Origin of the sequence: Bradyrhizobium sp. CB2312 (genome assembly GCF_029714425.1) — a bacterium.
In the GTDB taxonomy this organism is placed as follows: Bacteria; Pseudomonadota; Alphaproteobacteria; order Rhizobiales; family Xanthobacteraceae; genus Bradyrhizobium.
In genome coordinates, this window is the sequence record NZ_CP121668.1 from 3,396,618 (window position 1) to 3,452,931 (window position 56,314).

Annotated in this window: 55 protein-coding genes and 8 pseudogenes (2 of these 63 only partly in view); 32 read left to right on the forward strand and 31 right to left on the reverse strand. The window is 60.7% G+C overall.

What is annotated here, in order from left to right; all coding sequences use genetic code 11:
* Positions 1-188, reverse strand: partial view of a DUF2171 domain-containing protein gene (locus QA642_RS16335; protein ID WP_283085555.1) — the 5' portion only. It extends 52 nt beyond the left edge of the window; 188 of the gene's 240 nt are visible here — the first part of the coding sequence; its start codon is at positions 186-188; its stop codon lies off the left edge, out of view.
* Positions 189-272: 84 nt separating this feature from the next.
* The gene (locus tag QA642_RS16340) at positions 273-1,955 is read right to left on the reverse strand and encodes a DNA polymerase/3'-5' exonuclease PolX (protein WP_283085556.1); all 1,683 of its coding nucleotides are present in this window, start codon (positions 1,953-1,955) and stop codon (positions 273-275) included.
* Between the two features lie 407 nt (positions 1,956-2,362).
* Here QA642_RS16340 and QA642_RS16345 point away from each other — a divergent pair, with 407 nt between their 5' ends.
* Both QA642_RS16345 and QA642_RS16350 read left to right on the forward strand, forming a co-directional pair.
* The gene (locus QA642_RS16345) at positions 2,363-2,578 is read left to right on the forward strand and encodes a hypothetical protein (protein ID WP_283086909.1); all 216 of its coding nucleotides are present in this window, start codon (positions 2,363-2,365) and stop codon (positions 2,576-2,578) included.
* Between the two features lie 204 nt (positions 2,579-2,782).
* Positions 2,783-3,088, forward strand: a complete 306-nt coding sequence (locus tag QA642_RS16350) for a hypothetical protein (protein ID WP_283085557.1) — start codon at positions 2,783-2,785, stop codon at positions 3,086-3,088.
* Between the two features lie 13 nt (positions 3,089-3,101).
* On the opposite strand, the gene QA642_RS16355 is transcribed toward QA642_RS16350, so the two are convergent.
* Both QA642_RS16355 and ligD (QA642_RS16360) read right to left on the reverse strand, forming a co-directional pair.
* Complete coding sequence (locus QA642_RS16355) at positions 3,102-3,593, reverse strand: pyridoxamine 5'-phosphate oxidase family protein (RefSeq protein ID WP_283085558.1); 492 nt, start codon at positions 3,591-3,593, stop codon at positions 3,102-3,104.
* A 35-nt stretch (positions 3,594-3,628) separates the two neighbouring features.
* Positions 3,629-4,549, reverse strand: coding sequence for a non-homologous end-joining DNA ligase (gene ligD / locus QA642_RS16360; protein WP_283085559.1), 921 nt, complete (start codon positions 4,547-4,549; stop codon positions 3,629-3,631).
* Between the two features lie 114 nt (positions 4,550-4,663).
* Here ligD (QA642_RS16360) and QA642_RS16365 point away from each other — a divergent pair, with 114 nt between their 5' ends.
* The gene (locus QA642_RS16365; RefSeq protein ID WP_283085560.1) at positions 4,664-4,849 is read left to right on the forward strand and encodes a DUF3606 domain-containing protein; all 186 of its coding nucleotides are present in this window, start codon (positions 4,664-4,666) and stop codon (positions 4,847-4,849) included.
* A gap of 15 nt (positions 4,850-4,864) precedes the next feature.
* Here the strand turns inward: QA642_RS16365 and QA642_RS16370 are convergent, their stop codons facing one another.
* Positions 4,865-5,761, reverse strand: coding sequence for a 3'-5' exonuclease (locus tag QA642_RS16370; protein WP_283085561.1), 897 nt, complete (start codon positions 5,759-5,761; stop codon positions 4,865-4,867).
* Positions 5,762-6,316: 555 nt separating this feature from the next.
* Between QA642_RS16370 and QA642_RS16375 the strand changes: the two genes are divergently transcribed.
* On the forward strand, positions 6,317-6,478 hold the full coding sequence (locus QA642_RS16375; RefSeq protein ID WP_283085562.1) for a hypothetical protein: 162 nt from the start codon (positions 6,317-6,319) through the stop codon (positions 6,476-6,478).
* Between the two features lie 5 nt (positions 6,479-6,483).
* On the opposite strand, the gene QA642_RS16380 is transcribed toward QA642_RS16375, so the two are convergent.
* Entirely contained in the window at positions 6,484-6,678 is a 195-nt protein-coding gene (locus tag QA642_RS16380; protein ID WP_283085563.1) for a hypothetical protein, read from the reverse strand.
* Between the two features lie 147 nt (positions 6,679-6,825).
* On the opposite strand from QA642_RS16380, the gene QA642_RS16385 reads away from it, so the two are divergent.
* Together QA642_RS16385 and QA642_RS16390 are read left to right on the forward strand one after the other, a co-directional pair.
* On the forward strand, positions 6,826-7,008 hold the full coding sequence (locus QA642_RS16385) for a zinc ribbon domain-containing protein (protein ID WP_283085564.1): 183 nt from the start codon (positions 6,826-6,828) through the stop codon (positions 7,006-7,008).
* Positions 7,009-7,018: 10 nt separating this feature from the next.
* Positions 7,019-7,189: a hypothetical protein gene (locus QA642_RS16390; protein ID WP_283085565.1), complete on the forward strand. Its 171-nt coding sequence runs from the start codon at positions 7,019-7,021 to the stop codon at positions 7,187-7,189.
* Between the two features lie 644 nt (positions 7,190-7,833).
* Here QA642_RS16390 and QA642_RS16395 read toward each other — a convergent pair.
* Positions 7,834-8,136 (reverse strand): hypothetical protein, encoded by a 303-nt coding sequence (locus QA642_RS16395; protein WP_283085566.1) that lies wholly within the window; start codon positions 8,134-8,136, stop codon positions 7,834-7,836.
* Entirely contained in the window at positions 8,100-8,300 is a 201-nt protein-coding gene (locus tag QA642_RS16400) for a hypothetical protein (RefSeq protein ID WP_283085567.1), read from the reverse strand. Before QA642_RS16400 ends, QA642_RS16395 begins: the two co-directional genes overlap by 37 nt.
* 204 nt (positions 8,301-8,504) lie before the next feature.
* Between QA642_RS16400 and QA642_RS16405 the strand changes: the two genes are divergently transcribed.
* Entirely contained in the window at positions 8,505-9,422 is a 918-nt protein-coding gene (locus tag QA642_RS16405; protein ID WP_283085568.1) for a Ku protein, read from the forward strand.
* A 243-nt stretch (positions 9,423-9,665) separates the two neighbouring features.
* Here the strand turns inward: QA642_RS16405 and QA642_RS16410 are convergent, their stop codons facing one another.
* The 4 genes and pseudogenes from QA642_RS16410 to QA642_RS46535 form a co-directional block, all read right to left on the reverse strand.
* Complete coding sequence (locus tag QA642_RS16410; RefSeq protein WP_283085569.1) at positions 9,666-9,986, reverse strand: PIN domain-containing protein; 321 nt, start codon at positions 9,984-9,986, stop codon at positions 9,666-9,668.
* Positions 9,987-10,141: 155 nt separating this feature from the next.
* Positions 10,142-10,483, reverse strand: coding sequence for a hypothetical protein (locus tag QA642_RS16415; protein WP_283085570.1), 342 nt, complete (start codon positions 10,481-10,483; stop codon positions 10,142-10,144).
* Positions 10,484-10,489: 6 nt separating this feature from the next.
* A pseudogene (ligD, locus tag QA642_RS16420) lies at positions 10,490-12,303 on the reverse strand (DNA ligase D).
* A 105-nt stretch (positions 12,304-12,408) separates the two neighbouring features.
* Complete coding sequence (locus QA642_RS46535) at positions 12,409-12,660, reverse strand: hypothetical protein (RefSeq protein ID WP_349253875.1); 252 nt, start codon at positions 12,658-12,660, stop codon at positions 12,409-12,411.
* Here QA642_RS46535 and QA642_RS46540 point away from each other — a divergent pair.
* Positions 12,550-13,008: a hypothetical protein gene (locus QA642_RS46540; protein WP_349253889.1), complete on the forward strand. Its 459-nt coding sequence runs from the start codon at positions 12,550-12,552 to the stop codon at positions 13,006-13,008. The genes QA642_RS46535 and QA642_RS46540 overlap by 111 nt on opposite strands.
* Here the strand turns inward: QA642_RS46540 and QA642_RS16430 are convergent.
* Entirely contained in the window at positions 12,970-14,649 is a 1,680-nt protein-coding gene (locus tag QA642_RS16430) for a DNA polymerase/3'-5' exonuclease PolX (RefSeq protein WP_283085571.1), read from the reverse strand. The genes QA642_RS46540 and QA642_RS16430 overlap by 39 nt on opposite strands.
* A complete protein-coding gene (locus tag QA642_RS16435; protein ID WP_283085572.1) occupies positions 14,636-14,893 on the reverse strand; it encodes a hypothetical protein in 258 nt (85 codons plus the stop codon). Before QA642_RS16435 ends, QA642_RS16430 begins: the two co-directional genes overlap by 14 nt.
* Before the next feature lie 868 nt (positions 14,894-15,761).
* On the opposite strand from QA642_RS16435, the gene QA642_RS16440 reads away from it, so the two are divergent.
* A complete protein-coding gene (locus tag QA642_RS16440) occupies positions 15,762-16,052 on the forward strand; it encodes a hypothetical protein (protein WP_283085573.1) in 291 nt (96 codons plus the stop codon).
* Positions 16,053-16,240: 188 nt separating this feature from the next.
* Entirely contained in the window at positions 16,241-19,324 is a 3,084-nt protein-coding gene (locus QA642_RS16445) for an EAL domain-containing protein (RefSeq protein ID WP_283085574.1), read from the forward strand.
* A 40-nt stretch (positions 19,325-19,364) separates the two neighbouring features.
* Here QA642_RS16445 and QA642_RS16450 read toward each other — a convergent pair whose 3' ends face one another.
* Entirely contained in the window at positions 19,365-19,730 is a 366-nt protein-coding gene (locus tag QA642_RS16450) for a response regulator (protein WP_283085575.1), read from the reverse strand.
* Between the two features lie 732 nt (positions 19,731-20,462).
* A complete protein-coding gene (locus QA642_RS16455; RefSeq protein ID WP_283085576.1) occupies positions 20,463-20,654 on the reverse strand; it encodes a hypothetical protein in 192 nt (63 codons plus the stop codon).
* Between the two features lie 1,002 nt (positions 20,655-21,656).
* On the opposite strand from QA642_RS16455, the pseudogene istA (QA642_RS16465) reads away from it, so the two are divergent.
* Positions 21,657-23,147: pseudogene (gene istA, locus QA642_RS16465) on the forward strand (IS21 family transposase); the annotation flags it as partial.
* 8 nt (positions 23,148-23,155) lie between these two features.
* Positions 23,156-24,019, forward strand: a complete 864-nt coding sequence (istB, locus tag QA642_RS16470; RefSeq protein WP_166107168.1) for an IS21-like element helper ATPase IstB — start codon at positions 23,156-23,158, stop codon at positions 24,017-24,019.
* Between the two features lie 318 nt (positions 24,020-24,337).
* Here the strand turns inward: istB (QA642_RS16470) and QA642_RS16475 are convergent, their stop codons facing one another.
* A complete protein-coding gene (locus QA642_RS16475) occupies positions 24,338-25,774 on the reverse strand; it encodes an IS1182 family transposase (RefSeq protein ID WP_283079740.1) in 1,437 nt (478 codons plus the stop codon).
* Between the two features lie 202 nt (positions 25,775-25,976).
* Here QA642_RS16475 and QA642_RS16480 point away from each other — a divergent pair, with 202 nt between their 5' ends.
* A complete protein-coding gene (locus QA642_RS16480) occupies positions 25,977-26,219 on the forward strand; it encodes a hypothetical protein (protein WP_283085577.1) in 243 nt (80 codons plus the stop codon).
* A gap of 234 nt (positions 26,220-26,453) precedes the next feature.
* On the opposite strand, the gene QA642_RS16485 is transcribed toward QA642_RS16480, so the two are convergent.
* Together QA642_RS16485 and QA642_RS16490 are read right to left on the reverse strand one after the other, a co-directional pair.
* A complete protein-coding gene (locus QA642_RS16485; RefSeq protein ID WP_283085578.1) occupies positions 26,454-28,091 on the reverse strand; it encodes a S53 family peptidase in 1,638 nt (545 codons plus the stop codon).
* A gap of 373 nt (positions 28,092-28,464) precedes the next feature.
* Positions 28,465-28,743, reverse strand: a pseudogene (locus QA642_RS16490) (ParB/Srx family N-terminal domain-containing protein); the annotation flags it as partial.
* 407 nt (positions 28,744-29,150) lie between these two features.
* Here QA642_RS16490 and QA642_RS16495 point away from each other — a divergent pair.
* Positions 29,151-29,705 (forward strand): DUF4142 domain-containing protein, encoded by a 555-nt coding sequence (locus tag QA642_RS16495; RefSeq protein WP_283085579.1) that lies wholly within the window; start codon positions 29,151-29,153, stop codon positions 29,703-29,705.
* A 222-nt stretch (positions 29,706-29,927) separates the two neighbouring features.
* On the opposite strand, the gene QA642_RS16500 is transcribed toward QA642_RS16495, so the two are convergent.
* The gene (locus QA642_RS16500; RefSeq protein ID WP_283085580.1) at positions 29,928-30,053 is read right to left on the reverse strand and encodes a hypothetical protein; all 126 of its coding nucleotides are present in this window, start codon (positions 30,051-30,053) and stop codon (positions 29,928-29,930) included.
* A 141-nt stretch (positions 30,054-30,194) separates the two neighbouring features.
* Here QA642_RS16500 and QA642_RS16505 point away from each other — a divergent pair, with 141 nt between their 5' ends.
* The 5 genes from QA642_RS16505 (at position 30,195) to QA642_RS16525 (ending at position 32,652) form a co-directional block, all read left to right on the forward strand.
* On the forward strand, positions 30,195-30,383 hold the full coding sequence (locus QA642_RS16505; RefSeq protein WP_283085581.1) for a hypothetical protein: 189 nt from the start codon (positions 30,195-30,197) through the stop codon (positions 30,381-30,383).
* A 951-nt stretch (positions 30,384-31,334) separates the two neighbouring features.
* Positions 31,335-31,646, forward strand: coding sequence for a hypothetical protein (locus tag QA642_RS16510; RefSeq protein WP_283085582.1), 312 nt, complete (start codon positions 31,335-31,337; stop codon positions 31,644-31,646).
* Positions 31,647-31,683: 37 nt separating this feature from the next.
* Complete coding sequence (locus QA642_RS16515; RefSeq protein WP_283085583.1) at positions 31,684-31,932, forward strand: hypothetical protein; 249 nt, start codon at positions 31,684-31,686, stop codon at positions 31,930-31,932.
* 103 nt (positions 31,933-32,035) lie between these two features.
* Positions 32,036-32,350: a DUF3489 domain-containing protein gene (locus tag QA642_RS16520; protein ID WP_283085584.1), complete on the forward strand. Its 315-nt coding sequence runs from the start codon at positions 32,036-32,038 to the stop codon at positions 32,348-32,350.
* 122 nt (positions 32,351-32,472) lie between these two features.
* A complete protein-coding gene (locus QA642_RS16525; protein WP_283085585.1) occupies positions 32,473-32,652 on the forward strand; it encodes a hypothetical protein in 180 nt (59 codons plus the stop codon).
* A gap of 60 nt (positions 32,653-32,712) precedes the next feature.
* Here QA642_RS16525 and QA642_RS16530 read toward each other — a convergent pair whose 3' ends face one another.
* The 4 genes and pseudogenes from QA642_RS16530 to QA642_RS16545 all read right to left on the reverse strand — a co-directional run.
* Positions 32,713-32,976: a hypothetical protein gene (locus QA642_RS16530; RefSeq protein WP_283085586.1), complete on the reverse strand. Its 264-nt coding sequence runs from the start codon at positions 32,974-32,976 to the stop codon at positions 32,713-32,715.
* A gap of 1,269 nt (positions 32,977-34,245) precedes the next feature.
* Positions 34,246-36,627, reverse strand: a complete 2,382-nt coding sequence (locus QA642_RS16535) for a TonB-dependent receptor (protein ID WP_283085587.1) — start codon at positions 36,625-36,627, stop codon at positions 34,246-34,248.
* A 113-nt stretch (positions 36,628-36,740) separates the two neighbouring features.
* Positions 36,741-37,157 carry a DUF2946 family protein gene (locus QA642_RS16540; protein ID WP_283085588.1) on the reverse strand — a complete coding sequence of 139 codons (417 nt, stop codon included), beginning with the start codon at positions 37,155-37,157 and terminating at the stop codon, positions 36,741-36,743.
* Between the two features lie 426 nt (positions 37,158-37,583).
* A pseudogene (locus QA642_RS16545) lies at positions 37,584-37,703 on the reverse strand (DUF1007 family protein); the annotation flags it as partial.
* Here QA642_RS16545 and QA642_RS16550 point away from each other — a divergent pair.
* The 8 genes and pseudogenes from QA642_RS16550 to istB (QA642_RS16590) all read left to right on the forward strand — a co-directional run.
* A pseudogene (locus QA642_RS16550) lies at positions 37,700-37,850 on the forward strand (zinc ABC transporter substrate-binding protein); the annotation flags it as partial. The pseudogenes QA642_RS16545 and QA642_RS16550 sit on opposite strands and share 4 nt — an antisense overlap.
* A 95-nt stretch (positions 37,851-37,945) precedes the next feature.
* Positions 37,946-38,950, forward strand: coding sequence for a hypothetical protein (locus tag QA642_RS16555; protein ID WP_283085589.1), 1,005 nt, complete (start codon positions 37,946-37,948; stop codon positions 38,948-38,950).
* A gap of 1,900 nt (positions 38,951-40,850) precedes the next feature.
* The gene (locus QA642_RS16565; RefSeq protein WP_283085591.1) at positions 40,851-41,300 is read left to right on the forward strand and encodes an ABC transporter substrate binding protein; all 450 of its coding nucleotides are present in this window, start codon (positions 40,851-40,853) and stop codon (positions 41,298-41,300) included.
* Positions 41,301-41,814: 514 nt separating this feature from the next.
* Positions 41,815-41,898 (forward strand): hypothetical protein, encoded by an 84-nt coding sequence (locus tag QA642_RS16570; RefSeq protein ID WP_283086911.1) that lies wholly within the window; start codon positions 41,815-41,817, stop codon positions 41,896-41,898.
* A gap of 242 nt (positions 41,899-42,140) precedes the next feature.
* Entirely contained in the window at positions 42,141-42,596 is a 456-nt protein-coding gene (locus QA642_RS16575; RefSeq protein WP_283085592.1) for a cache domain-containing protein, read from the forward strand.
* A gap of 570 nt (positions 42,597-43,166) precedes the next feature.
* Positions 43,167-43,673, forward strand: coding sequence for a heme-binding protein (locus QA642_RS16580; RefSeq protein ID WP_283081124.1), 507 nt, complete (start codon positions 43,167-43,169; stop codon positions 43,671-43,673).
* Between the two features lie 697 nt (positions 43,674-44,370).
* Positions 44,371-45,921 (forward strand): IS21 family transposase, encoded by a 1,551-nt coding sequence (gene istA, locus QA642_RS16585; RefSeq protein WP_283084030.1) that lies wholly within the window; start codon positions 44,371-44,373, stop codon positions 45,919-45,921.
* The gene (gene istB / locus QA642_RS16590) at positions 45,918-46,730 is read left to right on the forward strand and encodes an IS21-like element helper ATPase IstB (protein WP_208764263.1); all 813 of its coding nucleotides are present in this window, start codon (positions 45,918-45,920) and stop codon (positions 46,728-46,730) included. The genes istA (QA642_RS16585) and istB (QA642_RS16590) overlap by 4 nt, the downstream gene beginning before the upstream one ends.
* A 63-nt stretch (positions 46,731-46,793) precedes the next feature.
* Here istB (QA642_RS16590) and QA642_RS16595 read toward each other — a convergent pair whose 3' ends face one another.
* From QA642_RS16595 to QA642_RS16615, 5 genes and pseudogenes are all read right to left on the reverse strand, one after another.
* Positions 46,794-47,291, reverse strand: coding sequence for a hypothetical protein (locus QA642_RS16595; protein ID WP_283085593.1), 498 nt, complete (start codon positions 47,289-47,291; stop codon positions 46,794-46,796).
* The gene (locus QA642_RS16600) at positions 47,288-47,518 is read right to left on the reverse strand and encodes a hypothetical protein (RefSeq protein ID WP_283085594.1); all 231 of its coding nucleotides are present in this window, start codon (positions 47,516-47,518) and stop codon (positions 47,288-47,290) included. The genes QA642_RS16595 and QA642_RS16600 overlap by 4 nt, the downstream gene beginning before the upstream one ends.
* Positions 47,519-47,740: 222 nt before the next feature.
* Positions 47,741-47,927, reverse strand: a pseudogene (locus QA642_RS16605) (hypothetical protein).
* A 548-nt stretch (positions 47,928-48,475) separates the two neighbouring features.
* Positions 48,476-48,952: a DUF3833 family protein gene (locus tag QA642_RS16610; protein ID WP_283085595.1), complete on the reverse strand. Its 477-nt coding sequence runs from the start codon at positions 48,950-48,952 to the stop codon at positions 48,476-48,478.
* 131 nt (positions 48,953-49,083) lie between these two features.
* Complete coding sequence (locus QA642_RS16615; RefSeq protein ID WP_283085596.1) at positions 49,084-49,320, reverse strand: hypothetical protein; 237 nt, start codon at positions 49,318-49,320, stop codon at positions 49,084-49,086.
* Positions 49,321-49,594: 274 nt separating this feature from the next.
* Here QA642_RS16615 and QA642_RS16620 point away from each other — a divergent pair, with 274 nt between their 5' ends.
* Positions 49,595-49,816, forward strand: a complete 222-nt coding sequence (locus QA642_RS16620; protein ID WP_283085597.1) for a hypothetical protein — start codon at positions 49,595-49,597, stop codon at positions 49,814-49,816.
* A 12-nt stretch (positions 49,817-49,828) separates the two neighbouring features.
* On the forward strand, positions 49,829-50,245 hold the full coding sequence (locus tag QA642_RS16625) for a hypothetical protein (RefSeq protein WP_283085598.1): 417 nt from the start codon (positions 49,829-49,831) through the stop codon (positions 50,243-50,245).
* 244 nt (positions 50,246-50,489) lie between these two features.
* Here QA642_RS16625 and QA642_RS16630 read toward each other — a convergent pair whose 3' ends face one another.
* Entirely contained in the window at positions 50,490-51,647 is a 1,158-nt protein-coding gene (locus QA642_RS16630; RefSeq protein ID WP_283085599.1) for an MFS transporter, read from the reverse strand.
* Positions 51,648-52,015: 368 nt separating this feature from the next.
* On the opposite strand from QA642_RS16630, the pseudogene QA642_RS16635 reads away from it, so the two are divergent.
* Together QA642_RS16635 and QA642_RS16640 are read left to right on the forward strand one after the other, a co-directional pair.
* Positions 52,016-52,291, forward strand: a pseudogene (locus tag QA642_RS16635) (IS630 family transposase); the annotation flags it as partial.
* Positions 52,292-53,289: 998 nt separating this feature from the next.
* Entirely contained in the window at positions 53,290-53,952 is a 663-nt protein-coding gene (locus QA642_RS16640) for a DsrE family protein (RefSeq protein ID WP_283085600.1), read from the forward strand.
* A gap of 1,175 nt (positions 53,953-55,127) precedes the next feature.
* On the opposite strand, the pseudogene QA642_RS16645 reads toward QA642_RS16640, so the two are convergent.
* Positions 55,128-55,415: pseudogene (locus tag QA642_RS16645) on the reverse strand (IS630 family transposase); the annotation flags it as partial.
* A 406-nt stretch (positions 55,416-55,821) separates the two neighbouring features.
* Between QA642_RS16645 and QA642_RS16650 the strand changes: the two are divergent.
* A protein-coding gene (locus QA642_RS16650; protein WP_283085601.1) for a helix-turn-helix domain-containing protein crosses the window boundary here: on the forward strand, positions 55,822-56,314 show its 5' portion. Its footprint extends 191 nt past the window's final position; 493 of the gene's 684 nt are visible here — the first part of the coding sequence; the start codon lies at positions 55,822-55,824; its stop codon lies off the right edge, out of view.

The window sequence follows — 56,314 nt, forward strand, 5'->3', positions numbered from 1 at the left end:
AGATGCACGTGCTGATCGACGTGATCGACCCAGGAAAGCGGAACGAAGTGGTGATGCTGACCGTCCGGCGAACTCTGTTTCGTCAGCTTGATCGTGTCGGTTCCATCAAGATGATCAACTTTTCCGACCATCTTCTTATCGGACGAAATCACGTCCATGTTTTCTTTGATCTTGGAAACGTCTGTCATCGGTATCTCTCATTCAAGAAAAGTGAGGGGGTCGATCGGTGAGCTAAACATTCGGTGCTCCCCAGCGCTCAACGCTCCCGCCCATCAGGCCGCTCGGGCGAGGAAGCGCCGCTTCCGGCGGAAGTAGCGAGAGATCTCGGGAAGCGTCATCGCGTTCAGCACCCGCTCGGCCGGCACGCCGCCTTTGCGAGCCATCTCGACGCCCCAGTGCATGTGGTCGAGCTCTGGAATCGAGTGCGCGTCCGGATTGATGCTCAGCATGCACCCGAAATCCAGCGCCGCCTGGTGCCAGCGCCAGTCCAGGTCCAGCCGCCAAGGGTGTGCGTTGATCTCGACGACGACATCGTGCTTGGCGCATGCCCGCAGCACCTTCTCGATGTCAATTTCGTAACCAGGCCGGCGCTGGAGCTGCCGACCGGTCATGTGGCCGATGATGGCTGTATGAGGATTGGCGATGGCGCGCAGCAGGCGCTCCGTCTGGGCCTTGCGATCGAGCTTGAAGCGGCCGTGAATGCTGGCGACGACGAAGTCGAAGCGCTCCAGCACATTGTCCTGATAATCGAGCGAGCCGTCGGCCAGAATGTCAGATTCAATGCCTTTGAGAATCCGGAAATCCTTGCCGAAGCCCTTGTTCAGGCGGTCGGCTTCCCGGTGCTGCTGCGCGATCTCCTCCACGGTGAGACCACCGGCATAGTGCGCGGACCTGGAATGATCGGCGACGCCGAAATACTCGAAACCGCGCTGGCGGGTGGCTTTGGCCATGGTCTCCAGGGTCTCGGTCCCGTCTGAGGCGTCGGTGTGGCAGTGAAGGATTCCGCGAAGGTCCTGATCGGTGACGAGCTTCGGCAGCTTGCCCTTTAGAGCAAGCTCGATTTCGCCGCGCCCCTCCCGAAGCTCCGGATCGATGAAAGGCAGGCCGAGCGCGCTATAGATGTCGGTTTCCTCGCCGGCGACGACGGTGCGGCCCTTGTGCAAGCCGTCGGCGTCTAGGCGAAATCCCTTCTCCGTGGCCAGAGCCTGAAGTTGCTCGATGTGAGCGGCGGAGCCGGTCGCGAAGAGAAGGGCCGCGCCAAAGTGCTTGCGGTCGGACAGACGGACCTGCAATCCATCCTCCGCCGAGGCCTTCGACGTCCTGTCAGCCTTCCTAGACTCCGCGACGATCGCGAGATCGGCGACGAGCTCGCAGCCGCGACGGAAATCGCCGGCACTCGTCACTCGCTTGAGCTCAGGCCCGGCCTTCCGGATCGATTCCTTCGCGTGTGCGAGCAGCGCGGCGGCGCGGTGCAGGTGAAGGCGGCCTTCTCCGCTCTTCGCGATCGCCAGGTTCTGCAGGATCTTGGTCTGAAGCGCGGCGCCCAGTCCTTTCGCCTTCTTGATACGGTGATCCTTAGCGGCGGCTTCCAGTTCGGTGAGAGAGGCAATGCCGAGATCGTTGTAGAGGCGCAGCACCTTGTCGGGACGCAGGCCAGGCACGGTCAGCATCTCGAGGACGCCGGCCGGCACTTCCTTGCGAAGTTTCTCCAGGCTCGGATGGCTCCCGGTCCGGTGCAATTTGGTGATGATATCCGCGATCGCGTCGCCGACCCCGGCGATCTCCGTGAGCCGGCCTTCCTCGATCAGGACGTGGAGCGGAATCGCGAGGGCGGCGAGACTGTCCGCGGCGCGGGAATACGCCTTGGCGCGATACGGATTGCCTCCCCGCAACGCGGTTCGCTGCGCGTATTCTCGCAGGAGCTTGGCCACAGTTTGGTTGTCAGCAGCCGGCACTCAACGCTCCTCCTGTCGTGGCCTGTTCTTCCGAAGGGCTTAGGCGCACCATCAATCGAGAAATAGTTGTTGCGCTCGTCACGCCATCGCACGTCCACGGGCTGGTCGATCGCGACGCCATCACTCGAGAGACTTCTCAAGCTTCTGCGCGGCCCGAAACTCGTCCAGATGCTGTAGATTCGGCCCGTATGCCGCCTCTTTGGTGAGCAGGTGATACACTCTCCCTACGATCATCTGCAGGTGCTTCATTCTTCCGCGACGCATCCTTCGAGCCTTGCAAAGGGCTCGGACGGCGTGGGCACGGAAATAGTCAAAGGCGTCCGACATGGTGACTCAACGCCTCGGCTGAGGCTTGGTTCTTACAGGCAGCTATCGGGAACAGTGCCAGGCTGAATTTGTTGAACGGCATGACCGCGAGAGTTCTCTACGAAAGCCCCAATGGGGACATCTGGCGGCTGGTCCGCGATCCGCAATCAGGTGTGCCGATGGTGGAGCACGAGCCGAACCGCAATTCCGGCGGGCGGGTTTCGCTGACGGAGATCGGACAATTCCTTCGCGCGGGCGGAAGTGGCCCCGAGCACCAGGCATTGCTCCAACTGATCGGCTCGCTTCTAGACGACTGACGAGGGGAGGAGGGCGACCGGCTTTCCGGAACGACCTCGGGGTTTCGCTGGTTAGCGTCGCATCTAATCCTTCGCGACGGCTCATATGTTCTTCTTCTTTTCAAACCGCCTGGGCTGTTTCGGCTCTCTGCTGATCTCCGCCATCATCACCGTCGCGCTGCTCCTCATGTTCGGAATGCTGCGGTTCTGAAGGAATTCTCTCCAATGCACCTGGTCGAGATACTTCTTCCCCTGAACGACAATGAAGGCCGGCCCTTCGATCCCGAGAAGTTTTCAGCGGTCCGCGACAGCCTGACCGAGCGCTTCGGCGGATTGACGGCATTCACCCGTTCTCCCGCCCAGGGCTTGAGCCGGGAGGGGGACAAAACGGTGCGTGACGAGATCATCGTGTTCGAAGTGCTGACTGAAGCACTCGATGAGTCCTGGTGGACGAGCTGCCGGCATCGGCTGGAGGCGGACTTCCGGCAGGACAAGATCATCGTTCGTGCATCGACCGTGACCTTGTTGTAAGGCGCCGCCCCGGTCACATCTTGATGGTTGACTTCCGGTTCTCGCCGAGGTTCGGCTCCTGTCCTGTCAGCTTCGCCTTGGCGAACTCGAAGGCGGTGACCGCTGCACTTGCCGGCCCGTCCCACAATTCGGCCGTGGAAGGCTCGATCCGGAGCAAGCTCACGTCCGGACTGCCCGGACCGTCGGGCCACCATACCTCGTCGGTCTTCCGCCACACCGCCTTCGTCTTCTCGACGTCGCGCAAGACGGAGGCGCGGCCCGTGATCGATAGGTAGGCCTTCTCGTCCGCGTCGATGAAGACGATACCGATATCGGGAGCGGCCGCGATCTCATCCTCTTTCGGGCTGTGGACGTCCGTAACGAAGAAGATCAGGCCGGCCTCGCGGTCGGGCCTTGCTTCGAGGGGACGCGCACGTAGCCCACCCGCGAATTGCGTCGTCAGCATGCACACGCCGACCTTTTCGATGATGTCCCAGACGCGATCGACGTCGCCTTTCCGCTTCATGTCGCACCCTCCTTTCTTCCCGTCTATACCGACCGTCAGAGGTCCTCGCGCAGTCCCTTGAAGAACGGGTGCCGGACCTTTCCTTCAGCCGACTTGGCGCGGTACTCGATCTCGGCAAGGAGCTTGGGCTCAACCCAGACTCCCTTGCGCGCGATCCGCTTCGAATAGGGCTGCGTCCTGCGGATCAGCGGCTTCAATCGCTTCTGCAGGTCGGCCGCCGAGACCTTGTCGAAACCGTGATCGACCTTGCCGGCGTAGACCAGATCCTCGCCTCTGCGCCTTCCGAGGTAGATGCCGTCCCATTTCCCGTCATCGAGCGCGAAGCCGGCGATCGTCAGCGTCTCCCGCTGCACGCAGGTCTTCTTCACCCAGTTGTTGGTGCGGCCGCTCGCGTAGGCGCCGTCGCGGACCTTCGACACCACGCCCTCGAGACCGACCTTGCAGGCGTGAGCGAACATGGCCTTTCCGTCGATCTCGAAACTCTCGCTGAATTGCACGTCCGTGCCCGCGATGATCCTCTTGAGCTCCCCCTTGCGGCGGAATAGCGGCTCCTTCCGGAGATCGCGGCCGTTCAGATACAGCAGATCAAACGCCACCAGCACGATCTTGTTCGAACCGCCCTTGAGTTCATTCTGCAGCACCGCAAAGTCGGTCGAGCCGTCCGCGGCCGGCACCACGATCTCGCCATCGACGATGGCGGATCCCGCCTTGATGTGCCAAGCGTCGTCGGCCACCTTCTTGAAGCGGCGGGTCCAGTCGTTGCCACGCCGGGTGAAGACCGTCACGGCTTCGTTCGCCAGATGGACCTGGACGCGGTACCCGTCGAACTTGATTTCATGAATCCACCGCGCTCCGGACGGCACCTTCTCAATCGATGATGCCAAGGCCGGTTCTACGAAGCCTGGCAAGGGCGCCTTGACGCCGATCGCCGCCGGTCTACGCCGCTGAAACGCCACGCAAGCAACTCCACGCAACAACTAGAACTCAAAGCCGGGACGGCAGGATTCGTTTCCGGAACCCGCGAATCCCTGCGGCGTTGCATCGCCATAAGTTCGCAAGAGGAGGCGCCGATGGCCGCAGCGAAGAAGAAGACCGCGCGTGGACGCAATCAGGACCGCGCCCGGGTGGCCAAGGGACAGGACTATGAAGTCCGGTACGAAGCGAAGAAAACTGGTCGCTCGGCATCTGCCGTGAAGAAAGCTGTCAAGAAGGTCGGCAACAGCCGCAAGCGGGTCGAGAAACGTCTCGGCCGGTAAGCTAGCGAGGCGGCCTCAGATCCGGCCGGAGAACCTTGTGAAGGCGGTCAGCCGTTGCACGGTGGGCTCGACGTCCTGCATATAGATATGGGTCCGCAGGAACGCGATCTCGTCGTCGAGAGCGGTCTCGTCGACGTCGATGAACCATGACTTGGGTCGACCGTCGCTGCCGTCATTCCAATGATAGCCGCGCCGCTTCAGCGAGTCCTTGAGCTCGAAAGCGGTCTGCTCCGCCCAGATCCGAAGTGTCGGCTTGCGCGCGGTCTCGAGCAGCAAGGCGAGCGCCGGCGAGCCCGTTGTCGGCAATTCGAAAGCGAGAACCTCCAGCAAAGCGTGGCAGTCGTCGACCGCCCGGTGTGCCTGGTGGAAGAAGCCGGCGCCGGTCAGCAAATAGCCGAGCTGCGAGCCCGCGAACCCGTGTTTGCGCCAGTCTATCTCGCTCATGCTGCAGCCCCAGGCCTTGTGTTCGAACACGGGCCAGTAGCGCTCTGTGAATTTCCTGTCGAACCCGCTGTTGTGCGCGATGACGATGACGGCGTCTTCGGCGAAGGCCTCGATGGCGGCATCGTCGAATTTATGTCCGGCGACCATTTCGTCAGTGATGCCGGTGAGTGCCGTCACTTCCGAGGAAAGCGGCGCACCCGGCTCGTTGAAGGCGCAGAACGTGTCGCGCACGCCGACGATCAGCCCGTCCCCCACGTAGTCAAACTTGACCATCCCGAGCTCAATGATCTCGTCCTTCGCGTGATCGAGTCCCGTCGTTTCCGTGTCGAGCAGGATGGCGGTCCGGACCTCCTGTCCGACAGTCGGCTTGTATGGTGGTCTCGCTACCAGGCGCCGCAGGATCCGGTAGTCGGGCGACCGGGCCAGCTCCGCGGCCATCGCTTCCAGATACGTCGGGTTCGCAAGCATCTCGTCTCGGGTGGTTGGTATCAGACAGGCCGTGTCTGGCACACAAGATCTCCACGAGGTACCCGAAATACGAGCGATTCACGAACTTTTCGAGAGAGTACGCCGGGTTCGCTTGACTGCGGATGTTAGAGGCCCCTCCATGGAGACGCAGCGGACGTATCCTGCGCGGGGCGAGGCTTGCCCGGCTGAGGCGGTGGCAGTCCTGCGCGGTGTGCGAGGAACGGCGTCCGCATCGGTTCGTTGGCGGCTTTATGGGGCGCAGGTTGAGGAGCCATCGCGATGCTGGAAACGAGCGACCTGCTGGTGAAGTGCCCCAGATGCGGCGCGTGGCCGATGGCCGTGAGCTCCGGGAAGGACACGTACGCGCAGCGCGAGATCGCCTTCCGATGTCCAAAGTGCGGGAGCGAGGAAAACGGGCGGCTCCGTCACGGGGGCCTCTCGCCTGTCTCGGCTCCTGGCGGTCGCGATGCCGCCTGAGCCGGCGCCGAAGGGCGGATGACGCATGGACGGACGCGGAGGAGGCCGCGACTTGCCGGGAAGCTGGCTGGAATTGCCATGGAAGACGAGAAGACCCGATTGCTCACCGAGGCCCAGAGGTGCAGGCGCTTGGCCGCTTCCATCACCGATCAGGAGGTGATCCAGCGGCTCACGGCTCTGGCGGAAGAGTACGAACGCCGGGCCAATGCGTCGGCGGACCCGAAGAACGGGATGCACTGAGGCCCTCACGCCTCCCCGGAGCCCGAGAAGAGCACCGTCGGCGGCGTTGCGCGCGGTGCCGGCGTCCGTGGGTAGCTCGATCCGCGACCCTTGAGATCGTACTGTTTGGCCAGGTCGAGCAGACGCCGTTTGGTGAACGGATCCGCCTTCTCCGCCAAGTCCCGCGCCCGTTGCGCGAAGCCTCCATAAAACTCTTCCACGACGCCACCCCCCGCAACATCACTGAAAGCTGGATTTCAATATCGGGCCGCCAACAGGTCAATAGCGAACAAGGCCCGGACAACTTTCCGAGACACTGTTGCACGCGGGCTCCGACGGACCTACGCTGCGACGGGTGGGGAAATCCGATGGCTGTGCTGTTTTCGAGCCGGAAGCTGTGTCCGACCTGCGGCAAGCCGCTGGCGGCTGTCCCGGACGATGTAGCCGTGGAGCGGCAGCGCTACGTCTGCACGCACTGCGATACCGATCCGATGCACGATCCCGCCGCCCGCAGATGGGCCGACAGCCCACTCCGGCCACCGGCAAAGTAGGCTCACCGGCATGAACGTCCAGCATCGGCTCGACGAGGAGCCGGAGGCGTCGCCGGAGAACACCCACGTGCCCGTGCGGTGTCCAGCCTGCATGGCGGTGCACTTCGTCAACAGCACGACCGGCAAGCTGCTCGGTGAACCCGGCAGCGCCCGGACCGATCAAGGTCAGCGCTCCGCCTGATCAAGGTTTCGACGGGCCCGGCCGCGAGGACTAGCAAGTTCGTTGGCGCCGCACCAAATCGTTTGTAGGTTCAAAAACGGTGGGAGGCGCGATGTCGACAATGACAAACCTGCTTGCGCGCAAGCAGGCGCTCCTTGAGCGGCTGGAAAGCGATCCTGGACCGAACGAACGCGAGGAAATCGAACGGCTGCTCGCGCAGATCGAGCCCGCGTGCTCGAGCCCGGAAATGCCGCCGCGCCCAGCGAGGAATAGCATCGAATGCAGATCGGCCCCGGCAGCCGTATTGCTGCAGGGGCCGATCGTGCTCTCAAACTGTTCAATGCTTTCGCCGTCCAACCCGCAGGTCCGGGCTTCGTTCCATCGAACGTGCCTGCGGGCCGCTGTCGGAGCCGACACCGCATCTGCGGTCGCAAGTTATGGGGCGGAGCCCGGAGTGCCTAGGAGTCCGGGCTCCGCAACCGTAACAGCACCTGAGCGCGCGCTCTTGCCGCTCGGTACGAAACCAACTCTACGCCTGTGAGCGGAGTTCGCTTTGAGCCATCTCAACTTCGCGTGGCCAAGGTCGCGGCCCCGTTCGCAAGACATCGGGCCGAGGGCCCAGGCGCCGGTCCACACCACCCAAGAGGCCGCGAACTGGGTCGGCCCTACTTCGGCCTCTCCGCGCTGATGTGAAGCACGTACAGCGTGTTCTGGAACTCGTCAGTGACTTCCATGCGCCAGTCGCGTTCTGGCTTTAGCTTGCCGTCGAGGCTTTGCAGCATCTGTCCCGCCGTCTCGGTGGCTTCTTTCCACGCAGCGTGCTTGTCAGGGAGTTCTTCCCCTTCTTCATCAATCTCGCGCCGTTCGTGGATCACATGGAAAAAGTAGCGTGGCATGAAGTCTAAGAAAGCCGCGAGGCGCAGGTCGTTCCCTATTTCGGTGGCTGCAATCCCCGTGAAGTCAACCATTCGCTAAGATGAGATCCCGCCTCCGCAATCCGAGCTCGCCTAAGCAGGTCATCGCGTTGCTTGCCGCCCGGCAACTGACTGGCCTTCTCCTTGAGCTTGGCAGCCTGCTCAGCCATGCGTTCTTCAAGGGACCGGATGTGTTTCACCCTACGGCGTTCGGCCATGAAAGCGCTCCTTGAGCCGTTAAGGACGACTCCCAAACCCTGCGACCTACAAACAGTTCCCTGGGCGAAACTAGGACACTCGGATGCGAACAGGGGTTCGCGAATGTTGCAGAAAATCTGCGTAGCGCCCCTTGGCGGCCGTGTCGGAACCGGGCCGCCTCGTTCGTCTTGAATCCAGGCCTGCCTCAATGGAGTTCTGCGTTCATGGCCCCGCGCGCCAACTGGAAAGGCTTTCTCCGGCTGTCCCTGGTCACCTGCCCGGTGGCGCTCTATCCAGCCACCTCGGAGAGCGAGAAAATCTCATTCAACCAGCTCAACCGGGCGACGGGCCACCGGATCAAGTACCTCAAGGTCGACGCCGACACGGGCGAGGAGGTGCCGAACGAGGACATCGTCAAGGGCTACCAGCTCGAAAAGGATCAGTTCATCGAGGTCTCGAAAGAGGAACTCGAGGAGATAGCTCTGGAGTCCACGCGCACCATCGAGATCGACGAATTCGTCGACAGGACCGACATCGATCCGCGCTACCTGATCCGCCCCTACTACATCCGGCCCGACGGCAAGGTCGGCCACGACGCGTTCGCGGTGATCCGCGAGACCATCCGCGAGATGGACAAGGTCGCGATCGGTCGAGTGGTGCTGACGAACCGGGAGCACATCATCGCGCTGGAGCCGATGGACAAGGGCTTGGTCGGCACGCTGCTCCGCTATCCCTACGAAGTCCGCAGCGAGCAGGAATACTTCGACGAGATCCAGGACGTGAAGGTCACCAAGGACATGCTGGATCTCGCCAAGCACATCGTGAACCAGAAGGCGGGGCGGTTCGATCCGGAGAAGTTCGAAGACCACTATGAGACCGCGCTGATCGATCTCATCAACCAGAAGCGCGCCGGCAAGCCCATCACGCCGAAGGGGAAGCCCGCCGCCGGTAATGTCGTCGATCTCATGGAGGCGCTGCGCCGATCCGTCGGCAAAGAAGCCGCGCCGGCGAAGGCCGCCAATCCGGCCAAGAAGCCGAAAAAGACGTCAGCCGGTCAGAAGGAAATGCTGATGTCGATCGAGGGAAAGAAGCCGAAGGAAGCGGCCGCGAAGAAGCCGGGAGCGCGGCGAAAGTCGGCGTAGCGAGCCGCAAGAGAAAGCCGGCTCGCCTCCGGCGGACTAGGAACGTGCGTGGCAACCGGACGTTCGACGTCGCAGGTAGCCCCGCGCTCCCGACCGCTTCAGTGGAGGACCCTGGATGGCTTCCTTCATGGCGAGGAAGGCGCCGCTGTGGCCTGTGCCGAGGATTTGAAGGCCCTGCTTGCGAGGCCCATACCTGAATGTTTCAAAGGACGAACTGAAGGTTGCCGCTCGCGTGATTCCACATCATTGCATTACCGCGAAGCTTGTGCGGTCGACGAGGGAAAGCTCCTCACCGGGGTACGCTTCCGACATTTGCCTAGCCGTTTCGAGGTCGCTCGCCGTGACAGGTTCAACGACTGCATCAGTCTCCCGCAAGCGCTCCCAAAAGGTATTCGCGAGTTCGGTGCCAAACAGCGCCTTGATCAATTGCGACGTCTGAACCAGCACGTGGTCCGTAAGCGTGCAGCGATCGACGCTGAGGAGGATGGACTTGGCGAGCTCATTGTTGCGGTCGCGCTTGTACGCGGCTGCAAACCAGACTGAGCTGTCAACGAACGTGCTCACGTTTCTTACTCCTCAAGTGGATAGTTCCAAATCTTGCCCTTGGGAGCGTTCTGCTCGAGCCATTGTTCTGAGACTTGCCTGGAGACGAACAATTTAGCCCAATCGGGGTCTCCGATCGCGCGGGAATCCGAGACATAGATCCAAAGGGAGGCTCGTCATGGCCCGTCTTCGACTTTATATTCCCAGGCGATGCCTTCCGGATCGTATTTCTGGAGCCACCTTTCGGCAGCGTCATCCGAGCCGAAGAGCTTAACCCAATCCGGCTCGCCCGCTTTTCGTTGATGTCCGTCCTCGAAGTCGTTCAGGTAGACCCAGACGGTTTGGCGACGTCGGCGCAGCTCGGCCCAGTTCTCGGCTGACGCGTTGACCGCCTCCCGACTTGTGCGCTCGGCTTCCGGCAAAGACATCACCGCGCCGTATACCTGGTTGGATATTGCAAGCCTGCTGCCGGGCGGCTTTTCTCGCCACTGCCAATATTCATCGAAAGCGTCGTTCATGGCTGCTTACCTCCGCTTCGCGCGGAATGGATTGTCCATCGTGAAGGCGTCCGGCCCAATGCCACTCTCGATGCGAGTCCAGGTGACGGGTGCAGCAATTGGAAAGCCTTCACGCGCCCGCGGGGAATAGGTGCCGATGGCGGTGGTGCCGCGCCCGTTGCGAAGAAATCGAGGAAGATCCGGCCGCTGCGCTTAGCCTGTGCCGAGAGAATGTAGCGGGCGGGGTTGCGCGCTGCGAAGTCAGAGACAAGGCCTCTCGCAATATGATGCGCCTGATCGTGCAGGATAGGTTCATCCAGCGGCGCCATCAAATGGATGCCCTTACCTCCAGTCAACTTCGGCCACGTGTCGAAGCCCTGACGTTTCATTGCCGCGCGGAGTTCGAGAGCGGTGTCGGCGACCATCTCCCATTCGATGCCATCTCCTGGATCAAGATCGATCACGATACGATCGGCGTGCTCGAAATCGTCCACCGTCGAATTCCACGGGTGCAGCTCGATGGCCCCAATGAAGACTAAGCCGAGGAAGCCATCGAGACTGTCGATCCATAGGCGCGTGCCTTGGCCGCCTTCACGCTTTTGGATCCGGAGCCGATGCACGGCCTCCGGAATGTGCTTCGGAAGTGGCCCCTTGTGGTAGAACGTGGTGCCGTGGACGTGCCTGACAAGCTTGAGCGGACGATTGCCAAGGTGCGGCAGCGCCTTCCTCCAAACACGCTTCCAGTACTCCGCGAGTTCTTCCCTCGAGGGGACGACGGCGTCGGGCAGCAGTTGCAGGATGTTTTCCTTGGGGACTCCGAGCTTCGGCCGTCCGGCGGGGGAGGGGACCAGCCGGGGGGCCTTGACCTTTCTCACGGCGAGCTCGTCGCGAAGCCCCTTGAACAAGGCCTCGCGTAACAGGCCGTCGTCCGTCAGCGCGCCAAACTCGACCTCAGCGTCGACCGTTGGTTCGACCCAGGTGGCCTTCGGCTTCTCTATCCTGACGTCCAGCGGCGACGTCCGCCGGATCAATGGATCCAGCCGCTCGCGCAACTCACGCGCAGTCGTCTCCGTATAGCCGGTGCGGACCTTGCCGGCATAGAGCAGCTTGCCGTTTTCACGACGCCCCACGTAGAGCGAGGCGATCTTGCGAGGATGGGCCCCAAGCTTCTCCACGAACGCCACAATCGGAAAGGTCTCGCTCTTCTTGCACTTGAGCTTGATCCAGGTCTCCTGCCGGCCTGACAGGTAGGGTTGCCCGAGCCGTTTTGCGATGAGCCCTTCGAAGCCCAGCTCGCACCCGTTGTGAAAGATGCGGTCGCCATCGGCTTCCAAGCTTTCGACATAGATAAAGGTCTCGGGCGCCTGCTTGAGCAGGGCCTGCAACAAACGCTTGCGCTCCTCGTACGCAACGCCACGCAGATCGTAACCATCAAGGTAGAGCAGGTCGAACGCGTGGTAGCGGACACGCTCGCTGCGCTTCTTTCCCAGCTCGCGCCGGAGCTGCTGAAAGTCCGGTAATCCGCCGCTGCCGTACACCACGGCTTCGCCGTCGATGATGGCACTGTTTGCTTTCAACTTGTGCGCCGCTGCGGCAATTGACGAGAACTGCTCGGTCCAGTCGTAACCCGTGCGCGAATACACTTTGACGTCACCATCGTCGAGGTGTAGCTGCGCGCGGTAACCGTCGGCTTTGATCTCATAGACCCAACCTTCGCCGCGCGGCGGAGTCTCGCGCAACGTGGGATCACAAGGGTCGATGTAACCTGGAATAGCAGCTTTGCGCGCCCCAGCGACGCGCGATACTCCCGAGCGAGACTGACGCAACGCTACAGCACACATGCGGATTCAACGCCTCCGGGCCGATTCGTTCCCTCCTGGAAATGAGCCGCCGCTGGTGAACCGATCGCGCTTCGTCGCGGCTGGCCGGGTTTTTAGGCCGAGGAGCTATATGGGCGGGAGAGCCCGATGAGGAGGGTTGGGCAGGACCACCCGTGCAACATCGCCCGCAGCGACGCGTCCGCCGGTTCTAACTGCGGCCATCACACCGCATCTGAACGCTGGGCCCGTTTTCTCGGATGACAGCACGTGTTGTTTCAGGCCGGACCGGAAGCGATCGATCAGCACGCAGGGAGTTCGAAATCCGGTCAGTTCCACGGAGGCGGTCGGTCCGAGCAGGATTCGCGTCCCGAGCGGCAGCGCCTCGAGGTGGAGGCCGACCGTCGTGATGTTCTCGCCGAGGTCTCCCGCACCGAGCTCGTAGCCGCATCTCCGCACTGTGCCGAACAGTTCGGATGGAATCAGGTGCGCTTGGCGCAGATTGGGCAGGCGGGGCTGCCTTCGGGCCAGATATCTGTGCCGAACGTAAGGTCCAGCGTGAGCGTCGCCTTCGACACCATAGCCTTCCACCAACAGGGAGTCGCGCTGCAGCATCTTGCTGAACCGGTGTCCGCGATCTGCCGCCACGGCCACAACGATGCCTTCGAGAACCAGGCCCGCCATTGTCCGTCAGGCTGCACGTGCAAAGGGGCGCCGTCGCTGGCGTAGGTATCGCGTGATGTCCACTAGCGGCATGGCATTCAGCACCCGGTCCGCCGGCACGCCGCCTTTACGCGCCATCTCGACACCCCAATGCATGTGGTCGAGCTCAGCAATTGAGTGTGCGTCGGGATTGATGCTCATCATGCAGCCGAATTCGAGTGCCGCCTGATGCCAGCGCCAGTCCAGATCGAGCCGCCATGGATGGGCGTTGATCTCGACCGCGACGTCGTGCTTGGCGCAGGAGCGAAGCACTTTTTCGACGTCGATCTCGTACCCGGGCCGGCGCTGGAGCTGCCGGCCAGTCATATGGCCGATGATAGTGGTGTGGGGATCTGCGATGGCGCGGAGCAAGCGTTCGGTCTGGGCTTTCCTGTCCAGCTTGAAACGCCCATGGATGCTGGCGACCACGAAGTCGAAGCTTTCCAAGACGTCGTCAGGATAGTCGAGCGATCCGTCTGCCAGGATGTCAGATTCGATCCCTTTCAGGATCCGGAACTCCTTGCCAAACTTCTTGTTGAGCCGGTCGGCTTCCCGATGCTGCTCCTCGATCTGCTCCAGTGAAAGGCCTCCGGCGTAGTGCGCCGACTTCGAGTGATCGGCTACGCCGAAATATTCGAAGCCGCGCTTCAGCGTGGCTTTTGCCATGGTCTCGATGGTCTCGGTCCCGTCGGAGGCGTCCGTGTGGCAATGCAGGATTCCGCGCAGGTCCTGGTCTGTGACGAGGGTCGGCAGCTTTCCCTTCGAAGCACGCTCAATCTCGCCCCGTCCCTCGCGCAATTCGGGCTCGATAAAGGGAAGCCCGAGCGCATCGTAGATGTCCCGTTCGTTAGCGGAGATCAGGCGGCGGCCCTTCCGGAGGCCGTTGGTATCGAGCTTCATGCCCTTCCGTTCGGCGAGCATCCGGAGCTGCGCGATATGCTCGGCCGAACCCGTGGCGTGCAGCAGTGCTGCGCCAAAATGCTTCCGGTCTGTGAGATGCACCCTGAGGCCACCTGCGTCGGCAGTCTGCCCGTCCTCCGCGGACTGAGCTTCGGCGACCAGGGCGAGGTCGGCGACGAGTTCGCACCCCCGCCGAAAATCTCCGGCGAAGGTAACATGCTTCAAGTCGGGCCGGGCGTTCTGAAGCGATACCTTGCCGTGTTCAAGCAGGGCGGCGGCGCGGTGCAGATGAAAATGGCCTTCGCCGCTCTTCGCGATCGCAAGATTCTGCAGGATCTTGGCCTGCAGGGCCGCCCCCAATCCTTTGGCCTTCTTGATGCGATCCTGCCTGGCTGCGGTTTCCAACTCTGCAAGGGAAGATATCCCGAGATCCTTGTAGAGCCGAAGCACTTTGTCCGGCCGCAAGCCCGGCACAGTCAATAGTTCAAGAACGCCCTCGGGAATTTCCTTGCGTAGCTTCTCCAAACTGGGATGGCTACCTGTCCGATGCAGCTTCGTGATGATGTCGGCGATAGCATCGCCCACGCCAGGAATTTCGGTCAGGCGATCCTCCTCGATCAAGACGTGGAGCGGGACCGCGAGCGCAGCGAGACTGTCCGCAGCGCGGGAATACGCCTTGGCCCGATACGGATTGCCCCCGCGCAACGCAGTCCGCTGCCCGTATTCTCGTAAGAGCTTCGCCACGGTTCGTGAATCAGCGGCGGCCACTCAACCCGTCTCCGTTCCCGCCCAGTTTTCTTGAAAGTCCTACTTGCACACCGTCGCGGGACGCGACGCGCCCTCCGGATCGCCCGACGCCCGACTGCTCCTTGTCCCTGAGGCCATCATCGAGCGACATCTCGAGCTTCTTCGCCGCCCGGAAGTCGTCCAGATGACGCAAGTTCGGCCCGTACGCGGCCTCCTTCGTAAGCAGGTGGTAGATCCGGCCAACCACAGTCTGCAGCTGCTTCATCCTTCCGCGAGGCATCGCACGAGCCTTGCACAGGGCCCGGACAGCGTAGGCGCGGAAGTAATCAACAGCGTCTGACATCGGTGGACTCAACGTCCGGCCTCAGAATTGGTTCTTACCCTGCCCGCTCCAGGAACACCGCCCAACCAGAGATGTTGAGAGACATGACCGCGAGAGTTCTCTACGAAAGCGCGAATGGTGATGTTTGGCGGCTGGTCCGGCATCCGCAATCGGGTGCCCCAATGGTGGAGCACGAGCCGAATGTCAGCTCTGGCGGACGAACCTCGCGGACCGAGATCGGACAATTCCTTCGTGCTGGCGCAAACGGGCCCGAACACCAGGCCCTGCTTCAACTGATCAGTACGCTCGTTGCCGACTAATAAGGGGGAGCGCGACAGGCCTTCCCGAACGCTGGTGCCGATGGGGGCTTGGGCGTGCAACATCATGGCGTGCTGAAACATGTTCTTCTTCTTCTCGAACCGCCTGGGCTGTCTCGGCTCGCTGCTGATCTCTGCGTTCGTCACTGTTGTGCTGCTTTTTGTGTTCGGATTACTCCGGTTCTAAACGACAACTTGTGCAATGCACCTGCCATTGACCGCTCGATCGAGGGGGCGAAGTCAATTGGCTCTCCGAGCGCCGATCTGAGAGCAGAGTGCCAGTTTCTCTGCCTTGCCAAATTTCACCTAAGGGGCGTCAGCCACGGCTTGCCCGAAGACTGCGCACGTTGATCCCGGGGGAGGCTGACGACTAGCTAGTCCAGCGCAAAGAAGAACGACTCGCCGCTCATGCTAGGAACGCGCGAGGCAACACGACGTTCGAGGTGAAGGTAGCCGCAACCGCGCTTCCGAATTCCTTCAGAGGAGGATTCACCATGAGGTCCATTGCGAGCGCGCTGGTCTTTGCTCTGGCGCTTTCAGCCCCCGCCGCATTTGCACAGACGACGAAGCCGGACGTCTCCGGCGCTCCGACCGCGCAGAATTCGGGCGCCGGCATAGCGGGACAGCCAGGCAACAAAAATGGTCCAGCCGCCAAGCCGGGAGAGACCGTCGGCGCCAGCTCGAACCAGCAGAATCCAACAGTCCAGCAGCAGGACACCTCCAACATCAAAGGTCTGCCGGGTAACAAAAGCGGTCCGCCTGCCAAGGAGCCCGATCGCAAGTGACGGTAATCGCCCGCGCGCCCTAGCCATCCGAACGATCTCGCCCGGATGGCAGGGCTCCTTCACGGGGCGCTCGACGGGCGCGCTCCTTCGCAATTGCAGCAGAACCGTTAAGCTCCGGGACACCAAGCGCCTTTACGTGGCGTTCGGCATTCTGCCCCTAGCTTGTTGATCGGCTGGGGACATTTTCAATGGGCCTACTCTCGCGAACGGGCAGCGCGTTTTCGATCGGCAGCACGACCGACCCGCTCGGTCGTTCGCTGCTCGTCGAGCAATTCTGTGTGCTGCGCAAGCAGGTGCCGGTTCTTTACGCCGTCTTGCTCGTCGACAGTATCAGTGTAGGACTGGTGCTCCCGACCACGGTGTCGCCGTGGCTCCGATTTGCGCTGCCCACAGCGCTGCTCGCGGTGTGTCTCGTTCGGCTGATCCAATGGCTGCGCTTGAGCGGCGCCGATTTCACGCCGGAGGAAGCGTTCCGTCAGCTCGCCAGAACCCGCCTCGTGGCGGTCCTGCTCAATGCCGGGTTCGTGCTCTGGATTCTGGCGCTGTTCGGGGTCGTTGACCCTGAGCTCCGCGCGCCGGTGGCGCTGCTCGTCTTCATGGGCTGCGTCGGCACCGCGTATTGCCTCGGTAGTTTTCCGCCGGCATCCCTGCTGACGATGCTGATCGCCGGCGCCCCGATCGCAACGGTGCTGTTGATTTCCGGAGACGGGATGATGATCTCACTCGGGATCAATCTGCTGCTCCTGCTCGTTCTGCTCGGACGGATGATCAACACCAACTTCCGGTCGTTCGTCCAACTGGTCCAGACCCACGGCAGGCTGGCGGAAGAGGGCGAGCGGGCGAAGGCCGCGGAGCAGACCGCGACCGCCTTCGCCGAGCGCTTCGACACGGCGCTCAACAACATGTCGCACGGCCTTTGCTTCTTCGACGAGGATCAGCGCCTGATCGTCTGCAATCGCCAGTATCTCGAGATCTACGATCTCGATCCTGAAATGGTCCGGCCGGGCATGAGGCTGAACGATATCGTGGACCTTCGCTACGCGGCTGGCAGCGCTCCGAAGATGTCCAAGCAGGACTATCTGGTCTGGCGCAACAGCGCTCCGGTAATCGCTCAGCAATCCGACACCACGGTCGAGCTGACCAACGGGCGCATCGTCCGCATCCGGCATCGCCCTATGGAAGGCAACGGCTGGGTAGCGACCCACGAGGACATCACGGAGCGTCACCGGACCGAGGCCGCGCTCGCCGATGCGAAGTCCGCCGCCGAGCGGGCCGAAGCGGCCGCACGCGCCGCTCACACCCATCTCACCGACGCCCTGGACGTCGTCCCCGAAGGACTCGCCGTCTTCGACAAGGATGATCGGCTGGTGCTTTGGAACCGGCAGTACGCGGAGTTCTACGCGGCGAGCGAGGAGGCTCTTGCGGCAGGGACGCCTTTCGAAAGCATTCTGCGGGTCGGGCTCGCACGACGACAGTACCCCGAAGCGGCGGGTCGGGAGGAGGAATGGCTCGCCGAGCGCATGGCGCGCCACACGCTGCCCCGGCACACCCACGAGCAGCATCTGGCCGGCGACCGCTGGATCCGTGTCGAGGAGAGACGGACCGCCGATGGCGGCAGCATCGGTGTCAGGATCGACATTACGGACTTGAAGCGGCGCGAGGCGTCCTTCCGGCTTCTCTTCGAAGAGAACCCGCTCCCGATGTGGGTGGCGGACTCGAAAACTCGGCAACTGATCGCCGTGAACGGCGCCATGTGCCGACATTACGGGTACCGGCGCGAGGAGCTCCTCATCATGACGGAGCAGCAGCTCCGGTGCGGAGGGCCAGACGACGGGTCGGAACGCGATTTCGAGTTGCACAGAACCGCTTGTGGCGACGTGATTCAGGTCGCGATCGAGTCCCGGCCGCTCGTCTACGACGAGCGCGCCGCCCACGTCAGCGTCGCTTTCGACGTCACAGAGCGCAACCGAACCCAGGAGAAGATCGGCTATCTCGCCTGCCACGACGCGCTGACCGAATTGCCGAACAGGACGGCGTTCGATCGGCATCTGGTCAATGCGATCGACCGGGCACTTGTCACCGGCAGCGGCTTCGCCGTCCTCTGCATCGATCTCGATCATTTCAAGGAGATCAACGACCAGTTCGGCCACGCAATCGGCGATGCCGTGCTGCGGGAAGCCTCGCGCCGCCTGCAGGAGGCCGCGCAGGGTTCATACGTGGCGCGAATAGGGGGCGACGAGTTCATCGGTATCACCGACCAGTTGCCATTGCCGGCGAGCGCGGAACTGCTTGCCACCAGGATGCGCGCCGCCTTCGAATATCCGATTGAGGTCGAGGGTCACGCCCTGAGTGTCGATCTCTGCATTGGCGTGGCCGCATTCCCAAGAGACGCGCAGGATGCGGTCTCGCTGCTGGCGAATGCCGATGCTGCCCTCTACCGAGCCAAGCATGAGGGCAGGGGCGCGATCCGCCTGTTCACGAGCGCAATGGATCAGCAGCTTCGCGAGCGCCGCGCGCTCGAGCACGACCTGCGGTTCGCAGTGGAGCGCGGCGAGCTCATTCTGGAGTACCAGCCGCAACAGCATCGGGATGGACACGTCACGGGATATGAGGCGCTCGTTCGCTGGCGACATCCGGTTCGCGGCATCGTCCCACCCGGGGAGTTCATCCCCGTGGCGGAGCGGAGCGGCTCGATCGCGCAGATCGACGACTGGGTCTTGATGGAAGCGTGCAAGGAAGCTGCCTCATGGGATCAGCCCCTCAGGGTGGCGGTCAACGTCTCGGCAGCACAGTTCCGCCGCGACAACCTGGATGTGCAGGTCCGCAAGGCCCTACGAGAGAGCGGGCTTCCGCCTTCCCGGCTGGAGCTTGAGATCACCGAAAGTGTCTTTATCGATGACATTGCGCGCGCCGGGAAGGCGATACAGGCGCTCAAAAATCTTGGCATCTCAATCGCGCTGGACGATTTCGGAACGGGCTATTCCTCCTTGTCATACATCGAGGCCTTTCCTCTGGACCGGATCAAGATCGATCGGTCCTTCGTCGCTCGCCTCGGGCAGAGCGCGCGGTCGCTCGCGATCGTGCGGGCCGTCATCGGCCTCGCCCATGGGCTCGGCGTGCCGGTGCTTGCGGAGGGGATCGAGACGGAGGCTCAGATGTCGCTTCTCCTGCAGCAGCGATGCGATGAGATGCAAGGGTATCTGATCGGCCGGCCTGGAGCCTTGGCCGGCACCAACACAGGCAAGGCGCTCCGGCCCCGAGTGGTCTCTTGAACGGCGTAACCCGCGCCGAGCCGGGCGCGCAAGGACCAGACTAGTCGGGCTGCATGCGCCGGTCGCCTCCGAGATCCTTTACCATTCGGACGATCTCGTCGGGATGGAAGGGCTTCCTGAGGATGCGGCTGCCCGGCACGGGATGTGGTGACGTGGGCGAGTAGCCCGTGGCGTAGATGACGGGCAGTTCCGGATCGCTATCGCGGCAGCATTCCGCGACCTGCCGGCCGTCGAGCTTTCCGGGCAGCCTGACGTCGGTGACCAACACGTCTGCGATGTGGCGCTTGCACCACTCCAACGCCTCCTCACCGGTGCTTGCGTGGATCACGTGATAGCCTGCATCGCGCAGCGCTTGGACGACAAATTCACGGATCAGGGGATCGTCCTCTACGAGAAGTACGCTCACTGGCAGCTCACGTGGGATAACATTCGCTACGCAGGTCGAACGGCGCAATTGCGTTGTCGTTCCTGACGAAGGGCGCCGGGCGAGCGTGACTGGATAGTTCAAGCGATCTCAAGAAGACTCACAAGCTATCAAGCCCTCGCTCGGGTTCTACGATCTTGCGACGGCAACACCATCGATCAAGGCGGCCTTGACCCCAGGGCACGAGGAGCAATTTGTTCCATCAGGGCGTAGCGATAGAGACGGCGGACGCGACGAAGCGAGCATCACCCACAATCAGCGACAATGAAGCGCGCAGGAGTTCGAGAAGGAGCAGTGGCGCGAGGGGCCGAGCGGCGCCGGGAACAGGCGGCGCCGGCTCAAGGCACGTGAGAAGCCGGAGAGGCCGGTCGCAAAGGCGCAGGCGGTGATAACAAGGCTCGGCGGGAGCACGAGGAGAAGGCAAGCGGCCGTCGAACCTGAGCGCGCGGCGTTGGACGAGCGCGCCGAGGTCGCAGAGAGGCGCTAAATTTGGAGAAGCAGAGGGAAACCCTCGAGTCGGCTCTGCGCCGCGCTCGGGAGTAACCGTCGGGGCAGCGGGATAAAGTTCCCTCCGCTTGGGGTATGCTTCCCTTGGCGCGGCACTTCGTACAGCCGACCAGAAAGATCCTGCGGCCCGCTTCGGTCTCGTGCGCCGGCTGATGCCCCGGGTATGGCCGCGGAGGTCGCACCTGACCTCTGCGGGCCCGCCTTTCCTCATGCTTCGCCGGGACCGGAGAAGAGCGGCGGGCTGGTGCGTGGGGGTGGCAGCGGCCGGGCGCTGCCGGCGGGTCTGCTCTTGGCGTCGTACCTTTTGGCCAAATCGAGCAGCCTTCTGCGTGTGAACGGATCTGCCTTCTCCGCCAAGTCGCGAGCTTGCTGCGCGAAGCCGCTGTAGAACTCTTCCATGACGCCACCCCACTATATGACCAAATGCTCATCTTCGATGGTCAGCGATGTCCACGTCAAGACATCGCTTGTGCGCCCCGGGCAAACGGCACTAGGCTGATCCCTGGCGGGGGAGTCCAATGTCGCTGTTGCACCCTATCCGGAAGCCGTGCCCACACCGTGGGCGGCCGATGAAGCTCGCACGCCACGAGGCCGCCAGAGACGGAGAGCGCTATATCTGTCCCGAGTGCGACGACGATCCGCTGCACGATCCCGCCGCCCGGAAATGGGTGGACGGTCCACTGCGGCCACCGGCAAAATAGTGCTCAAGCGTAGTCTGGTCGGGGGCCTCGCAAAGCCAGGACTGGCAAGTTCGTCGTCGGCGCATCAGTTCGTTTGTAGATGTCTAAGATCGGGAGTCGCCATGTCGACGGTCGCAAAGCTGCTCGCGCGGAAACAGGCACTATTGGAGCGGCTCGAGAGTGATCGGAAATCCAGGCGTTGCTCGCCCAGATCGAAACCGCGCTGAACCTGCTCGATCCGAAAGTTGCGACCGGTCTGAAGGACGAGTGAACCGAGGGCGCCCGTCAAAGCGCTATGATCGTCCGGCACGTGCGGACTTTTGGATCAGGGTGGCGTCGCCGAACTCGCCGGTGGCCGGACTCCAAGTCCGGCTGAACGCGAGCTCGCCGACGCAGCCAAGGTATCGCGAGAGCGCCTTTGCGCGCTTTCCCGCCGCGTTCGCTCATGCGTTCCACCGCCTCGCCCGGCGCGACGCCGTCGTCCGCCACCACGAAGGTAGCGCTACGTGATAGGTGACGTCCATCGCTCCCTCCCTACGTCGCGTCGGCGCAATCATCTCCCTACAGCGGGCTACCCTTCTGTGCAGGGGGCGCCCTGGAGAGCGCCGCTGTGTTTCGGCATGGAATAAGGACCCCGTATTCGGGGTAATCGGCATCCAATCGGGACCCCGGGACAAGGGTCCACAGTGGCTTCCATCGAGTCATGGAAGCCGAGGTTGGGATGCTGGTGGTGGAGACGATTGGTAAGATCCGTCGCGCCTACTTTGTTGATGGTCGTCCGATCAAGGCGATCTGCCGAGAACTTGGCGTATCGCGGAAGGTGGTTCGCAAGGTCATTCGTTCTCAAGCGACGGAGTTCCGGTATGAGCGCGAGACGCAGCCGCTCCCGAAGATGGGTGCCTGGAGTGCCGAGCTTGACCGGTTGCTGGCAGGGAATGAGAGCAAGTCGGCGCGGGAACGGCTGACGCTGATCCGTATATTCGAAGAGCTTCGCGGCCTCGGTTATGTCGGCGGCTATGATGCGGTTCGTCGATACGCACGACGGTGGAGCAAGGAACGCGGCACCTCGACAGCGTCGGCGTATGTGCCGCTGAGCTTTGCACCAGGCGAAGCCTACCAGTTCGACTGGAGCCACGAGGTCGTCCTGCTGAGCGGCACCACAGTGATGGTGAAGGCTGCTCATGTCCGGCTCTGTCACAGCCGCATGCTGTTCGTGCGGGCCTATCCGCGAGAGACGCAGGAGATGGTGTTCGACGCCCACGACCGGGCGTTCGCCCTGTTCAAAGGCACCTGCACCCGCGGCATCTACGACAACATGAAGACCGCCGTAGAGACGATCTTCGTCGGTAAAGGCCGTCTCTACAATCGCCGCTTCCTGCAGATGTGCAGCTACTATCTGGTCGATCCGGTCGCCTGCACGCCGGCGTCGGGCTGGGAGAAGGGGCAGGTCGAGAACCAGGTCGGGCTGGTCCGCGAACGCTTCTTCACCCCGCGGCTGCGCTTCAAGAACCTCGACGAGTTAAACGCCTGGCTGCTCGACAAATGCATCGCCTACGCCAAGGCTCATCGCCATCCGGAGCTGACCGATCAGACGATCTGGGACGTGTTCGAAGCCGAGCGCCCCAAACTCGTTCCCTATGCCGGCCGCTTCGACGGCTTCCATGCGGTGACGGCATCGGTCTCGAAGACCTGCCTGGTGCGCTTCGACAACAACAAGTACTCCGTCGCAGCCAGCGCAGTCGGACGACCGGTCGAGGTTCAAGCCTATGCCGATCGTATCGTGATCCGTCAGGATGGGCGCATCGTTGCCGAGCACCCGCGATCCTTTGGCCGCGGCGATACCGTCTACGACCCCTGGCATTATGTGCCGGTGCTCGCCCGCAAACCCGGCGCCTTGCGCAACGGTGCTCCCTTCAAAGACTGGGTGCTGCCGGCTGCGATCGAGCGGATCCGGCGCAAGCTTGCCAGCACCGACGATGGCAATCGGCAGATGGTCGACATCCTCAACGCGGTGCTGACTGACGGTCTGCCCGCGGTGGAAGCGGCCTGTGCCGAAGCGCTCGGTCATGGCGTCCATTCCGCCGATGTCGTTCTCAATATCCTGGCCCGTCAACGTGAACCCGCCCCACCGGCCAACATCATGACGCCGGCCGCACTGACACTCCGTCATGCACCGATCGCCGATTGTGCCCGCTACGACAACCTCCGGAGGACCATCTGATGGAACGAACCCAAATCTTCGACCTCATGGGCGAACTCAAGCTCTACGGCATGAAGGCTGCCTTCGACGAGATCATGGCAACTGCCGTCAAGCGCCAGCACGAACCCCAGCGCATTGTCGGCGACCTGCTCAACGCCGAGATCAACGAGAAGCAAGCCCGCTCGATCAAATACCAGCTCACCATTGCCAAGCTGCCGCTTGCCAAGGACATCGCGGACTTCCAGTTCGACGGCACGCCGATCAATCAAACTCTCGTCAATGATCTCGCTGGCGGCGGCTTTATCGCCCAGCAACGCAACGTCGTGCTGGTTGGCGGCACCGGCACAGGCAAGACCCATCTGGCCATCGCCATTGCCAGAAGTTGCATCCGCGATGGTGCTAGAGGACGCTTCTACAACGTCGTCGATCTCGTCAACCGGCTCGAGACCGAGACCCGCAACGGACGGCAGGGACGGCTCGCTGAGCATCTGACCCGCATGGACTTCATCGTTCTCGACGAGCTGGGCTATCTGCCGTTCGCGCAATCGGGCGGTCAGCTCCTGTTCCATCTCATCAGCCGGCTCTACGAGCGCACCTCCATCATTGTCACCACCAATCTTGCGTTCGGCGAATGGCCCAGCGTGTTCGGCGATGCCAAAATGACCACCGCGCTACTCGACCGATTGACCCATCACTGCGACATCGTTGAGACCGGCAACGACAGTTGGCGCTTCAAAAGCCGCGACGATGTTCAAACAACCCGCGCTCGCGCCGTCTCCGCAACCCCGACCAGCTCCGACGACCCGAGCGCTACCAGCAGAGCGCGCCGATCAAAGGGGTCCCTTTTGGATGCCGATAGGGGGTCCCAGTCGAACGCCGATTGACAGGCTGAGGGCGATCAACCACCTGCAGAACATCTTGCCGTGTGAAATGTCCGGCAACATGTGCTCTGGCAGCGAGTAGCCCATGATTTCCATTGGTGCGATCAGAAGCTGTGTCATCTCGGTCAGTACTGAAAAGTGCGCGATCGGAACGTTGGGCTGGTTCGCGACGTAGCGGCGCAGGTGGTAGGGGACCGTGTCTTTGACGGACGCGGGGCCCGTGCGGTCGGAGACAAGGACTCGTTCGTCCGAGTTGGGTCTTGGCCGTGTAAAAACGATCTCAAAGGGCGTCGGTCCCGGAAGCGGGGAGCCGCGTGTGTCTCAGGCCCCGATCGCAGCGATCAGCGGCTTGATCCCGACGATGTTCATGACCCGTGTCAGATTATAGGCCAGCACCGAGAGTGCCATTTCGGCGGCTACTTTTGGAAGCGTTTTGGTGAGGAAGTGTGTCGCTCCCATGCGGGCCTTCATCGTGCCGAACGGATGCTCGACTGTCTCTCGACGCTGGCGCATGGCTTGTGGGTTTGCATCGAGACGCTGCTGCACAGCCTCGAGCAGATGCTCATGCTCCCATCGTGGAATCCGCCGCTCTGGCCCTGTCGTGCACTGCGATTTAAGCGAACAATTTTGACAGGCCGTGGTCCAGTAGCGCCGTAGCCGCTTCCCGTCTTCCTCGCTCGTGAAGCGATAAGGCAGTTGCTCTCCAGCTGGGCAGCGATAGGCGTCCTCTTCAGGCAAATAGACAAAATCCTGCTTGCCGAAGCGCCCATCTGACTTGGCACCCGACGTCTGTGGCTTGGGCAGAGTTACCGTGATGCCGGCCTCGTGGCACGCGAGGATCTCCACGCTGCTGAAGTAGCCGCGATCGGCAACGGCCTCGAGCGCATCGGTCTGGAGCACTTCTTTCGCCTGCTTTGCCATATTGGCCAGTTGAGCCCGATCTGAGCCGCTGTTCGTTACCTCATGCGTCACAATCAGATGGTGCTCGGTATCCACGGCGACCTGCACATTGTAGCCGACGACGCCGGAGCCGCGGCCGCTCGTCGCCATCGAGCGGCTATCGGGATCAGTCAAGGAGATTTGCTGGTCAGGCGATGCAAGCATCTGCTTCTCGTAAGCGGCAAGCTTGCCCATTTCCTCCTTCAGCTTCGTCAGCTTTTCGGTAAGCCTCGTCACCTTCGTGGCCAGGGCCTCCGTCGGCTCCTGCCGGTCGGCCGTGTCAAGTTGGCCTAGATACCGCGCGACGCTCTCCTCCAGCTGGGAGCGTCGCCGCTCCACCTTCGCCCGGGTGAAGTTCCTGTCCCGGTTGTTCACCGCTTTGAACTTGCTGCCGTCGATGGCAACGCTCGCCGTCGTCAGGAGACCCATCCCACGGCAGAGTTCAACGAAGCGCGCACACACCCTGCGCAGCGCCAGGCCATTGTCCTTGCGGAAGTCGGCAATCGTCTTGTGATCGGGAGTGAGCCGACCCAGCAGCCACATCAGTTCGACATTGCGTCCGGCTTCTCGTTCGAGCCGCCGGCTCGACTGCACCCGGTTCAGATAGCCATAGATGTAGAGCTTCAAGAGAACCGAGGGATGGTACGATGGCCGACCGGTCGCCGCCGGCTCAACCTCGAAGCTCATCTCGGCCAAATCGAGCGCATCGACAAACGCATCGATCACACGGACAGGATTACTCTCGTCAATGAAATCATCGAGGCATTCCGGCAACAGCGTGCATTGCCCACGATCCGCCTCCTCAACGAAGCGCCTCATCGATTCCCCCAAAAAGAATCACCGGAGAATCATAGCAGCGGCACAGCGTTTTCACACAGCCAGGGTCACCACCGGACTTATGCAACGCAGCAGTTTCGGTTCTATTCGATCACTTCTTCAGCCTGCCCCAGCCGAGAGACTGGACACGCGACCAGTAGTTGTCCTGAGTTTACGTATTCAGATTTCGAAAAGGGAATTTCCAATGAGCGAAATGATCCTTTTGGATACCGCCCATCGCGAGGTTGTCCGGGGCATTGTCAAAGATAGCTCAGTCCTTTGCACCACCACCAGCGCTCCCGATGTGTATGTTCACGCTATCACCAAGGAAGATAAGGCCGAACTTCATCAGGGCGATGGCACGGTCATCCCCCAGATGACGCGGATAAGATTTTATGTCTTCAGATCAAATACGGGGACGAACCGTTCTCCGCCACGGTCACTGTAACCGGCACGACAGCCAGGACAGAGGCCAAGAAACTTGCGAGCTTGGTGCCCTTTTCCGGCAAGCTAGATAGATTATCAAGCCAGCCCATCTGGCTCTCCTTGGTCGATCGGTTGATTGAGGGCGACAACGCGGTAAGAATTTTTGTGCGCGTACAATCCGGAGACCCGGACTCCTCAGGAAATGATGCAGGGCTGCTGCGCTGTGCTCCAGCCCTGCATCCTGTTGCGGGGCGTTCTACGCTGCGATGGACGTGTGCGCCGGTGCTTGCGTCAAGGCAGTGACCAATTCTTTCACGTCCGGAGCTCCCAACCCAGTGACGCGGTCATAGCCGGGAGTAGCTGTAAACTCGCCATTGGTGCCATGACTTATGTCTCGGAAGCATGCGGTGCCGTTCAGTGGGTAGATGAGCGGGTTCAAATAAGGTAGCGAAGGTAGGCCGGCCTTGTGACGGGCTTCATTGATCAGCGCGCACAAGCCGGCCCAAATGGGCGCGGCCCAGCTCGTCCCACCAATTCCGGTGGGCTGTCCATGCAGGACCAAAAAGGCTCCTTCATTCGGATCAGCAGCCGCGCTCACGTCGGGGACCGAGCGTTTGGGTCCGGTCGGGACACCTTTGCCAGTTTGCCAAACGGGACGGCTGAAGAAGACGCTATCCCCGCCACCGCTCCCGGCCCAGCCGTCCTCCTGCGCGACAGCCCCGTGCGCCGGTGCAAGCTTCAAGCTTGTCCCGCCGACCGCGACGACCGCTGTATCTGAGGCTGCATACTCCGCCTGAAGAGGTCCATCGGCGGTTTGGCCGTCGATGCCCGGATTGGATCCAGCGTCGCCGCTCGATACGAAGACGTTTACGCCCATCGCCGCGAGCCTGAGGAATTTCTGATGTTGTGTCGCGACCTCGCCATTTGGCCCGCCCATGAAGGTTTCCCCGAGCCCCAGGCTAATCGACAACTGTCTCATGCTTGGATCGCTCGACGCGTCCGCAATGATGCGATCGAGCGCCTTGTCGAGCGCGACAAACTGAAGTGAACCGGTCGCGTAGATCTTAATCTTCGCGCCGCGAGCGATTCCACTGGTCCAGGAGACGTCGAGTGTCTCCTCGCCTTCGGGGGCCGGAAGATGGCCGGCGCCCACTTTGATCTTGCCAATCCTGGTCAGGTCAACTGCGATCTCGTTGGCTTTCCAGAATTCGATAATGTCATGATCGTTCGGAAAGGTGTCAATCAGTATCGCAATCGTCTGTCCTGCGCCGGTGACGCCCAGCGCGTCCGCGCCGTACGCACGAAGAATCTCGGAAACAAGATAGGGTGGAGAATTGGCGACATTCGGCGAAGGCAGCCCGTGCCGATCCAAAGTAGCGCGATTGTTGTGGCTGATCTTGTGCGCCAAGTGCTTCTGAGCGTGTCGGAAGGGTTGCAAGCCGATGATAGCGTGAACCGGCGCGCCGACCGACATGGGGAGGCTGGGAGCACTCTGCGCGGCAGTGTAAGTAACCCCCTTCTTGGTGACCTTCACCATTTTGACGTCGAGACTTTGTTCGATCTGACCGACAGTGGCCTTGGCGTATATACCGGTGCCGTCTGGGCTCTCGCCTATGACATCGAAACCCTGCTCATTTAGCCAAGACTTGAGCGCATCGACGTCCGCCTTCGTTGCACTGTACCTCTGGTTCAGTTGCTCTGCAGACAACACCTGCCCCTCAGCGACACGTTTCTCAAGATCGTCTTTGTCAGGCATCTCCAGTGAAAAGAGCAATTCCATCGTTTCGTTGCGGGCGTCGCGCTTTGCTGGTGCCACCAGCAGCCCGTGCTTAGTTAATCCGGGTTGAGTAGGTAATTCAGCAACGCTGTCTGTAAACACCTTGCGATCGCTCATGGACATTCTCCCTCAATGAGGTGGATGGAATGATCGTCCGCGACTGGCGTTCAAGAATTGCGCGCCGCAACTCAATCGCGTCCAGCGCAAAGCTTTCAGGTACTCACTGCTTTTATGACCTCAGAGTTCTGCCATTTATGAGTTGCCTCACACTTCACGCGAATTGGGACTAGCTCTCAGCAAGAGAACCGCTCATGCAATCCTACCCGTCACGACCGACCCTGTTCGCGCGCAGTCAATGAGGGAAGCCCTTCGAGGGCTAAACAAGGCGAACGGCTTCGGAGCCAGTCTTTTCTTGTTCGCTGTGCGAGACCAGCTGCACATTAACGGCCCGATCGCACATCCCTGGCCTCGGGGCCGACCAGGTGGGCGAACCGCGAGCGACGATGACCGGGACCTCTCGTATCCCCAAACGCTCGGCAGCCAACAGCCTCCCATGCCCAGCGATTTCCATCCCGGCTTCATCGACCAGCACTGGAGTGGTCCAACCCCACTCGCGGATCGAAGCCGCAATCTGCTGCAGTTGCGCATCGGAATGCGTCCTGGCGTTGCGGGCGTAGGGGACCAGGGAAGCCAGCGGTCGCCTTTCCGTGGCCCAGGCAGCCCAATTCGCGCCAGGCGCGCCAGGCGCAGCGGCGTTGTTTCGATCCATCGGAACCCTTGGGAAACGCCAGGGCGCAGCCCGGCAAACCATTGTTGCGGGTTGTACCCTAGACGAACACTCCCCACGGCAAGCGACGCGAGCGTCGCGCCGGCTGCATCACGACATGCCTGCGGGACATGAAGCCTTGATGTCGGTCATGAACGCCTCCGCTTGGTTCGATATCCGCGCGGAGAAAGGCATCGTTGCTACAGCGAAGGACGCCGCCGAGCCTTTCTTGAGACGACGCCGACCAGACCACTCAATCCGCGCACCGGCAGAAACCCGACGCAGTAGCCCGCAAGCGATCCTATTGCGGCGCGTTATTGGAACAAACTGCTTCGGCGAGTGGTTGGTCGCCACAAACATTGCGGCGTCGCGATCGAACCGGCGCGATGCCAAGCCAGAGGATGCCGACCATGAAGCGCACCATCATTGCCTTGAGCTGCGTGCTGCTCGCGGGCCCCGCGCTCGCCCAATCCGTGGGTGAGAAGACCGGCGTGAACTCCGCGATCGGGGTTGCGCCGACGACCGCCGATTTCGTCAAGGAAGTCGCGATCTCCGACATGTTCGAGATCCAATCCAACAAGCTCGCCGAGCAGAAGGGCAACGCGCAGGAAAAATCCTTCGCCCAGCAGATGGTGACCGATCACACCAAGACCTCGAGTGACCTGAAGGGCCTAGTCAGCAGCGGCAAGGTCCAGGCGACCCTGCCGGCCGAGCTCGATTCTTCGCATCAGAGCAAGCTCGACAAGCTCAACAAGGCCTCGGGTAAGGACTTCAGCTCTGATTTCGAATCCTATCAGGTCAGCGCGCACAAGGACGCGGTATCGTTGTTCGAGCGTTACGCCAAGGGCGGCGACAATTCCGAACTGAAGGACTGGGCCGGCAAGACTCTGCCAACGCTGCGCCATCACCTCGAAATGGCACAGGAGCTCGGTAAGGGACCGAGCGTTGGCCAGTCCCGCAAGTAGCGGAAAGTGACGGAAGTTGGAGGGCCGGCGAGGCCGTCGGCTCGGCGCGCACGTTGGCGCGGCGCTGCGCACCGTGCGGCGTCTGGTTGTCATTGAACTGTCGCTTCAGGTCGACGCCGTCGACGGGATCGTTGACGCCGTGCTGAATGTCGCGAAGCTCATGGCTCATCTCATTCCTTCCGGGCAGGATCGTCTCGAGCACCTGGCGCGCCGCGCCCCTGATCACGCCCCCTCATTCGGATCGCCCTTCAGCAAGGCCAGCGTGAAATTCTTGGCCTGTTGCAGCGTGATGTGCGGCGACAGCGGCGGCACCTCGGAATCGGTCTTCACCTCCAGTACGGTCGGCATGTCGCAGGTGGCAGCCTTTCAAGGCCCCCGTTGAAAGCGCGCGGAGATCAAACTCACCGCAATCCAAATTGCGCTCTGGACACGAGCATACGTTCATGTTGGCTGCTATTGGCCGAGCCACCACCCTTCAGGAGCGTACGGATGCCTGACATAAGGGAAAAGATCATTCGCCAGTGGGCGAAGCTTCCGAAGGAACGGCGGCAGTCCCTGGCGGCGATTTCTGAATTCGCCAGGAGCGCCGCCCAGCAGAACGAAGATGCATTCGTCCAGGGTCATCGTGATCCCTATGAAAAGATCATGAGCTGGCTATTGCCGCGTGCTCATCTCTGAGCGAACGAACAGGCCGTGTCCGGTGTTCCTGAACCCGCCGATAAGCCGGCGGCCTCAATGCACCAGCACGAACACAAGCCCGCCGGCCTCGACAGCTAGCCAAATCAAGGAGAGGCGGACGTAGAGGGTGTTTCGGTCCATAGGACCGTTCCTCTAGGACTCGATCGCTTGATCTAAGTCACTGGTTTACCGGCGGATCGCTGGGGACATATCTAATTCTAAATAGGACAGTACCCGGCAGCCCTTTCGGAATAAATGCGGACGATACCTCGACCAATGACCCTGCAGCTTCGGGGCCGTGACGAGCGGCTTGCTGCCGACGAAATTTTATTTCAAGTAATTTCGCAGATCTGCGGCCGCTAACATCGGAGCGCCGCCGCGCTCGGAAACGGGTTCCTTTAGGATTTCCGGTACCGCCCCCCGGCCCGTAGAAAGTTATTCCCCGCAGACTTAAATGGGTTGGCGCACAATGCGCTGCTCTATCGGTACTCGTTTTCCGAACCAGGGCGTTCGCGGTCCGTGCCGCGTCACGCGCAGCGCGAGCTGTTTGGAACCGGACCCTCCGAATGGGGACTGTTGGACTATCGATCCGGAACCCAGGGATGCTCCTGGTTCCAACGACTCGGCCGAGCCGCACGCTTGGCCACACGCGCATTCTTTCCGCCTTGCCGGGGATTAGGGCGTCCCTATCGCCAAGCGCCACACGGGCCGCCTGTGGCCCAGGGCAAGGCCAACCGGTCGGGCCCTTTGTCCAAGGGCATCCGGGCCAGGCAGGCAATCCCTTCGGTAATACGGAAAGCGCTGCCAGCACTTCCATTGCTGCTTCTGCAGCATCTTCGCAATGCCATGACTCCGATTGGACTGGATGCCGGGCGCACCAGAGCGATGTACGGGGCAACGAAACGGCGCGGCGAACAACGCCAAGCGCGAAACCACGAAAAGGAAAACCGAATGACGAATGAACGCATCGCTCCTCCGCTGCCAACGACGGCAGAGGCAGGAAACTACATCGCCCAAGCCAGCGCTGTGTTGCGAATGCTGCGCCAGGCGAACACGATGACCTACGGCGATTTTGCCGAGATCATCGGCCTGCGCAAAGCGAGCGAAGCGTGGCACCCCGCATATATGCGGTACGTTTCCAAAATCCTCGATCTCACCGCAGCAACAGCCCAGGCGGTGCATGATAATCTGAGCGCTGACGACTTCGCCCGGATCGTAAAGCCAGGACTGGCGAGCCCGGTGTTGGCTTTGAGCGCCGCGTGACGCTTGTCAAAAAGTAAGCAAGCGACGGGAGCGAACAATGACGACGAGCCGCCACTTCATGTTTTTCGGGACCGGCAACTACACGGAGACGCACGCGTACAGCAACGTGGAAGCCTACGAGGTCTTCGGGCCGAACACTCCCGCGCTCGATGAGCAGGGGTTCTTCTTTACCGAGCGAGGCGGCCTCTGGGTCGACATGGACTACGCAGCCCGCGTGTTCGCCCGCAAGGCGAAGGCACGCCAGGCCATCATCGAGCGGGCCGAGAGGGAAAGACGCAAGGACTAACCGCAGCCTCCTGGCTGCCCACTGCCCAGCACCCGAAAGGGTTTCTGGGCTCGGGGCAGTACAGCGGGACCATTCCGGTCGCCGCGCAAACAGGAGAATTGAAATGGCTACCAAGAAGAAACCCGCCGCGAAGAAGGCTCCCGCGAAGAAGAAGGCCGCTGCCAAGACGGCGGCCGCCAAGCGGAAGGCCAGCGCCAAGACCACGGCCAACGCCGACCAGGCGAAGGGCCCGCGCGCTGGATCGAAGACCGCGATGCTGCTCGATCTTTTGAGCGGCAAGGGCTCGACTGTCGAGAAGATGTGCGAGGCCCTGGGTTGGCAGGGCCACACGCTGCGCGCAGCGCTCACCCGGCTGCCGAACGGCGCGAAGGCCGAGCGTACCCGCGAGGACGGCGTCACCTCCTACAAACTGGCGTAACCGGCCGAGGTCCCGCAGGCCAACATCCTAGCGATGGTAATCAGCTTTATGATCGCCATCGCAGCAGCACAAGCGGCCCGGTACCTCGTCACCTTCATCAAGGACAAACGGAGGAACAGGAAATGATCTTCTTTTTGACTTGGACTGCATTCTCGGTCGCCGTTGGCCTATTCGCCAGCGTCAGACGCAACCGGTCGAGCTTCGGCTGGTTTGTGATCGCCCTCATCGTCTCGCCGATTATCGCTGGCGTGTTTTGCGCGATCCTGCGCGAGAAAGCGCAGCCGGTGGAAGTGTCGCAATGAAGCACTAGAGAATGGGGTGCCGACTAACCGGCCCTGGAGCAATCCGGAGCCTTTTCTTTTTCAGCGCCTTTCGATGCAGCTCTGAAGCATCGTATCTTTGCGCTCGATCGATTTGCTCACCTCGTGCTGCGTGAAGGCGAAGCCTGCGACCACGATGACGTTGATCAGGACCAGCGCCAGAACGAGCGGCTGAGTGCGCAGGCTCTCAACGACGTTGTTGGCGAGCTGTCTGGCCATATCGGAGTTTCTCGACCATAAACGGGACAGCGCCGTCAGGCGCTCCCTTCCTCCCAATACGGCAAAGGTCGCCGAAAACTCATACACGTGCGAATATAGTGAAACGGTTCGAGCGCGTTGTTGACGTCAAAGGAGCGACTCTCCGGCTTCGGGCGCTTCGTTGTAAAGCGGACATCAACCAGCCGACAATTCCCGCTGAATCCGTCGAAAATGACTCATCTGAGATAATTGCCAGCGTTTCGCGCGTCATTATTGCCGCTGGCGCTCCTTTACGTTCCTGATAATCTTTGTTCGCGAGTGCATTTGCCAAATAAATTGTCCCAAGCACGGCGGCGCATCAATTTGATCAAGTTCCCTGGCGTCCGAGGTCAGCTCGGAGTCATTCGCGACGGGGGCGGGCAGCAAACCCGGCCATGTCCGCTATGCCGGATGGCGACCAAAAATTCCGCATCGTAGCGAAATAGATTTCGGTGAAACGACTCGCCCCGAGATCACGATACTGCGATTGGCGTTCAGTCGTCGCGGCCGTAATAGATTCTCTGGAGCCGGTAATGCCCACCCGTAGAGATGTACTGCTGTCGCAGGCAACTGGCGCCCCTGCAAAATCGTGCCTGCTCATCACAATGCAGATGTTCGAAGTGGAGCCTGATCAACCGTGAATTGTCGAGAAAGGTTGCAAAGTAATGAGCGGCCGTCGCATTCCCGCACATGCGGGTGACGGCACTTCGAACCTCGGGTGGTAAACGATCGATACGTTCCGAACTCCAGGGATCTTCGTGCCCTACCTGACTGCCCCGAGCGAGTGTAGGTGGCTGATTGGCAACTAACAGCAGAACACCGGCCGCGATTGGTGAAAACCGTGTGTATCGCATCCACATGCCAGCACCCCATCCAGAGTGGAAGATTTGCGAATTTCGACTCAGCGGTTGACTCCCCGGAGCCGGCTTTGGCACATCGATCCAGAACTTGCATCGCGCTGATCATTCCGAACTAGGCGCTAGAATATATGGCCTCACGCCATCCGGTCTCAGTCCGATACACGCAATCTCCTTGTTGGAAAGGCGTCGCCGCGCGGTCCTTTGGTCTTCGCGAAGGATCCCCGGATAGCGCAGGATCGCCTCTTCTGCCTCACCGGCGTCGCGTGTTCCAACAGCGAAGAACCTGGGATCAGGTTCGCGTTCCCCGATCAAGTGAACCTCGACGAGCCAGCCGCAGTTCGCGAGTCCCGTAGCATTCCGCGGCCCGGTATCGGCGCCGCCGATACCAAGCAAGCCACCAGCCATTGCTGCGCTACTTCTGCCACTCACCTTGAGACCTTTTCCGGCTGTCGCGGTCGTTCTCCTTCGGCCTTTCGGCTCAAAACTTCAGGCTCGCAAACGCGCGCACGCCGATGCCGGGCAGCAGCACCTGGTCCTTGGTGTAGGAGACGGCGTTGCGGATATTTTCGTTGAGCAAATTGTTGCCGAGAAGTCCTACCGTCATCTCGCGGGCGCCGAACCAGGAAGGATCGAGCTTGGTCTTATAGCTGACCTCGGCCTTCAACAAATTGTAGCCCGGCGTCGGCGTCTCGGCGATCGGGGCGATCTCGTTCTGCGCGAAGGCATGCAGGAGGTTGACGCGCATGAGCCAGTTGTCGTCGCGCCAGTAGACGCCGCCGCCGACGCGCATCGGGGGAATCCGTGGCACGTTGGTGCCGTCCGTAAAGGTGGCGCGCACGATGTCGAACTGGTTTTCGATGCCCCAGATGCCGCCCTTCAGTGGCCCGACATCGAGCTGGCTCTGGAACTCGCCGCCGCGGAAGATGGCGTCGCGCTGCGAATATCTCGCTTGCATAAGCTCGAGCTGGTCCGGATTGGCTATGTCCACACAAGCCCCACTGTCGCATGTGTTGCCGGTCAACCGGCGGAATATGAAGCCGTTGAACTTCGTGTAGTAGCCGGTGAGCTCGAATCGCAACGGCCCTGTCGCCCGCCGTAACCCGACCTCGATCGATTTTGCGGTTTCTATGCCGAGATTCGGATCGCCGATATCGAAGGTGGCCGTGGCATCATGGGCCCCGCGTGAAAACAGCTCGGCCGGCTTCGGCGCGCGCTCGACGTATTGACCGGTAATGCTAGCAACCAGATCCCACGGCAGATTCTGGATCAAGCCAATGCTCGCGCTTTTGGGCGTGAAGTTCAGATTGCGCGGCGTGGCGGGACCAATACTGGCAGGGTCGACATTGACGTCGAACACCGGAGGTATGAATGCCGGCGTTGTCCCCGCGAGGTTGACCTGCTCGATGCGTCCGGCAATCTGCGCCTTGGTGGTCTCGCTGAATTTCAGCTCGTTGAAGACGTAACCGGCGACCCTGTTGTTGTTGTTAGGGTTCCACAATCCGTTGAGCGGGCTGCCCGGATCGTCCGGGCTTGGGGCGGTCAGCTCCTGATGGCCTCCCTGCAGGCCGAACGCGGTGGTTACCTGCGCGAAGCGGGCGTTGAACGGCATCATCTGCACTTCAACGCGCGCCTCCTGCTCCTTGTTGGTGAAGGTCTGGCGTACGCCGTCGCTGAAGGGATCGGCTGGGTCGGCCAGCCCAAGCTCGCTGTGCCGGTAGTCGGTCGCGCCGGCCCAGAGACGGATCGCATCGATGGCCGCCGCATCCGGCCGGTACTCGCCCTTCATCGTGATTTTGGTCTGATGCGCATCGATCCGGGTGTCGTGGTCGGCGCCATCGATGCCCGGGACGTGATAGAGCGAATCGTTCTGCGTGATGGCAGCGCCAATAAAGCCGCCTGTGAAGATATACGAGCCGCCGATCGAGACACCATCCGCCTGCATGGCCGAATTCGGCTGCTGCCCACCGACCGGTCGGGCGTGGTCGAACAGGTAGGGATAGCCGGGGATGTTGTAGTCTCTGGCCTTGCGACCGAAGGCGTCGGCGTGAAACGCGAAATTGCCGCCGCCGGTATCGAGCAGGATGCCGCCGTCGACACCACGATCAACGGAGTTCACGGCCGTTCGCGTCTCGACGTTCACGCAAGGTGACGACTGCGCGGCAGCCAGCGGCGCTTTCGATAGTAGTCCATAGGACTGGAACGGCAGGGCCGAGCATGTGGGCAGGGCGTCAGGAATGCGGTTGTTGGTCGCGCTCACGACGCCGCCGATCGAGGTCGAGCCGTAACGCATCGCTGCCGGACCGCGAATGACCTCGACCTGGTTGGTGGCAAGCGGATCGACCGGGACGAAATGATCTTCGCCGAGATCCGAGGCACCGCCGGCGTTGTTGCCGTTCTCAATGATCCCGACGCGATTGACGTCGAGGCCACGGATAATCGGCCGGCTGGAGGCGCCCGGTGCGAAGCTCGAGCCGGTAATGCCGGGCTTGGAGAACAGGAGGTCGCCGAGCTGGGCCGTGCCCTCCCGGCGAATTTCCTCGTTCGGCACCACGGTCACCGTTGCGAACTGATCGGTCACGACCTGCAGCACGCCCTGCTGTGGCGTTGACGGAGCCGCCGGTGCCGGCTGGGCTTGCGGCGCGCGCTCGTGGGTGCGTCCGGGTGCGCTGCGGGCGAGGCGCAGGGGGGCGCGTGTCGGAGTAACCACCCGCCGCCGCACGATAGGACTGGGCGCCGTTACGGTGACGGCCGGCAGTTCGGTTGCTGGCTTCTCCTGTGCCGTCGCCGGTGTCGCCGCGACGGCAAGCAGGAGCCAACTTGCTCCGCCGATGTGGAATTCTCGCGTGCGCCTAGACCTCATTATCCCGATCCTACTGCCGTCGAGTGGAATGACGGCTCCGATATCGATTATTCCTCTGCTGTCGCTACCCATGACGCGGCGGGCGACGGCGACAGGCACATCATCAATCGATGTCAGGACAAGGGAGGCGCGCGAGACTGGAATGCTAAGCGCGCCGATTGCAGGTGGAGGAGACCGGCGTCGGTCGCAAGATACGGGAGATCGACATGCTGCCGCAGCAAGAGCACCGGCGGTGCAGCAAATAACGCAGCGCCTGCGAGCGAAATGACTGCACAGATGGCACAAGCACCGGCGGGATGATCACGATCATCGTTCGAAGGCTGCTGGTTTTGAAAGATGCCCATAGCAATAGCTTGAGCAAGAACGGCCTCGCTGATAGCCGCAGCCACCTTCGTCGGCGATGTCGGGGACGAAGGCGCCGCCTGCGCGGCAAAGGCATGGACATGCCCGAAAGACACCGCAAACTGGACGACGAGCGCGAACAGCGCCAGCCGCGAGCCTAGTTTGAGGTGTTTCCGAAACCAACTCATGTAGCACTCGCTTTCCGGGGAGCCTCGGGCATCCCGGAAATCCAGCGTTACTTTATAACATGGAAGGCAGATTGCAACGTCGACCTCGGTTCACCGGTGCTGACGCCCGAAGTGCAAAAGCAGCTCGTCTACAGCGTGCACTAGCTCGGACCGCGCACCATCGAGGAGCTTGAGGCGGAGCGGGACGAGATTCTCCTCGGACCTCTCGAACTGCGCGCCAAGCGTCCAGAAACGGTCCGACCAGCAATAGTCGCAGCCGAGTAGCGGCGGCGGCTGCTGTGCGCCTGCTGCGGCCGCGGAGCCGTGGTCGAGGTCACCGTGGCATAGGATCGTCCAGCCGTTGACTGAAGATTGGCTATCGCACCGAGCGCCATATTGTTGCAGTGAGGTTGGCGGCTTCGTCTAATTGTTTGCTGCACTGCATGAGAGCGAATCCACGTTGGTTTGGGCGAGTGCGGCCAGTTCCTCGCGCGTGTACTGGCCCTTTTTGGCATGTGAGATGCCCTGAAGCGCATAGGCTGAAAACATGTTGTTGAAGGTCCAGGCCGCTGCGCCAAATTGCCTCCGAGACCGGCGCAGCGATCGGCGGAACACTCTATTCGGATAGCTTGACCGAGAAATGACGCGGCTCCGAGTTACATCGACATGGTCAGGCATAATGTCACGACGATTGTGAGCGCCCTTGCGAAGTAAGCCGCTCGTCCGGCCACGTAATCCAGCGCTAACGGTTGAACACGCCACGACACTTGAACTAGCATGCTAAACGCTTCGAAAGGAGAATTGATCCGTTGCGGTTAAGATCCCTCCTTCCGGTTGTCGCCAATATCTTCGGCGTTTTCATCATTGTCGCCTTATTGGGGTCGCCGCAGTCTTTTGCTGCGTCGCAATCGTCGGACCTTCCGGCTTGGTTGAGGGCCAATGTCGGCGAAGGCGAAGGTCAAATCGCACAAATGGTCTTGCAGAGGGCGCGCGCGCTTTACCAGCAAAAAGTGAGCAAAGGCGTGGTTAAAAATCCCTGCTACTTCGCGATGGACGCTACGCGTCCCAACGTCCTCAGCGATGGCAAATTGGGACGCCGGTTCTACGTTGTGTGCGAATCCGACCGATCGTTTCGTGCGATTTCGGCGGGGCACGGCGGCGGTCGCAATTTGAACGGTATCGCGGATTTCGCAAACGGAAGACGGTGTGCCAAGAACTTCGGTAATGCGATGGACTCGAGGCTGACAGCCGGGGGAGCCTATGTCACCGCCGAGACGAAGACGTCTTTCAAAGGCTATTATCGCGTCTCGGCGAAACAAGACGCGGTCTTGATCCGCTCGTTCGTTCAGTTTGACGGCGAAGGGAAGGCCGCAAACGCCAGAGAGCGCGAGATTGGCGGGCATCCGGCCGAATTGCTGAGGAACGTCTGTCTTCGAAAAGATCCGCGGAGTCCATACGCAAACCACGACGGTTACGTTCCTTTTGGAACGCTGGAGGATTACGCTGGCGGCCGCAGCAACGGCTGCACTAGTTGGTCGCCATCGGACGCGGGGCAAATCATCGCGATAGTGAAGAATAATCCGACGACGCTTTACATCTATCCTGACTCTGCCGACATCGAAGCCGTCGCGCGAGCAGTGCCGGCCGGCCGGCCGCTGTCCGTCGTGGGACTATATTGGAACACTTCCTGTTTGAACGAAATCGGCGCTCCGAAATTTTGGCCAGAGGAAACCCTCGGTCCGATCCTCGCTCAATACAAGAAGGATCGTCCAGCACCGGCGCAACAGCCAACGCCGGTTTGCAAGGGGCAGTGAACTTTGTCTCTTGTGCCGACCTATCGCGCTACTGGAGCCCAGCCCGTTGCTGTTTGGCGAATACAGACGCATCGCGAGCATTGCGGCGAACAACAGATTGCCGGCAATGGGGGCAGCCAGGGAATTCGGAGCGAACCTGCCCGATCTTGCCCGGCAGACCGCCACGTATGCGGACAAAATCCTGAAAGGGGCAAAGCCAGCAGAGTTGCCCCGTAGAGCGGCCGATCAAATTCGAGCTGGTGATCAATCTCAAGACGGCGAGAGAGTTGGGGCTGACGGTTATCCGCGCGTTTCGACTTGTTGCCGACGACGTGATTGATTGATGGTGCTGTTTGCTGCGGTGCATGAGTCTGTTCCTGGCCCTTCGCGTAATTTGCTGCTGGTCACAAAAACGGTCGGTAGCGGAGCGAAGCGAACGAAGGATTACGAGTACGCGCCGACTCAACGCCTGTTTCATCATCTATCCGGGACAGCCACCATCATCACCCCTTGCTCGGAGCAGGGCCCATTACCGCATTTAGGGCGCCCTCGCAGAGCCAAATAAATACGGCTCCAGACTTGCAAAACCGGAGCCGTTATTTCCAGTCTTCTGACTCGGGGGCCAGAAGCAAACGGTTAAATCCTAGACCTGGAGATTGGTTCCGCTGGCAGTCAATAAGGAACTGATGGCCGGCTAGCGTGAACCCGGCAGACCCTAAATCGACGCAACGTCGTAGGTTGATTCAGGGCCTTGTGGCCCACCGTTCTCAATGCGTCGGTCGAAACATGTCCCTGTGCCGCGGCCTCAAGGATCTTCGACGCAACATGTGTTCGGGCACCGATTTCGCTAACGGGGATGTTTTCGCAGACTTCTTCAAGGACTGCTCTAAGGACCGCAGTAGTTTCCGCACTGAACATGCACCAACCTCAAAATAAGAGACCATATTGCACACTGCTCGCGCGGGGTATGTTCGCCGGGCAGCGTTCGCAAATGCATTCCAGTCTGGGTACTGAAATCCCAGCTGCCAGACGCTTGCACACGTCCGTCAAGGTTTTGTGACAAAGCGCGACGCTTGTGAATCAGCCAATCGTGTTGCCCTTTTTGGACCTTTCAAAAAACACCGCGGGCCTTCGTCGTCTTATGACCAGTCAGCTCCCTAAGGTAACGGCTCGGTGAACGACACCATTTGCCGCTTCCTCGAAGCGGGCCGGAAACAATTTGAGTCCAGCCTACCATAGTGAACGGAGGCGACTCAGATGCTTGCACTTAAAGTGGTTGGCGTTGTCCTTGGTGTAGGGATTCTGTTGGCGACGTATTCGGGTGATCTTGGCGCAGACGTTGTACTCGCCATCCTGGCTTGTCTCTCTTAACGCCACCGTAAATTTGCGGGGCGGCTTGGGGTGTAGTTAAAGGCAAGACGTCCGCTTTGCGCGTCTAAGCATAACTTTTCAGTCAATCAGAGTATTGCGGGCTTTGACCCCGAGCCGACGTCGACCAGCCGTCAGCTGCGCAATCGTTTGCGAGGCGATCCTCCGGGAGGCGGCCTGAAGTTTGTACCCTCTGCGCGTGTTTGAACTGATAATATCGGCAGCGTTAGGCTCAGCTCATTGCTCCTCGCTATAGCCGAGGAGGTACTCATGCGGCGCCGCGATATTATCGCCGGGTTGCTCGTCGCTGCGGCTTTCGGGGGCGCGCGGGCGCAACCGACTGCAACGAAGATCCCGCGCATCGGCTATCTAGGAACCAACATTCGTCCCGCCTCCCTGCCGCCCATCGAGGCGTTCCGCGAGGGGCTACGCCAACTTGGCTACATAGAAGGCAAGAACAGTGTGGTCGAATACCGCTGGGCGAGCGGTCAAGCGGACCCGCTCGCAGCCGCCAAGGCCGCGGAGTTGGTGCGGCTCGATCTCGATCTCATCGTTGGCTGCGAACACGACTTATATTCGTTCGCTGCGGCAAGCGGGCAACGCCGTCCCAACCGTATTCTGCTTCAGTGCCGACCCTGTCGCCGAAGGGATCGTCGCAAGCTTGGCGCGGCCAGGCGAGAACCTGACCGGCTTTGGGCTTTTTGGCCCGGAGATTTTCGAGATGTTGGCGCAAGCCGTGCCCAGCGCCCGGCGGATCGCGATCCTCTGGGATTCGACATACGAGCAGCATAAGGTCGCGATGCCGTCGATGGAGGTTGCGGCGCAGAAGCTGGCGGTCACATTGCACTCGTGCCCGCCAGAACGGTCGAGGAGTTTGATACCGCGTTCGCTAGCGCTGCCGTTTCCGCTTTATCTCGTATCTTTGCCCTTGCTGTTGAATACGCTGCTGCTCTTGATGCCGCAGATATTCAAGGTATTGATTCCTGATCAGTTGCTTCTGTGAGTCTGATACCAAAAGGTTGGAAGGGTCTAAGGAACGTTCAACTTGCTCACGGTAGGCGTTGTCGTCGCGGTAAGCGATTCCGGACCAGGATTGCTGGCGGATAGTCCTGTTCCAATCCGAAGATTGGGCATGAACAGGCGATAGTGTGATCAGGACAAAGACTAGGGCTATCGTAACACGATTCATTACTATTCCTCTCCTCTGCTTTCACTACCAGTGCCCCACCCAACCATAGGCAATAGTGACGTATCTGCCATTCCGCGATGGATAGGGCGCACGCCGAAGCCGTGGTGGCGCTTGGCTCGTCGCTTACTTACAGACATCGGGCGCGTTTGGGCGATCTTGCGCGCGAGCACCGTCTGCCGAGCGTGCTTCTTAGCGATGCAGGCGGTCTCTTGAGTTACATGCCTAACATCAAAGCCATTTTCGGCCAATGCGCCGGTTACGTCGACAAGAAACCTAAGGGGCCAAGCCTTCCGATCTGCCCGTCCAGGAGCCGACCAAAATTGATCTGATTGCCAATCTAAAGATCGCCAAGACGCTGGGTATCACAATCCCGCGTTCGATCCTCGCCCGCGCCGACGAGGTGATCGAGTGAACCTTGTATTTCCGGTTATGGCCCGAAGCGACGAAGTGTCCTGTGCGCTGTCAGGTCCGGTATGTGGGTCGGAGCGGACCCGTTGTGCTCGTCATAAGTTCTTCGGCGATTGGCACATTGCGGACTTCGCCGCGCCGAGGGGGACGATAAGTAAGCAACGTATTTGACGTTGTTGAAATTCGCCTATCCTGGGCACAGAATGGCGCGGCCAATCGAAGGTTCAACCAAGCGAGGAGGAGACCATGCGCGTACCATTGACGACAGTGGCGGTTCTCGCGTTCTCGGGCACTGCGCTCGCACAGCAAGGCGGCACAGAACAAGAGGCGCGGGCGATGCTCGACAAGGCCATCGCGGCGGTCAAAGCGGATCAAGTCGTGGCCCTGATCAAGTTCACTAAGGGCGAGGACGGATTCCTCGATCGCGATCTTTATCCGTTCTGTTTCCGAATCTCAGACGCCAAGACGCTCGCGACGCCGAAAGCGGTCAAGGCTGGCACCGATGTTCGCACGCTCAAAGACAATAAGGGCGAAGCCTACGGCGAAGCGCTTTATGCCGCCGCGCAGAAACCGGAAGGCCAAATCACCGAAATCAAGCCATATATGTTTCCCAAGCCCGGCACCACGGAGCCGCTGTTTCCAAAAATCAGCTTCGTCACGAAAGTTGGCGAGCTAGGATGCGGTGTCGGTTACTACAAGTAAAATATCCGACAACGACCACAAGCAGCTCGAAGCGCTGGTAGGCAAAGTGACAGGATGGAGCGCGGATCGTGGTCGAGACCTTGGATGCCAACTATCTGCACCGCGATCCGGCTCTCGCCGATAGCGCAATGCGAAAGTTTGTAAGAGGGGTGTAAAATCTCCCGACCAATGACCCGGCTGCACAAAGGCCGTACGATCAAACCGAGAGAAAGGCCCGCGAAATCAAAATATACGGACTCGGCTCGAGCCCGCACCAACGGTGCATGAGTCCGGTTATGGGCCTTCGCTGCTTATTGCAGCGCCGCGTGATCTCGGTCGTGAACGGGGAATAGCGGAAGCCGACGAGCGGCCCTCTATCGCAGAGGGCGACGCTCGTGACGCGTTGCGGTCCTTGACACGCAGCCGATCGAAGGTGGCCCGTCTGAAGAGGGGCCGCTCTGCCTTTTGCTCCGGCGCCACTATTCTGCCAATGGACTCTCGTACGGATTGGCGCAATCCTGCAATCGCAAGTGGTCCAAGCGCAGGGGGCTAACTATTTAGTCAACCACCAGATATCGGGAGGACAACAACATGAGGACGCAGGGCAAGACGCTAGTGGCCTCCATCCTGGCTGCCGTGATATTCACGGCAACAGCCAGCGCTCAACAGGCGCCATCCCCACCTCCGATAACGCCTTATGGAGCGCCACTTGGGCTTGAGGCGGCCAAGAAAGTGATGGCTGCCGCGGAAGCGGAGGCCGTAAAGAACAATTGGGCAATGGCCATCGTCGTCCTCGACAGCACGGGCCACATGGTGATGTTGCACAAGCTCGACAATACCCAATACGGCTCTCTCATGGCTGCCGAGGACAAGGCACAGAGCGCGATTAACTACAGGCGCCCCAGCAAGGTGTTCGAGGATCTCGTGGCTCAGGGCGGCATCGGTTTGCGTTCCTTGGCACTCCGTGGGGCATCCCCGCTAGAAGGCGGCATTCCCATTAATGTGGATGGCAAGATTGTCGGGGCGATCGGCGTCTCTGGCGGGACGTCAGTTCAGGATGGCCAAGTTGCAAAGGCGGGTGCCGACGCAGCGAAGTGAAACCCGCCGCTTGCTCGCAATCACCGAGGCCATCCCGTCGGGCGGCCTCAACGCGTGCTCTATGTCGCTTAGTCCTCACGCAATTGGCCCACGTCCGTTGTTGGCCCGAAGCCGCCCATCGCAGCAACTCCCGCTTGGCTGCTCTTCCGAGCAGAGCGGACGTACGACAGAACTGACCCCCACAGCCCGTTTTGGACCCGTTGCGGACCATCCCTTTCACAAACCGTTCCTAGCTGCCGGTTCGTTCCTAATGCGGATTTGAATTTCGTCTGCGTTCATTTTCGGTTCATCCGTTCTGCGCGTGATGCGGTCCTGCGCGATGGCATCCGGGTGCTGGTCATCGATCTCTGGAATGAGATCGAGCACGCGCGGGAGCGCGAGGATCGACGCACGAGTACATCGGCCGCGCCATCCGTCCTAACAGGAGGCGGCCTCGTCGCGCCACCCCATACATCGATTGCCATATCGCCAGATTACCGAGCCGGATGCATGTTGGGAGCTGGGCAGCTTGATGCTGGGGCTGGGCCAGCATCATGTGTCGCGCGGCGATCAGGATGGAAGGCAGCGTCAATCAAGGTGAGAGAGTTTCGCTGGGCTCGTGACGTAGGGAGGGCGTAGCCCGACCGGAGTTACGAGCCCAGCGTCGGCGCGATCCCGAGGAGGACCGCGCCGACTGGTGATCGCGGCCGGCGGGGTTATGCAAGTGGTTCTTCCGCCAAGAGGAATCACTCGCGTGCCCGGCCGACACATCACAGATCACCAGATGAGGCTCTACATGAAGTACCGTCAGACCGATAGCCCGCCAGTGGCGGCGGCCAAGGCATCATTCAGTGCGTCGACCGCCTATCGGATCGAGAGAGACCCCCGATTTCCATCGCAAAGGAAGGCGCCCCGCGGCCGGCGACGGCCGGACCCGCTGAGCGACGTGTTCGAGACCGAGATCGTCCCGATCTTGAAGGCGGCACCTGGCTTACGGCCGGTGGCGGTGTTCGAGGAGATGCTACGGCGTCATCCGGATCTCGGCAGCGGTATCCGTCGTACCCTGGAACGTCGGATCCGTGCATGGCGGGCGATCCACGGCGAGGAGCAGGAGGTGATCTTCCGCCAAACCCACGAGCCTGGCCAACTCGGCCTCTCCGACTTCACAGACATGGACGAGTTGGGTGTTACGATTGCGGGTGCACCGCTCGATCATCGTCTCTATCACTTCCGTTTGGCCTATTGCGGGTTCGAGCACGCCCATGTCGTGCTTGGCGGCGAGAGCTTTGTTGCCTTGGCCGAAGGCCTGCAGAATGCCCTCTGGTCGCTCGGTGGGGCGCCGCGGGAGCATCGGACCGACAGTCTGTCGGCCGCATTCTGCAATCTCGATCGTGATGCACGGGACGATCTGACGCAGCGATACGAGGCCCTTTGTGCCCATTACGGCATGCGGCCTTCCCGCAACAATCGAGGTGTTGCTCACGAGAATGGTTCGATCGAAGGGCCCCACGGTCATCTCAAGCGAGCAATCGCGGATGCCTTGCTGCTGCGCGGAACTGTCGACTTCGATGATCTTGCCACCTATCGCGGCTTCATCGACGAGATCGTCAGCCGCCGTAATGCCCGCAACGCCAAGCGGATCGATAGCGAGCGCGTGGTGTTGCAGGAGCTGCCCGATCGGCGCACCTCCGACTACGAAGAGGTGATCGTCCGCGTGACATCGTCCGGCGGCTTCACCCTGCGCAAGGTGTTCTACACGGTGCCATCGCGCCTGATCGGTCACCGGCTGCGGGTGCGCCTTTACGATGATCGTCTCGACGTGTTCGTCGGCGGCACCCATCTCGTCACCCTGCCGCGTGGGCGGCCGCATCCCAATGGCAAGTACGACCAGGTCGTCGATTATCGGCACGTGATCCATTCCCTGCGGCGCAAGCCGATGGCGCTTCTCAATCTGGTCTACCGAGATCGGCTGTTCCCGCGCGATGCCTATCGGAAGACCTTCGATCGCTTGCGCGAACGCTTGCCGGACAAAAAAGCCTGCCGGATCATGGTCGATCTCCTCGCGCTCGCTCATGAACGCGGCTGCGAGACCGAACTCGCCGATCAGCTCACCGCCGACCTCGAGGCCGGCCGACTGCCCGACCTCAACCGGCTACGTGCTCACTTCGCCCCCGATCCCGCCAACCTGCCGAACGTCGTGGTGCAGCTCGTGCCGCTTGCGACCTACGAATGCCTCATCGGTACCGCCGAGACCGGAGGTGCCGCATGAGCGTAACGAACACGGTGGATGCCGCGCGCCTCAATCTGTTGCTCAATGAGCTCCGGCTGCCTGCCATCAAGGTGCTGTGGGCGCAATTTGCCGAACAGTCCGACAAGGAAGGCTGGCCGGCCGGCCGCTTCCTCGCGACCATCGCCGAGCACGAGATCGCCGAACGCGGCCGCCGTCGGATCGAACGACACCTTGTCGAAGCACGTTTGCCCGCCGGAAAGACCTTCGACAGCTTCGACTTCGAAGCCGTGCCGATGATCTCGAAGGCGCAGGTGATGGCGCTCGCCGCCGGTGACAGCTGGCTGGGCAAGGGCGCCAATTTGCTGTTGTTCGGCCCGCCCGGCGGCGGAAAGAGCCACTTGGCGGCAGCGATTGGCCTGGCCCTCATCGAGAACGGATGGCGCGTCCTCTTCACCCGGACCACCGATCTCGTGCAGAAGCTCCAGCTAGCGCGACGCGAGCTTAACCTCGAGGCGGCCATCAATCGTCTCGATCGCTTCGATCTCCTGATTCTTGATGATCTCGCTTACGTCACCAAGGATCAGGCCGAGACCAGCGTGCTGTTCGAGCTCATCAGTGCACGCTACGAGCGCCGCTCGATGCTGATCACCGCCAATCAGCCATTCGGCGAATGGAACAGGGTCTTCCCGGATCCCGCCATGACCCTCGCCGCTATCGATCGCCTCGTTCACCACGCCACCATCGTCGAGATGAACGTCGAGAGCTATCGCAGACGGACCGCCCTCGAACGAAAACGCGGTCCAGGACGGCCGCCATCGCACGCGACACCTAAAACCGTGGCTGATTGACGCTGCGCGACAATCAGAGTTCAACAAAACTCTTGCGCGCGACAATCATCGCGGCAATCATCATCAGGCCGCGACACTGCCTCGCCATCCTGATCGCCGCGCACTTCCTACCCAGATTGCCGCGCTACAATCATGCCCCTTCGAACAGCTTTCTCGGCCCCAACTTTGCCCACCCAGCGAGTTGGGGCCGCCTTTTTGGGACGAGGCCGTGCGACGTCTAGTTCCAAGTTCCGACGCAAGCCGGTCGCGCCACCCCAGACAACGAATGGAACGCCCGAGCCCAGTTAATCCCCATTGGCTGGTCCCGGCGTAGTGACGGCCCCACTTCAGCCCCCTGAGTGGGGCGCTTTTTCGGTGGGCGATCAGCACATAACCGACAGCATCCGCCAAAGCCTCAAATCGACCGGCATCGCCTTCGGCGGCGTCCTCGATCTCGCCGCGCTGCAGGGTCAACAGCGCGGTCATCCGTATGTCGCGCCCGAACATCGAGTTGATGATTGCGAGCATGTTGATCGCCAGCCGGTAGCGATAGGGCAGATGAAGCACGCTCTCGTCGGTCATTTGATCACCCGCAGGTGGCCCCGGCGAACCTGATCGACCGCTTCGTCATGCATCGCCTCGGCCTCGACCCAGGTAGAGCAGCGGTTCTGGAACTGATCGAGCCAGCCTCCGAAGATCATGGTTTCGAACAGCTGCGCCTCGCCGCAAAGCAGACCGATTCGATTGGCGAACTCGATCGAGTCACACGCCGCGCGTGCGGCGCCATCATAATGCTCTCCACGGTGCAATCGAAGACGGCACGGCGGATGCAGCGGGATCGCGCCGGGTCAAAAAGGGGAGGCGTGATCGGGAAAACGGCGCCGTTTCAAGCAACTGCTTTCACTGGGCGACCGGCGTTGCATTCTTCGTGACGGAGGCCAGCAGCGCCAACAGGCGGTCACCTCCGTCAGCTATCGCCGCTGCATGAGGGTTCTTCCACGGAAACACCGTGCCGGGTCTGCTGTATGAAGTCACCCTTTTTGTTTTTCTTTCGCGCTTCTTCCATCGGAGCTTTTAGCGCGTTCATCGAAGCGATCAGCGCCCTTAGCAAGATCGTGGCCCGTCTTGCTCTCGTTCTTCGCTTCTTCTCTAGCAGTCGCCTCGCAAGCCTTCAGCAGCCCGTTCCCCCGCTTTTGATGATTTTCCTTCGCTATTCATGTGAAGCACCTTCCCTGATGAACAAAGCTTCTCGAGGAATAGTCGGGATCTATCCCAGCTGAGCCGTAACAAACTCAAATCAGATCACTTCGCCATTGTTCCATTCCGTTAAAGCGAAAGCGTCTACTGGCGCAAATCTGATCTCGGACGAACCGCACACGCATGTCCGGTAAGCAGATAACCTGACGGTCGGTGGGTAGCGCGGCAAAGCCCGCATTGGGGCCACAAGCCGACGTACGGAAGACTGGAGAGGGGCACATCGCAGGCTCATTGCACAACGAGTATGGCAGGGCGGCTTACCGTGCTTCGGGTGCAGTCTCGCTAAACACGGGGCTGTACACTTTGGCAATAAGCCGTGTTGTTGATGGTAGCTCGACCGGCATCCTGCTGAGTGACACTAGCCGTCATTTTCGATAAAGCCGCCCTCGGAGCTTTGCGAGGCATACGGAGACGTCTGCCAGCAGTTGCCGACAACCTGCGCCCGCGGTCCAATTTTCCCTGTGCCTCCCACCTGATCTCGCCTGTGGCAGCGGCAGACACCAGCGAGGCTAAAGCTTACGGTAAGTCACGTGCGCCGTCGCAAACGGGATACCAGCGCGGCCAGCACGGCCGCGGACTATGCAAGCTCGTTCATCGATTCCGTAAAACCAATTGTCGAAATTCAGCTTGAACGATCTACCGCCTCCTTGCGGCGTATCGCGAGTGTATTTCCAGTGGAATGCGCAACCGCCTTGCTCCCCAATGGCCTCACCTTCCAGTCTGTTTTCTAAGCCGGTGTACTTGCCTTCCTCACCCTTTCGGATCGTCCAATGCAAAGTATCGCTGTGACCATCGTCAAATGTATATGCCTCGATGAACAGCACTGTATCAGTGTCGGCATCTAGTTCGCCGTGACCGGCAATTGTTGCGCGGTTCAGTAGTCCGCCAACTAGACTTTCTAGTACTGCCCAACCTTCTAGCCGCCCGACGAAAAAACGTTCAGGAAGAAACAGCGGCGTTGTGCCTCTAAAAGCATCGATCGCCATTGGTACACCCTTCGAAATTACGTCTAACGAATAAATCTCCTGGCTCCGGCTGGTTCCTAGCTGGCGGGAACATGCTCGGCTCGGAGCGCTCAAGCATTCGCCGCACGCCCTGCGTATTTACACGATCGGATTTAATACCGCTCAGCCGGTTCACTACGCACCGTCATCCGGTCCTGTTCTTCAAAGCGGGCCTCCATGTTGTCGAGGTAAGGGGTCGCGAACTCGCCCGACTTGGCGGCAAAACCTGACACCCTGGCGAAGCTTCCCTTGCCAGCGTGTCGAAGGCGAGCTTTGCCGTCATCTTCGGCTTCATTGCAGACCACGGTCACGAAAAGGAGACGGCCGCCCCCAATATACTGGACGGCCACCAAAAGGCTCAATCGAGCAGCTGATCTCAGCCTTGGCGCTTGCATCGTAACTCGTAAGCGGCCGCTAAATCCCGACGAGCTAGCGGGCTGGGAAGCCGACTCAGACGTTGTTTGAGGGCTCGACGGTATACGGTTCGGTGTGGCCGCGCCAGGCATCCTTGCCAGCCGCCAAGAGAAGGTCTGGGCTAGTCGGCAATTTCTTGTCTTGAAACTTCGCGACTTCGGCGGGATACTTGGACAAGTCTTGCCCATCATCATTCCGAGGATGACGATCATGGCGATCCAGATCGTGATGGACAGTACCGGCGATAGCCGTCACTTTTTCAATCCAGAAGACGCGCGAGAGCTCGAAAAGGCCGAGCAGCGATTCCACAAATTGACCGACGGCGGCTTCACCGCGGCAGTCCGGACGGGTCCGGGTCAAGTATCGAAAATGCGATCGTTCGACCCGAACGCGGAAGAAACCGTCTTCTTCCCCAGGCTGGTCGGCGGGTGATCGGCCCGCGCCATGTTGGGCTTTTCTCGCCCGCGTGAAGGCCGGCGCGCGAGAGCTATTCGGGCTCTCTTTATCAGACACGGCGCCGAACGAACTCCGGAGGGCCGCTCGCTGCAGCTCTTGCGGGCGTGGCTATCGCCGGCCCAGCGTGCACAGTTCACGGAAAAGGGTTACTTCGAGGTCACCGGCGGCGATACTGGCAGGAAATATAGGATCTACGCGGGCGCGTCGACGAACGTCTGCGAGGTCGACGAAAAAGGGCGCGCGATGCGGGGCCTGTGTTTCATGCCGCGTGGCAATCTGCCGGTTGGAGATGTTATGCTTTCACAAAAGATCGCGCTGGAATGCAGCGAGAACCAAGCGCTCGAGGTGGCCAGAAGGTTCGCACCGACTGGTTTCATGTTCGGGCGAAGCCGGCTCCTTGGTTGAGCCGCAACGGTCCTCGCTTGGACATCGGCGAAAAATTGACATAGCGGAGATCCAAGACGAGCTGATGTCGATAGGGACACCTTTCTGCAAGGTCCGCATGACGACAGAAACCGGCGCCACTGAGCTCGCACAGGATCTCGTCCGACTGCCGAAGTTACCAACCGCGCGAGACAGGAGATGCAGCCCAGATGCGCTTTCGGCGGAGCGCAGACTGGTGGTCCTCCCCGTTCGCTCGACCGAAGTATCAGCCTCTCCCATCGGCGAAGCCAAACCAGGCTAAGGGGAGCGCGATGATGCAGAGCGCCGCCATGGGAAAGAACGCCGCCCCGGCATAGGGAGCATACAGTGCGCCGGACAATAAGGTTAGTACTGCCGTTAGCAATCCTGAGCCAAACGCATAGAGAGCTTGCGCAGTTGCGGCGACGCTTGGTGCGACCAGCGTTCCCATCATCCGCATGCAAGCGAGATGGAGCAGAGCGAACGTTAATCCATGCAATGGCTGTATCAGCGAGAGCAGCAATAGGGAGGTGGTCACGCCCGCTACGGACCAGCGGACGATTCCAGCCGCAGCTGCCAAGATAGCCGCGCCACGCACGCCAAACCTTTCCAGGAGTGCTGGGCCGACCAGCATGAACACCAACACTTCAGCGACCACCGCTTCCGACCACAAAAAGCTAATCGCCGAAGTGCTGATGTCCGCATCGCTCCACCTGATCACTGCAAATGCATCGTGCACTGCATGACTGCCATAGATCAAAGCCGATGCGATAATCATGATGCGAAACTGCGACACGCTCATCAGGGCTTTCAGCTCTGACACAGCGAAGGACGGCGACCTCTGCGATCGGGCTTGCCCGGGTAGCAATGCAGTGGCGCCAGTGGCGGCGATCAGGAAGACAGCGTTCATCCAGATAACCGGCGTGAGATCGGCTGGGCTGACGAGTTGTCCGGCGACCAGTGTTCCCAGGACGAAAGCCGCGGAAGCAGCCCCCCGTATCCACCCGTACTCGAATGGCCTTCCGGCGAAGCGAGGCCTCGCTGTATTGACCGATAACGCATCGGCGATCGAGGTGGTAGGGGCGAGAGCGGCAGCCTGAACCAACGCGACAAGAAGCAGCCACCAGTATCTATCGGCCCAGAGCAATGCGACGGCTGCTGAGGCCGCCACGGCAGCACAGCCTGCGAGCACGAGGCGCAATGACCCGAGCTGATCCGCCAGCCTAGCAAGCAACGGTCCGGAAACGAGCCGCATCAGCATTGCAGCAGAGAGGATCAGACCGATCTGCTGAGACGCCAGAGCTCTCGTTTCGAAGAATTTTGGCCAGAATGGAGATGCGGCGCCGAACGCCGCGTATAACGCGACGTAGAGGACTATATAGGCGATTGGTGCGGGAATGCGCACAGGAGCCTTATCAGTTGCTTTATAACCTGCATTGCGTGCGAACGCTGAGCCAAGGCGCAATTCAAATCAGAGCAGGCTCCGAAAGCGGAGTTTGGCCGCACAGATCAGTCGGATCAAGTCGATCCGCACGCCCCGTTGATGAACTGTCGGCCTGCTTCTCTGTTCCGCCAGCACTCCGGGGGCCTCCAAGCGAGTACCGTAGGTCAGTCATGCCGACCAACGCCTACTTCCGTCTCCGCTCAGCGAGTGAGGAGGAAAGGACCCAGCTTGAGCCGCTGAACGTGTGCCCTGCATGCTCTGCTCTCCAAAACGACACCGTCCGGCGGGCGGCCCTCACCTCTTTGGCGGAGTGTGATTCAAGATGCTGACTGGATTGCAGGCGCCAGCATCGCAAAACCCCACCTCTTTCCCTGGATCTTCGCGAGCGTGTGGTGGCGTCGGTTTTGGTGGGCGCGAGCTGCCGGTCTGTGGGAGTTGCGGTCTCGTCGGTTGTGAAGTGGTCAAAGCGGCAGCGGGGACAGGCTCGGTTGCGCCTGGCAAGATGCGCGGTGTCCGCCCCCCTCCTTGATCCGCACCGCGCCTTCATCGTCGAGCGGATCACTCAGACGCCGCACCTGACGCTGCATGGTCTAAAGGCGGAACTGGAGCGATGCGGCCATGTCGGCGGCATCGCTGCGAAGCGCCCTATCAAGGTCACCTTTGATCCGGCGGATATCATGAACGCCGGCGCGTCTCGTTCGCACGCTTTGAAGGGCTTTCCTCGCTCGTCCGCGCGGCTCTGGCAAATTGTCTTGCGTTTAAGGGCCGCTCGATTTCATCGACACGGAAGGATCTCTCTTACTTTGCGGCAGGTGTCGCACCGAAAGAGCGACCGTCGGAACCGCCGTGATCGTGCTTAGAGACTTCGAGTTTCGAGATGCCATCCCGGACGCACAGCCAAGTCACGGGCGGATCGCCGAGAACAGGCTCCACAGTGGATCCCCTTCGGAAGTCATGAATGACGATGCACAAAGTCCTCTATCGGACCTACGACCATTGCGGGAAGTCTTCCCACTAAAGATATTTCCACAACCACTTTGCGGCGGAGCAGGTCGAACGCCACTCCAACTTCCACGCAAGTTGGATGTGGAATTCTCCATACGCCAACTCCACTGGATCAAAAGTCCAAATTCGCCGCGCGACACGCGGAACATGTCTCTTTAGGCTTGCGGGTTCGCAGCCTACCCCGAAATGGTTACGTGAGTTCTCCCTAAGAGGCATAGGACAGCGTATAGCCCCGCTCGTAACACTGCTGTGACTTTGCAGCGATTCGTGGAAGTCACTGATCGATGGAACGGGAGCAAGGCGTTCGCCCGCAAGCTCACCATCATGAACGAAAGTCGAGCGAATTTAGACGCGGGTTCTCAACCAGTTGCAGTGGCGGCCACGCTAAACCGACAATCGGAGGCCGCGGCGATAATCATGCGACTAGCGACCTCATCAACGAGGCGTAGCCCGGTAGGCGGGTCTGCGATACGAAGCCGGGCGTCGAATTCGGTGCCCATCACATGTTCTCAATTGGATGACCGCGATGCCGGGCAACATGCCGCGCGAAACGCCTGGCTATTTGACTATCTCAGCAAAACCACGAGGGAGAAATACGATGAGCATCTCGCAGCGCATTGCGAAAGCCGCAGCTATAGGAGCCTTCGCGGTCCTGCTTGCCGCTCAGATGGCGGCGGCGGAGCAAGGCGGACGATACTGGGTGCCATCCGAGCCGACAACTATGACGCCGGCCCCGTACCCGGCGCTGACAACCCCCTCAGCTCCGACCTCCGATAAGACCAAGACCAATCGAGCCCCGCAGGGGCGATCGCTGGTGAAAAATTCGACGAAACGGTTCGCTGCCAAGCAGCCGCGGAAGCGACCCTCTCTCGAGGCGATGGCCGCGGATTCCAAAACGCACCGTTTGATCCTTCAGGTCAACACGAATGACGCTGGCGCGATGAATCTCGCGTTGAACAACGCCGCGAACGTTACGCAACATTATGGGGAGCTCGGGGAGAAAGTTAAAATCGAGGTGATCACGTTCGGGCCCGGACTGCATATGCTTCGCGATGACACGTCCCCGGTGAAAGCTCGAATTGAGCAGATGGCGCTGAGCATGCCGGAGGTATCATTCAAGGCTTGCGGTAACACCCAAGAAAAGATGCACGAAGCCGAGCACAAGGACATACCGATTGTTTCTCAGGCGCAGGTGGTAAAGTCAGGCGTGGTGCGGGTGATGGAACTGCAGGAGACGGGTTGGACTTACGTAAAACCGTGAGCGGCTATGTCTAGCTCGCCCTGGCAGGTCGGTTCTCGCGAATCGTAAGCGAGAGCGAGTCTTCGAAGAGCGTTATGATGGCGAAATGCGCTCCGCTTACTCAAATTCAACTATGAAGTCGTTGAGTCAAGCTACGATTTGGAGCGCTCTCACACAGCTTTTGCGTAGCTCAAGCGCAGTTTTGCAAGGGATGTGCTTTTTGGCGCAAGAGCGTGAGACCTGGATGCTGCAACCGGTCAAAGAGCCAGCCTAGATTACGAAGAAGTAGGTCGAGGCTAGCCCTGACATCGGACCCGGCGCGGCATTCCCAGCTTCTTTGCCGTGGGGTCAACAAGCGAAGAACTCGCGGTGAGCAAATTTAGTCCGTTTCACCACAATCAGCGGATCGAAACGGCCGCACCGTTACTGGGAGCCATTTCCAAAACAACTTAGCTGCCACAAAGAGCAGCAACAGCCCGATAACCGTATAAGCGATTCAGTCCATCCGGTTTCTAGCCTCCGGCGAACAGCACGCTGCGCGTTTTTTTCCCACCCGCCGCTGAGCTTCCGACCTAGGGGATTGCGGGCCCGGTCTTTTGCTTGGGGCGAAGGCGCGCCAGCAGCAGCCAGCCACATGGCCTAAGTTTCTAGAAAGGAACAGCATTTCCCTTGCGGGACGAAACACGGCTGAAACAACGCAGTGTTCTTGTCGGGAAATGAACACCGCCGCCGTGACAATGAATTAGAGCCCGGCGGCGGCCACAGACTTCGGCCACCATTAAATCGGCCTAATACGCGCTGTACTTGGACCGCAGACCATTTGCTCTTGTGTTAGAATCCCTGCCTTTCAACCCCTGAGCAATGGCTCTCAGACTCGTTTTGCCGGCCATCTGTAGCTCCCTGATGATCGGCGCCAAGTCTGAGCCCGAGCGTCAGCCCGCGCCTGGAGAGTCTCTGTAGCCATTTCCCGCCTTCTCGCTCGGAACGACGCCCCGATCACCGAGATTTCGTTGTTGATGTGCCTCAGCGAAGCGATCCGAAGCTAGCCATTGGCACCATCGATGGTCGGCCGACGTCCCGCCCGCGGCGTCGCCCGCCGGCGGTATATCCGCCATCCGTACTCCGAGCCGGATCCTCGGGCGTATTGCCTAGTTTTCCCGAGTTCCTGAATAAGGGCGCTCGCTAGTCACGTGAATCTAAAGTTCGCCACATAAAGTCTGCTGGGCTTTGTGGCAGAAGCGTTTGACGGAAGCCAAAATCTGGTCTGCGGACTTGGTCCATTTGAAGGGCTTGGGATTTTTGTTGTGCGGGTCGATGAAGGTACGGATGTCGGCCTCGAGCTGCCTGACGGAGGTGTGAACACCTCGCTGGATCTGCTTTCGGGTGAGCTCAGCGAACCAGCGTTCGACCTGATTGATCCATGACGCGGAAGTCGGCGTGAAGTGGACATGATAATGCGGCCGACGGGCGAGCCACGCTTTGACCCCCCAACAGCGGCATAGAAGCTGACATTGCACGACGTCCGAGAGGCGCAGAAACAGACCTCAGCCGAACCGGGTAGTCAAAGTCTGGGCTTTTGATTTAGCTCAAAAGAACTGACCGGCGCTCCATCAGCATGCCGGTATGAAGGCCGCCCGCAGCCCAAAGGTACGCAAGCGCCGACTTGGTCGTAGCGCGAGCAAGACCGAGGAGGCTCTGCGCGTGATTTCCGAGTACGCGAAGGAGTTGCGGAGACTGATTAAGAAGCTTCGGCGGCGTCTAAATTGAGGGAGAAACCTCTCATTCCGCGTCTGAATTCTCCTGTACCTTGGTACAATGTTCCTTAGTACATGCGCCAATTACGCTCTACTGGCAACTACGGTTCTACTGGAAAGTGCGATGGAGCTACCCATGTTTCTGCGCACCACTCGAAACAGTAAGCCCCACATCAATACGCTCGGCGACTTCGGTATAGCGAGCCATTCAGGCGCCGCTGTAAGCCTGAACGAAATCACCTATAGAAAAGGGACGGAAGTTTACGGCGAAAAGGAGCCGGCCGAATACGTCTATCAAGTTAAAAGGGGCGCCGTGCGAACATACAAGCTGCTCTCCGATGGCCGACGGCAGATTGGCGCGTTTCACTTAGTGGGAGATATTTTTGGTCTCGCCGATGACGATGCCCACCGGTTCACTGCGGAGGCAATCATTGAGACCACACTGCGTTTGATCAAGCGTCAGACGTTGGAGACGGTCGCCGAGACCAACAACCTCGTAACTCGCGAGCTCCTCAGCATGGCTACGCTGAATTTGAAGCACGTCGAGGACCATATGTTGCTCTTGGGTCGCAAAGACTCAATTGAAAGGGTGGCCGCTTTTCTCGTGGAAATGGACGAACGTGTAGCTT

Coding starts and splice junctions, on each gene's coding strand:
- istB (WP_208764263.1), top strand. CDS start 45,918: ATGAGCGTAACGAACACGGTGGATGCCGCGCGCCTCAATCTGTTGCTC.
- QA642_RS16370 (WP_283085561.1), bottom strand. CDS start 5,761: ATGCTTGCGAACCCGACGTATCTGGAAGCGATGGCCGCGGAGCTGGCC.
- QA642_RS16640 (WP_283085600.1), top strand. CDS start 53,290: ATGAGCATCTCGCAGCGCATTGCGAAAGCCGCAGCTATAGGAGCCTTC.
- QA642_RS16455 (WP_283085576.1), bottom strand. CDS start 20,654: ATGGAAGAGTTCTACAGCGGCTTCGCGCAGCAAGCTCGCGACTTGGCG.
- QA642_RS16480 (WP_283085577.1), top strand. CDS start 25,977: ATGAGCGAAATGATCCTTTTGGATACCGCCCATCGCGAGGTTGTCCGG.
- QA642_RS16395 (WP_283085566.1), bottom strand. CDS start 8,136: ATGGTTGACTTCACGGGGATTGCAGCCACCGAAATAGGGAACGACCTG.
- QA642_RS16350 (WP_283085557.1), top strand. CDS start 2,783: ATGCACCTGGTCGAGATACTTCTTCCCCTGAACGACAATGAAGGCCGG.
- QA642_RS16580 (WP_283081124.1), top strand. CDS start 43,167: ATGAGGACGCAGGGCAAGACGCTAGTGGCCTCCATCCTGGCTGCCGTG.
- istB (WP_166107168.1), top strand. CDS start 23,156: ATGGAACGAACCCAAATCTTCGACCTCATGGGCGAACTCAAGCTCTAC.
- QA642_RS16505 (WP_283085581.1), top strand. CDS start 30,195: ATGCCTGACATAAGGGAAAAGATCATTCGCCAGTGGGCGAAGCTTCCG.
- QA642_RS16625 (WP_283085598.1), top strand. CDS start 49,829: ATGTTGGGCTTTTCTCGCCCGCGTGAAGGCCGGCGCGCGAGAGCTATT.
- QA642_RS16345 (WP_283086909.1), top strand. CDS start 2,363: ATGACCGCGAGAGTTCTCTACGAAAGCCCCAATGGGGACATCTGGCGG.
- QA642_RS16475 (WP_283079740.1), bottom strand. CDS start 25,774: ATGAGGCGCTTCGTTGAGGAGGCGGATCGTGGGCAATGCACGCTGTTG.
- QA642_RS16610 (WP_283085595.1), bottom strand. CDS start 48,952: ATGGCGATCGATGCTTTTAGAGGCACAACGCCGCTGTTTCTTCCTGAA.
- QA642_RS16595 (WP_283085593.1), bottom strand. CDS start 47,291: ATGACCGACGAGAGCGTGCTTCATCTGCCCTATCGCTACCGGCTGGCG.
- istA (WP_283084030.1), top strand. CDS start 44,371: ATGCAAGTGGTTCTTCCGCCAAGAGGAATCACTCGCGTGCCCGGCCGA.
- QA642_RS16435 (WP_283085572.1), bottom strand. CDS start 14,893: ATGAAGCAGCTGCAGACTGTGGTTGGCCGGATCTACCACCTGCTTACG.
- QA642_RS16365 (WP_283085560.1), top strand. CDS start 4,664: ATGGCCGCAGCGAAGAAGAAGACCGCGCGTGGACGCAATCAGGACCGC.
- QA642_RS16495 (WP_283085579.1), top strand. CDS start 29,151: ATGAAGCGCACCATCATTGCCTTGAGCTGCGTGCTGCTCGCGGGCCCC.
- QA642_RS16355 (WP_283085558.1), bottom strand. CDS start 3,593: ATGAAGCGGAAAGGCGACGTCGATCGCGTCTGGGACATCATCGAAAAG.
- QA642_RS16485 (WP_283085578.1), bottom strand. CDS start 28,091: ATGAGCGATCGCAAGGTGTTTACAGACAGCGTTGCTGAATTACCTACT.
- QA642_RS16500 (WP_283085580.1), bottom strand. CDS start 30,053: ATGCCGACCGTACTGGAGGTGAAGACCGATTCCGAGGTGCCGCCGCTG.
- QA642_RS16440 (WP_283085573.1), top strand. CDS start 15,762: ATGAGGTCCATTGCGAGCGCGCTGGTCTTTGCTCTGGCGCTTTCAGCC.
- QA642_RS16525 (WP_283085585.1), top strand. CDS start 32,473: ATGATCTTCTTTTTGACTTGGACTGCATTCTCGGTCGCCGTTGGCCTA.
- QA642_RS16620 (WP_283085597.1), top strand. CDS start 49,595: ATGGCGATCCAGATCGTGATGGACAGTACCGGCGATAGCCGTCACTTT.
- QA642_RS16575 (WP_283085592.1), top strand. CDS start 42,141: ATGCGCGTACCATTGACGACAGTGGCGGTTCTCGCGTTCTCGGGCACT.
- QA642_RS16400 (WP_283085567.1), bottom strand. CDS start 8,300: ATGGCCGAACGCCGTAGGGTGAAACACATCCGGTCCCTTGAAGAACGC.
- QA642_RS16535 (WP_283085587.1), bottom strand. CDS start 36,627: ATGAGGTCTAGGCGCACGCGAGAATTCCACATCGGCGGAGCAAGTTGG.
- QA642_RS16540 (WP_283085588.1), bottom strand. CDS start 37,157: ATGAGTTGGTTTCGGAAACACCTCAAACTAGGCTCGCGGCTGGCGCTG.
- QA642_RS16510 (WP_283085582.1), top strand. CDS start 31,335: ATGACGAATGAACGCATCGCTCCTCCGCTGCCAACGACGGCAGAGGCA.
- QA642_RS16520 (WP_283085584.1), top strand. CDS start 32,036: ATGGCTACCAAGAAGAAACCCGCCGCGAAGAAGGCTCCCGCGAAGAAG.
- QA642_RS16445 (WP_283085574.1), top strand. CDS start 16,241: ATGGGCCTACTCTCGCGAACGGGCAGCGCGTTTTCGATCGGCAGCACG.
- QA642_RS16375 (WP_283085562.1), top strand. CDS start 6,317: ATGGAAGACGAGAAGACCCGATTGCTCACCGAGGCCCAGAGGTGCAGG.
- QA642_RS16405 (WP_283085568.1), top strand. CDS start 8,505: ATGGCCCCGCGCGCCAACTGGAAAGGCTTTCTCCGGCTGTCCCTGGTC.
- QA642_RS16415 (WP_283085570.1), bottom strand. CDS start 10,483: ATGAACGACGCTTTCGATGAATATTGGCAGTGGCGAGAAAAGCCGCCC.
- QA642_RS16385 (WP_283085564.1), top strand. CDS start 6,826: ATGGCTGTGCTGTTTTCGAGCCGGAAGCTGTGTCCGACCTGCGGCAAG.
- QA642_RS16390 (WP_283085565.1), top strand. CDS start 7,019: ATGAACGTCCAGCATCGGCTCGACGAGGAGCCGGAGGCGTCGCCGGAG.
- QA642_RS16515 (WP_283085583.1), top strand. CDS start 31,684: ATGACGACGAGCCGCCACTTCATGTTTTTCGGGACCGGCAACTACACG.